Source organism: Paraburkholderia sp. IW21, from assembly GCF_041321145.1.
Lineage (GTDB): Bacteria > Pseudomonadota > Gammaproteobacteria > Burkholderiales > Burkholderiaceae > Paraburkholderia.
The window spans coordinates 171,509-229,179 of record NZ_JBGGWA010000001.1; the positions used below are offsets into that span (position 1 = coordinate 171,509).

The following is a 57,671-nucleotide window of genomic DNA, read 5'->3' on the forward strand; positions in this document are numbered from 1 at the left end:
GGCACACTATTCTTCATGGAGACTGACTCCTTCAACGGATGCGATCAGATCGTGGTCCTGCCAACCGGCGGGAAATTCGGCCGCGACACGGCCCCGGAACATGACCAGCACGCGGTCACAGGTGCGCAGATCGTCGAGTTCGCCGGACACGACCAGCACGGCCTTGCCGTCTTCACGCACGCGATCCACGACTGCCAGCAACGCCTCTTTCGATTTCACATCGACGCCTGCAGTGGGGTCGATCAGCACGAGCACGTTCGGATCGGTAGCAAGCGCACGCGCCATCACCACTTTCTGCTGGTTGCCACCGGATAGTCCCGATACGACATGCTCGGGGCCTTGCGCGACGATGCCGAGCGCGTCGATCATCTTCTGGCCGAAGGCATTCTTCTTCGCCGGTGGCGCGATGCCGAATTTGCCGAGCAGACGCGCGATCGTCATCGAGGCGTTTTCGGCAACCGATTGCGTCAGCACCAAGCCTTCGTGATGGCGATCCTTCGGCACGCAGCCGATGCCGTGTGCAAGCGCAGCGGGTACGTCGCCAGGTGGCAACGTTGCCCCGTCCACGCTGATCGCGCCGCGCTTAGCCGCGCGCAATCCGGCAATTGCTTCAGCCACGCTAGTTCGGCCGCTGCTGGTCGCGCCGGTCAGCCCGACGACTTCGCCACGCCTCACCGTGAACGACACGCCTTCGTAATCGGAACCGGCCAGATCCGTAACTTCCAGCGCGATGGCTGTGTTTGCAGGCAACGCAGCGCGCGCCGCCGCGTCGGCGACTGCAAGGCCGCCGCGCTCGCCGGTCATCGCTTCGATCAATTGCTCGCGAGGCAACGCGGAAACCGGCGCGCTGACGATATGCCGCGCGTCGCGCAGCACCGTCACGGCCTGGCAGATTTCATAGACCTCTTGCAGATGATGCGAGATAAACAGGAACGTCACGCCTTCCCGCTGCAACTCGCTGATGCGGCGGAACAGCCGCTTGATTTCGTCGCCGTCGAGCTGCGCGGTGGGTTCGTCGAGGATGATGAAGCGCGCGCCGTACGATAACGCCCGCGCAATCTCCACCAGTTGCCGCGCTTCCACCGTCAGATCGCCGGCGCGCGCATCTTCGCGCACGTCGATCTTCCAGTGATCGAGCAATTCGCGCGCGTCGCGCCGCATCGCGCGCCAGTCGATCACGCCGCCGCGCGACGGCTGCCGGTTGATGAACAGATTCTCCGCGACACTCAGATCGCGGATGATCGTCGAATGCTGATAGACGCAGGCCACGCGCTCGCGCCACGCATCGCGATCCGCGATCGGCGGCGCGGCCGCGCCGCCGAAACGCACCTCGCCGATGTCGGGCTTGCGCAGGCCGGTGAGGATCGACACCAGCGTCGATTTGCCCGCCCCGTTGCGCCCGACGAGCGCGTGCGACTCGCCGGGCATCACGCGGATGCTCACGTCTTTCAGCGCGGCCGTGGAGCCAAAGCGTTTGGTGACCTCAAACGCTTCGACGACCGGCACGGAGGGCGTCGGCTCGCTCATTTAACCGTGTTGCCCCACAACGCTTTGTCGTCGACATTCGACTTCGTCACGAGCGGTGCGGGCAGTTGATCTTCAAGAACGCCTGGCGCTAACTGGATGATGTTGCTGCCGTGATCGGTCGGGCCCGGTTTGAATGTTTGTCCGGCGAGCGCCGCCTTGATATAGAACAGACCGTATTTCGCGTACGAATCGGCGGGCTGCGAAACGGTGGCGTCGATTTCGCCGCGGCGGATCGCGTCGAACTCCTGCGGGATGCCATCATTGCTGACGATCACAACGTGCTTCGCATTGCCGACGGGAAACAGCATCTGCTTGCGACGCAGCGTTTGCAGTGTCGGTGACAGATAGACACCGCCCGCCTGCATGTAGATCGCCTTCACGTCAGGATTCGCGGTGAGCAAACTATCGAGCGCGGTGGCAGCAACGTCGCCTTTCCAGCTCGCCGGAATCTCCAGCAGCGACAAACCCGGGAAACCCTTCAGACACGAGCGGAACGCTTCGGACCGATCGCGCCCGTTCACCGATGCCAGGTCGCCCATGATCTGCACGACCTTGCCCGATTTCACATGCTCGCCGATGTACTTGCACGCCTTCTCGCCATACGCGCGATTGTCGGCGCGTACTACCATTGCGACTTTGCCTTGCGTCGGTGCGACGTCGACTGCGACGACCGGCACGTTCTTCGCGGCAGCGGCGTCGAGCGCGCGGCTGATCGCAGCGGAATCCAGCGGGCCGACCACGATGCCCTTCGCGCCGAGATTCAGCAGGTTATTCATATCGGTGATCTGCTGAACCGGATCGCCGTTCGAATTGACCGGCGCAAGAATGGCGAGGCCCTCGTCCTTCGCATACTTGGGCAGATAGTTGTTGTACGACTGCCAGAACGGCGACGTGAGGAGCGGCAGATCGAGGCCGATCTTGCCAGTCTCAACGGCTTGCGCGGCGCTGCTTATGGCGAGGCCAGCGACGCAAGCTGCCGCCCCGACGGCAAACAGCGAACTCCGGAACATACGGTGAGCCGCGTGCGGCCCTTTTGCGAACGACATCGTTGTCTCCTGTGTCGGCCGGAGTTAGCGCTTTAGCGCTTACTCCGGCCCCATGCTAGGTATGTCGGTCCGGAGTTAGCGCTTTAGCGCTTACTCCGGCCCCATGCTAGGTATGTCGGCCGGAGTTAGCGCTTTAGCGCTTACTCCGGCCCCATGCTAGGTAGTGCGTTATGGGAACTGCGTGAACCGGCCATGTGATACGGGCACTTCGTCCTGCGCTTCTCATCGAGTATTGGCGTGCGTTCATTCACCAATGAACGTATTATTCATATACGGACTTTTTGAAGTCAAGGAATGTGCGCTGCACCATGCCTCAGTGTTTCCCCTGGACGAGCCTCACTTCACACGAGATTGGTCACGCACTTACACTCACGCGCCAGATAATGAGAACAGCACACGGAGCGACACTCACGATGGATGCGGAAGACAAAGACGACGACCGTTACCGCGCGCCCGCGCTGGACAAGGGTCTCGACATCCTCGAACTGCTCGCCGAGCAGAAAGAAGGGCTGACGCGCGCCGAAATCACCAAGCTGCTGGGACGCAACGCAAGCGAGATGTACCGGATGCTGGAGCGACTGGTCGCGCGGCAGTACGTGGTGCGCTCGGCGGCAGGCGACCGCTATTCGTTGAGTCTGAAGCTGTATGCGCTCGGGCATCGTCATCCGCCGATGAACCGGTTGATCTCCGAAGCGCTGCCCCTGATGCAACGCTTTGCCGATACTGCCGAGCAATCCTGTCACCTGGCGGTGTACGACCGCGGCAATCTGCTGGTGATCGCGCAAGTGGATGGGCCGGGCACATGGGGGATGTCGGTGCGGCTCGGGTCGCGTGTGGGCCTGATCGATACCGGTTCGGGCCGCGTGATGCTCGCGTTTCAAAGCAACGAACAGCGCGAACAGATGCTCGCCGAACACACCAAGGTGAAGGGCGAAGTCACGATCGATCGCGATGCCTTGGAACAGGCGTGCGAGCGGATTCGCGCGGCGGGGTTTTCGCAGAAGGACAGTCAGCAGACGTTCGGCGTGACCGATCTCACGTTTCCGATCCAGGGACCGTCCGGTCAGGCAATCGCGGCGCTCACCTGCCCGTACTTGCGGCGCATCGACGAATACGTCGCGCCGACTCTGGAAGCGGCGACGACGCTGCTGCGCGAGACCGTGCAGGCGTTGTCGATGTTTCGGGAAGAGGCGGCCTAGCGAGCCGCTGTACAAATCACCCGCTTCCGCACATGGTTTAGAATGGCGACCCTCTCAAAAATCACGCCGCATGGGTCACCTCATGCGCGCTCATCGATAAGCAATGGCGAAACTTCTGACCGATTCCGAATTCCAGCGTTTTTCCGAACTCCAGCAGAAGCAGTCGAGCTTCACGATCACGCCTGAAGAAGCCGACGAACTGCGCGACATCGTGGCTCATGCGCAAAAGCGCCGTGACGACCGCGCTGCGGCAATGCACAGCATCGAGACCTTCATTCAGCAATTCGACATCAGCCCGGACGAGCTGTTTTCAGCCGAGCAGATCGGCGACGCCGCGCGCACCTTCGGCCTGATTCCAGCGGCGAAGAAAGAGCGCGTGCTGCCGCCGTCGTTCACGTTTAACGGCAAGCCGTATCAATGGACCGCGCGCCCGCTGCCGGACGACATCCGCGTGCCGTTGTTCGACGCGTTCAAGGGCGGTGAATCGGTGAAGTCGTTTATCGCGACGCTGAAGGACGCGAACCGTTGCGCCGCGACCATCGCGCGTCTGGAGCGTGAGACGGGCGCCGTCTACGCAGAAGCATGGCTGGAAGAACTTGCCGTGACGCGTACGCAAGTCGATGAAGCCGCGGCCAAGCTGCCGGCCTGAGCTTAAGTTTCATCTAGCGCCATCCTGAAGCCGACCACGCCCGGATCTTCCGTTGGTGTGATGGTGAAGCCACAGGATTTGGCGAGCGCGATCATCGGGGCGTTTTCCCGTAACGCCTCGCCGACTAGCCAATGGATGCCCCGTGCCCGCGCGTATTTGATGATGCGGTCCATCAGCAATTGTCCAAGGCGCCGGCCTTTCTGGTCCGAGCGCACTGCGGCGGCGAACTCCGCGGTCTCGTTGTCCGGATCGGCGACCGCGCGCACCACGCCGAGTGTGCGCGTGAGACCGTCCTCGCTCGTGACTGTCGCGATCAGCGCCATTTCGCGGTCGTAGTCGATCTGCGTCATCCGCGCGAGTTGCGAGTGATCGAAGCTGCCGACGGCGCCGAAAAACCGCAGGCGTAGATCTTCGGGCGTCATTGCCTCGACAAAATCGTGATGCGCGGCTTCGTCTTCCGGGCGAATCGGCCGCACGGTCACGCGTAGCCCTTGCCAGTCGAGCGTCTCTTCGAAGCGACGCGGATAGGGCACGATCGCGAGCCGGCTGCGCGTCGATGCGATGCTCAGGGACGGCTCGACGACCACGACGTGGTCGCTGAACACGCGCAGCGTCAGCGTGAGGCCGACGATCTCCTTCACATCGCAGACCGCTTGGGACAGCGCCGTCAATGCAGCCAGTGCCGGTTCCGGCTCGATTAGCCGCGCGTAGCGCGAACGCGTGACGATATCGCGCGCCAACATCGGGTTGAGCGGAGGCAAGCCGAAGACGTGCAACGGGGCCGACACGCCGTCAGCCGACGGCGCAGTGAAGCGGAACACGGGGCCGAAGTTATCGTCGTCATGGAGTTCGACGGCGAGGTCGACGACGGGGTTTTTTGCCGCCGCGGCTGCCGCTTCCTCGCATGGGTCGAGGGGTTGCTCGGCAGGCCCTTGCGCCGATACCTCCGCGTTGCGCTCCACGCTCAGCCCGAAGTGGACGAGCAACCGTGCCGCCGCCTCCCCGGTTAGTTGGTGCTCACCTGCGGCGATGGCGGCACGCGCTTGCGCCTGGGCGGCGTCGATCGCTTCGGGAATCTGCGCCGGCAAGCCTTCCGGCGTTTGCATCAATAGTTCGCGGCCCATCCGGTAATCCACCAGGCGGGCAAAAGCGCGCGCGAGCCGCTGCGGCGTCGTATGAACCGGGATGCCTTGAGCGTGCAACGCGTCGCGCGTGGCCGCATTCACGCCGCCGAAGAAGCACGCGAGCAAACCGCGATACGCGAAACGCTGATTCGCGATCAACGCCTGCGCCACCTGGTCGACCGGCGCGCCATGCGTCGACGCGTGGACCACAAAGGCCGTGCCCGTGCTGCGATGCTCGGCGAGCAGCTTGAGCGCGGTGCCGAAATGCTCGGGACGGGCGTCGTCGCCGAGTCGCAGCGGGTTGCCCGGCACCGCGTGCGGCAGCGCTGCCGTGAGCGCCGCGTCGGCTTCTGCGGGCCAATCCGCGAGCGTGTCGCCGGCTGCGGCGAAGGCGTCGCAGGCGAGCGTCGCGAGGCCACTGTCGCTCGTGATCAGCGTCGCCGTCGCACCCGCCGCGACACGGCCGACGCCGAGCGTTTCGATTTCGTCGAGCAGATCGTCGAGCGCATCGACGCGCACCATGCCCGCGCGACGGAACGCGGCGGTGTAGAGCCCATCGGCGGGGTCGGCGCGGCCCGAGCGCAACGCCAACACCGGCTTGTTGCGTGCCGCCGCACGCGCCGCCGACATGAACTTGCGAGCGGCGCGCACTGAATCCAGTTCGAGCAGGATGGCGCGCGTGCCTGGGTCGCTCGCGAGGTAGTCGAGCACGTCGCCGGCATCGACATCGGCCTCGCCGCCGAGTGCCACTGCGTGCGAAAACCCAAGCCCACGCGCGTGCGCCCAGCCGAGCACGGCGTTGGTCAGCGCATTCGACTGCGAGACCCAGGCGACGCCTCCGGCCTTCACCGTGCACGACGGCGCACCGAAATGCGCGCGCAGCGCCGGCGACACCACGCCGAGACTGCCCGGCCCGACGATGCGCAGCAAATGCGGCCGCGCCGCCGACAGCGCGTGCCGCAATGCCAGGCGATCCTCATCGCTGCGCGCTTCGCCGACGATGATCGCCGCCCGCGTACCCAAACCGCCGAGTTTATGAATGATGCCCGGCCAGGTATCGGGCGGCGTGCAGATCAGCGCGACGGTAGGCGCTTCGGGCAGATCGCCGGCATCGCCGATCACCGCGTGGCCGCCGAGCGTGCCGTATTTCGGATTGACCGGCCACACAGGGCCTTCAAAACCCCCTTCCAGCACACGCGCCCACACCATCGCACCCGTGCTGCCCGGCCGCTCGGAAGCACCGATCACGGCGACGGATTTGGGTCGGAACAAGGCATCGAGATTGCGAACGGTCACGGGCGCTCCGCAGATTGGAAAGGCGCGCCGGCGACGAGGCGCGCGTCTTCGTCAGGATAGGCGAAGTCGAAGGTTTGCGCGGCGCTTCAGCGTAAGCCCGCCTGGCGGGCACGACGTTACGCTTGACCCGAGCCAACGCGCATCGGAATTTTTTAGCTTATTCAAGCAAAATATCGAACTGAAATGCGACAATCCTGAAGCTGCCGCGCGCCACCCTGGCCTTGAAATTTGCAGGTTGGTCAATGGCCTGCAAGGCGCGTCGGAGACAACGCGCCGCACGAACACATATTCAGCAGCGGGGACGCAAAACCAACCGGCCCGCCGCGGATGAACAAAGACACAGAAGGTGATTTATGCGGCGCTTGCCATCGCTGATTGCGTTGCGCTTCTTCGAAGAAACCGCCCGGCATATGAGCTTCAATCGCGCCGCCACGGCGCTATGCGTGACGCAAGGCGCGGTGAGCCGGCAGATCAAGCTGCTCGAGGAATCGCTCGGCGCGAAACTCTTCGAGCGCGATCACAAGGGTATTCGCCTGACGGCCGCCGGACAGCAGTTCCTACCCTGCCTCTCCGAGGCCTTCGACACGATCGAACGCGGCTTCCGCCAGATCACCGCAGCCAAAGGCCGGCGCCGCCTGGTGCTCGCTGTTCCTCCCACCTTCGCGACGCAGTGGTTTTCGCCGCGGCTCGGTTCGCTGGCGGACGAGTTGCCCGACGTCGAACTGTCTGTCCGCACGTCGCCCACCGAAGACTGTCACTGCAATATCCGCTTCGGCCGCGACGCGCTGACAGGTGCGCATTCCGAATTGCTGATGATCGAGCGCCATGTGCTCGTGGGCGCACCGCGTCTACTCGGCGAACCGCTCGATATGCTGCTTGAGCACATGCCCGCGTTGCATGTGCTGCACAACGATGCCCGGCTCGATCTGTGGCCGAACTGGCTGGCGACGGCGCGTCTGCCCGCGCGGTATGCGGAAAACGGCATCGAGTTCTCGACGCTGGAGCAGGCGATCCGCGCCGCGCGCAAGGGTGCGGGACTGGCGGTGGTCGACCGGAACATGATCGTGGAGGAACTCGCGGACGGCAGTTTGGTCCAGTTTTCCGATATCGAGGTGACAGGGCCCTTCGGTTACTGGCTCGACGTGGCGCAACGCCACGCGACGCTTGAGCATGTGCAGGCGTTTGCCAGTTGGATGCGGGAAGAGGTTTTGAAGATGGAGTGAGGCGAGGCAATCCGTAATAAAAGATACGGACTATGCGTGCGACTCCTTACCTCCGTACCTAGGACCGCGCCGCGATCAGCGTTCGCGAAAAGTGTTCCGGCTGCACGCCCCCTCCTGAAACGCAAACCACAGTAACCGCCCCGCATCCGGTTTTCACGCCACCGGTGTAGGAATATTCCGACGCATTTAAGAATGCTCCGATTTTTTATGAGATGCCGTTCAGCGAACATTTGAACTGTGCCAATGCGGTCCGACAGCCGTCACCACTGCTTGATTATGTATTGCCGAAATCGACGGATAAGGCCACGCGGCGCATTTGTCAGTGGAGGCGCATTGCGTAAGCGGCATGCCCGACCTTGCAGCCGACAAGCCGTCGCCGGTCGCACACAAGCTGAACTGAATAAGGAAATGATGATGACACTCTGTAAAGAATTCACCGCGCAAGTTATTGCGAAATCGACAAGCGCGAACAGTGTGATGTCTAAATGTGCACGGATCCTGAAACTATCTGGTGCCGCATTGCTGACGGTCTTTGCCGCGCATGCGCAGGCTGGTGACTATGTTCACATGCCTTTCCAAAAAGGGTGGCGCGACGATTTCAACAACATAGCCTTTTCGGCCTCGTTTTCGCCATCGCGCGATGTTGCTGTAGGGACCGTGTTGCAATCCGTCAAAAACACGCAAAACATGACTTTCAGCACGTCGTGCCCCGTGACGAAAACCACTAATGTCAGCGGAGTTCCAGTTCCCGGCATGACGGATACCTACCAGACAAATGTGCCGGGGATTGGGGTGCATTTTTACGTGACGTCGGGGTGGGGCAACATGGCCAACCCACTTGTATCAGTGCCGTCCACCGAGATCCTGAGCGCAGGGTCAAGTGGGACCGGACAGCCCACTTTTTATACACGAGCCGACCTTGTCGTGACCGGTCCTGTAGGCAACGGTACGTTGACCCAACTGCCGACTACCTCACGACGACCGTCGTAGACGACGGCGGGAACCGACGTCAAAGTGGTGCCCATCATTTTCGATTTGATGGACATCACTGTGACAGAGTCGGAAGCCAAACCGGGTAGCCGCAAGGGACGCCCGAATTATGATCGCGAGTTTCGACGCCGGCTTGCGGGCGCAGCGTGTGAGCCTGGTGCGTCGGTCGCGAAGCTGGCGCGGGACAATGGCATCAATGCAAACATGCTGTTCACCTGGCGGCGTCGCTATCGCGCGCAATTGCAAGCCGAAACGACGTCCCTGATTCCAGTGGCGGTGGTTCATGAGACGCCGGCGCAGCGCCTGGCGATGCCCCCGGATGGACTTTACGGCATTGAGGCCGACATTCGCGGCCAACCAGCTGCTGAACGGCTGCGCGTGCGGCAGGAGAAAAGTGTGCCGCTGCTCGCGAGCATCAAGACGTGGATGACGGACAAGCTCGCCACGCTGTCAAAGAAATCCGATCTGGCCAAAGCGATCCGCTACTCGCTCAACCAGTGGGATGCGCTCGCGCTGTACTGCGAACAAGGCCGTGCCGAGATCAGCAACGCCCCGGCCGAAAACGCGCTGCGCTGTGTGAGTTTGGGTCGCAAGAACTTCCTGTTCGCCGGCTCCGATAGCGGGGGCGAGCGGGCTGCCGCGATGTACGGTCTGATCGGCACGTGCAAGCTCAACGGGATCAACCCGCGCGCCTACCTCGAATACGTCCTGACCCATATCGCTGATCACCCCATCAATCGTATCGACGAACTGTTACCCTGGAACGTCGCCAGGAAACTGCCAGGGCGGCCCTGCCTATCTGGCTCCACGGACTGATGCCAGCCGGCGAGCACCAGATCGCCCGATACCCGATCATGCCTCACGTGCGAACCGTATTGCGAACGGTCCTCGCGAGGTGCTTACCCTGTAGGCGCAGTGACGGTCACGCTCTCCGGCAAAACCTTCCAAGCAAAATCAGAAGTCGCTACACGTCGAGAGGAGTTCCCGAATCGTTGGCGCACGGTGTGTCGAACTGATCCCGCAAAGTTGGACAGGTTTCGGCTAGGGCCGGGAGGGCTGGGTTCTACATCACAGGCCTCAGCCCGTCTAATTTCAGCCTGATGCGTTTGTGGTTGTAGTAGTGAATGTACTGTTTGATGCCAGCCTGTAGCGCTTCAATGCTCTCGAACCTGTTCAGATGGAAGAACTCGGATTTACCCTACAGGCTTGACTGCCCGGAACGCGTGGCCATCCGCGCCACACACGGCTCGAACGTCGCGCGTCCGGCATGCAGATGTGCTCCGTGGATTCGGGAGGAGAAGCCAGGCGGATATTTCGCATCGCTTTGAGAACAGATCAGCGTCGTATCGAACCCCGCCGCTGTCAGAGAATGGCCACTAATGCCCAGGATCTTTCCATAAATTCGGAGCTTTCCGATGTATTTCGGCGCTCCATAGGACGACCATTGAGAATGGTGTCGCTTGAGGCTGCCTAATGACCAATCCGCGCCCGATCAGGGCGCCGCATGGTTGACGGACGCTTCGTGCGACCTTGCGATAGGGATCGAAATTCAAAATCGCCTATGAGCAATCAAAATTAACGTCCGGAGCGTAGTTCGCGTTGGTCGCGCCGAATGCCCCTCGAATTTGAAAGGTAGATAAATCGCATGTTAAATTTCAAATCATTAGCCAAGTTTCATCGCCTCGGCCAGTTTCGCGTATTGAGTATTTTTGCGCGCGTAGCGCTCGTCTTAGTTTTGGGGGCGGTTTGTGCGCCGGCCAATGCGGCGGCGCCGTACCTTGACTGCAGCTTAAGTGGAACCGGCAACTCACTGGATGCCGGTTCGATCAACGTGCCGGCGAACGCCGCCCCCGGAAGTACGATAAAATCGATCGCACCCGTTAATTTCACCGCAGATTGTAGTCCGACAGTCGACAGTACGAACGATAAGGCGATATTCACTTTCGCTATAAAAACTGTTCAACCGGTCAAGGGTTACACTGACGTATATCCAACCAATATTGATGGAATAGGTGTTCGATATACCTTTAACGGGCCTTGGCAATGCGACGCATCAAAAGTCGCGTTGGCCAATAGTTCGGTCAACGTGACCTGTAGCGGCATCACAGGATCGGCGGGGTCCAGATTTTCATTCTCATTGTCTGTGACGGCAACAGTGGTCATAACCGGCGCCACATCAGGCGGCTCGTCTAGCCTAACCACAGTGCCCGTCATTACTTCGAAATATGCGGATTACGCAATATGGGGCAGCTCCTTCGGCCTGCCCGACCTTTACACCGGCGCGACAACCGGCACATTGACTCAAGTAACCTGCTCGGTCAGTCAGCCGAAACTCACTGTCCCCCTTCCTACCGTCCATTCCAGCGTGCTTTCTGCCGGGGTTGGCGCGACAGCGGGGTCGCAGGCCTTCGCGCTATCGCTCCAATGCTCTCCCGGCGCAAAGGTATTTATCACGCTCACGGATAGCATCAACCCGACGAATCTGAGCAACACACTGCAGCTCACGGCAGATTCGACGGCGAAAGGGGTCGGCATTCAGTTGCTCAATGCTGGCTCGCCCGTAATGTTCGGCGCGGATTCGGCCGCCACCGGCAATAAGAACCAGTGGCTGATCGGCGACTCGGTGGCCGGGCCAATGCAAGTTCCTTTGACCGCGCGCTACATCAGCACCGGCACGGTATCTGCTGGAACGGTCAAGGCTCTTGCAACTTTTACCATGTCGTACCAATAATGTTTGCGAGCGGAGTGGTTACAAAATGAAGACCGCGTCGATGCAACCCTTAAAGTCCACCCCGCTAAATCCTTGGAGCTACCTTCACTTCGTTTCGCTATGCTGTTTCAAGGCGGGATTCGCGCCCGGAGGAGAGTGCTCACCCTGAATGCACAAGACAGACAGGTCGAGTCAATCTGAGGCGGTCTTTCCGTTTTTTCGGCGTTGATCGACACTCCCACCCTGCTGACTTCGCGTTTAGCCGAGCTAAATCGTCTTCTTGCACGGGCGCTCGAATGCTCGCGCAATCCGTTGAACATGATCTTCGGCCACGCCTTCGCTGCGGCGCAAACCCAATACTCATCAATTCAACACATCATCTTGCTTTACAGACAAAGTCCTTACAGATGGGCGGTTGTGGGGGAGCCGCAGGGCTCGCCGGTTTAGTTCCAGCCCGGACTTTCAATCCCGCTTCGCGCCCGCTCACCTACTTTGCTAGCTCACGACGAATCGTGCTGCGCACCTTTTGAAGAGGCATCGACACAGACTGAGAATGCTTCGCATACGGCAACGGCCGCAGAGCGCAAACGAGCCACCACTTAAAGCGCAACAGGTGTGGGCGGGACGCGCCACAACCGGATGCAGTGCGACACTGATATCAAGGGCCACCGTCGTCCTGCATAAGCCCCAATTTTGTTAGATAGGACAAGCAACAAACACGCTAACCCTGCACGTAAAAAGAGCCCTTTCACACTTCAACGGGATCCTTTTCGTGATCGGTGAGCTTGAGTGCTGACGCGGATACCTGCTTACATCGACTTCTTGAACGGTGCGCCCGAATGTTCACGCAGCTCGTTAAAGACGATCTTCGGCCACGCCTTCTGCGCCACTTCGATTTCCGACACATGCGACGCCAGATACGTCGGCGCATCCGATGCATCGAGCGCAATCCGAGCCGCGTACGAATCGGTGAAGCGTCGCAATTCCGCTGCATCGTTGCACGTTACCCAGCGTGACATCCGATAGCGTGCCGGCGCCATCCGCACGTCCACCTTGTATTCCGTCGACAAACGGTGCGACACCACTTCGAACTGCAGTTGACCGACAGCGCCCAAAATTATCAAGCCGCCCACTTCCGGACGGAACACCTGAATCGCGCCTTCCTCACCGAGCTGCTTGAGCGCTTCGCCGAGTTGCTTCGCGCGCATCGGATCGACCACTTCCACGGTCTGGAAGATTTCCGGCGCGAAGAACGGCAAACCGACGAACTGCAACTGCTCGCCTTCGGTCAGCGTATCGCCGAGACTCAGCGTGCCGTGATTCGGAATACCGATGATGTCGCCCGGATACGCCTCGCTGACCGTCTCACGACGCTGCGACAGGAACGTCACCACGTTATTCGCACGGAACGTCTTGTTCGTGCGCGTCACCTTCACGGCCATGCCGCGTTCGAAATGCCCTGAACACACGCGAATGAACGCCACGCGGTCGCGGTGCGCCAGGTCCATGTTCGCCTGCACCTTGAAGACGACGCCGGTGAACTTCGGCTCGTCCGGCATCACCGGACGTTGCACGGTCATCCGCATCGACGGCGGGGGTGCCAGATCGACCAGCGCGTCGAGAATTTCCTTCACGCCGAAGTTGTTGATCGCCGAACCGAACAGCACCGGCGATTGCTGACCCGCGAGGAACAACTCGCGATCGAAATCAGGCGACGCGCCGGTGATCAAGTCGATCTCTTCTTTCGCCTTGATCCAAGCATGGCCGAAGCGGCGTTCGCCTTCTTCGTCGCTGAGAGCATGCAGCGTTTCGACTTCGCCGCCCGCCTTATCCTGCCCGGCGCGGAACAGGCGTACCTGGTCGCGCTGGATGTCGTAGACGCCCTGGAAGTCCTTGCCCATACCGATCGGCCACGTGAACGGCACCGCCGCCACGCCGAGATGCTGTTCGATCTCGTCGAGCAGTTCGAGCGGCTCGCGCACTTCGCGGTCGAGCTTGTTGATGAAAGTGACGATCGGCGTCTTGCGGCTGCGGCAGACTTCGAGCAGCTTCAGCGTTTGCGCTTCGACGCCATTGGCGCCATCGATCACCATCACGGCGGCATCGACCGCAGTCAGCACACGGTAGGTATCTTCGGAGAAGTCTTCGTGGCCCGGGGTGTCGAGCAGGTTAATCACCGCGTCGCCGTACTCGAACTGCATGACCGAACTGGCGACAGAAATCCCGCGCTGCTTTTCGATCTCCATCCAGTCGGACGTCGCATAGCGATTACTCTTGCGGCCCTTCACGGTACCGGCGATCTGGATCGCGCCCGAGAACAGCAGCAGCTTTTCAGTGAGCGTGGTCTTGCCCGCGTCCGGGTGGGAAATGACCGCGAACGTGCGGCGGCGTTTGAGTTCGGAGACTGACATCGGGTCTGGCGGTCACGGATAGGGGTTCGGGCGGTCTTCAGCGGCTTGTGGCCTCTGGGCTGCCACGTCTGGCGCGGCGGCGTCGAGCTGCGGGAGTTGGGTCTGAAACCCGCTTCACAATGGCAACTCCGCTGCGTCGGAACCAGGTCACGAACGAGCGTTCGACAATACGGGAATCGCCAGCGCAGAACAGCGCAAGGAGCGAATGATACACGTCATGGGGATGGCCGTTGGGAAATGGGGCGACAAATGCGATGCCGCCCTCAAAGGGCCGCACGGTGCGCTAGCGGGCGCGGGGCGTTTGGCCGCCGCGCAGGGATTACTGATACGACATCGTGAAGGTGGCCGCGCCCTTTACCGATCCCGGTGTAGGCGTGCCGCTCTTAACGTACTGAGCCGTCAAAGGAATGGTCATCGGACCACCTGCCGACGTGCCGACCGTCCACTGATTGACGTTGCCCGACACGGCGGAATCCGGACCATAGGCGACCGGTGTCGTGCCGTTGAGAATCTGCAAACGGACTCCCGTTGCGGTTGAATCCGGCAAGAGGCCTAAGGTTGTCGACTTATTGGACACATTCGACGCGTCAGTCAACGTGATTTTGACGGTGACGCCCTGCGTACAGTTGACGGCCAGGTTGAACGGCGCTTTTCCAGCTGAACCCGTGGCGAGGTTGCCCGCATTGATCGTTGGCAACGGAACATCGACTGCCGCGGTGGTTACGCTGCAGGTAAGGCCCGTGAGTGCGGCACCCGCAACGAGCGTCTGCGTATAAGCAATTGGGGTAATACAGTCCCCGGTATAAGTCAGCGTCATGGTGGGCAGATCAGTGAGCGCCCCCGTACCGATCGGTCCGGTGACAACGAGATCGGCTCCAGTGTAAAAATTTAGACTGCCATCTGATCGGGGGGCTAAAACCTCGGTTGAGGGCGTACTCATGAAGTTCCCCGTCCAACCCGAAGTGACCTTGAGCCGAACGCCAATTCCGGGCACATTCGTTTGATACACACTAGTCATTCCAGGCACTGGCGTGCCGTTGACAGTCGTGGTCTTCGTGACGGAGCAAGTCACGCCTGTCGTGTTGATCCCACCGTTTGCGCTGGTGAGCGATTGGAGGTTGGTACCCACACTCCGATCACGTCCCGGTGAAATCGACGAAAACGTCAGATCACCAAACTGCCTGTATACCTGGAGCGAGACCGAGCCAGCCCACGCTTGCATTGACATGAGCATAAGCAACAGGGCCCCCAATACACGCCTCGCGCGCATACCGAGTCGCTGCATGTCATTTCCGACGACCGATGTCACGCTAATGCCGTCGGTCTCATTCATCGTCTGATCGCGTTTCATAATCTGCACCTTCACACTTAATTCGTGTCTGATTTCGTTACCAAGTCCGACGCAGAGGCGCCCGCCGGCTGACTCTGCTCAGCACCCACGCAATGCCCTTCCACCGACAAATAAGCCGCTCCCTTCCCCGTCGACTTCGGCAACACATAGTCAATCCGGCACGCTTCCGAAGCTGCCGAACCCCACTGCACAAACAACGAGCCCTTGTCCTCCAGGCCACGCGCAAAAATCCGGCTGTCCTGCGCGACAACACCCACGTTGTGTCCATTGCCATCCACCACATCCGCACCGAACGGCAACGCCTTGTCGCCGAGTTGCGGCGCACGAATCAGCGCGGCACGCCCACTCACCGTCTTGTACTTGATCATCACCACCGAGCCGAGACGCGGCACGGCCTGCTCCGAAGTCGATTCGAATTCGACGTCGGTCGAGGTGCCCTTCGGGTCGATGTCGACGACGTTCATGCCATAAGGCGTCAGGTAAGGCACCACCGCATAGCCGCGGCTATTGAGCTTGACGCCCGGCGAGCTGGTCACGCTCGCGCCTGCTGCACCCGGTGCTTCGACAATGCCGAACGTATCGCCAACGGTCTGCGAGAACGTCACGCCGCCCGGATGCGCGACGACCGTCCCGCTGATACCGGCCGACACCTGGCTCGAACCCGAACCCGCGCTTGCCGACGCCGTCATCTGCGCATACGGTGCGCGCCATGCACCGCTCACGCCCGTGTTGGCCGAGCTGGTGCCGCTGGCGCTGCCATACGTGCCGTACGCGTTGTACGAGTACTGGTTGGCATCCCCGAGCGAGCCGCTCACGTTGGCCTGAAGATTGGTACTGCCGCCCGAGCTCGACAGGTTCGTCGACATCAACGGCGCATGCTGACTGTGGCCGAGCGGCAACGTCGTGCTGAGCATGAACTGGTTGGACATCGATCCATCCGCATTGCGAGTACGTCCCGCAGTGATGCTGTAAGTGCCGTACTTGAAACTGTTCGTGTAGCCGGCCTGATAGAACATGTCGTTGCCGTCGTGATTCCAGTACTGCTGTGCCGATGCGCTCAGGAACACGGTCCCGCGATCCTTGAAATTCTGGTTGACCGAGAGCTGAAAGCGATTGCGCTGGCGATAAACCGAGTTCGTATCGCCGCCGTGTATTGCGAGATCGCGCACCGAGGCTGCATCCGTCAGATTCATGAAGCCGGCAGTCGAGTAACGGTAGGCCGCTACCGAAATGTTGGTTCCCGTCGGGTCGATGAACTTGCTGTAGCCGATGCGCAAGCTGCTGCCGCGCATCGTGCTCTGGTTCGGCACTTGCGTCTGTGCAGCGGTCACGTCAGCCGAGAACGCGCCGAACTTCGTGTTCAGCGCCGCGCCCACATCAGCCGACACGTAGCCGTTCGCAGCCACGCCGCCACCATAGGCCGTCACCAGATTCGTGAGGCCGCGTTGCAACGTGAACTGCGCGAAGTTCGGCTTCGTTTCGAGCGCATCGTTACGCAATTGCCCGGCGGTCACCGAGAAGCGCGTCGTACCGGGCCGCAACGACTGTGCAACCGACGCATAAGGCACGGTAAAGGTCTTCGTGCGGCCGTCCGCCTCGGTCACCGTCACATCGAGGTTACCGCCGTAGCCGGTCGCGTAGAGGTCGTTGATTTCGAACGGACCCGGCGACACGCTGGTTTCGTAAATCACCTGGTTGTTCTGACGGATCGTCACACGCGCATTCGATTCCGCCGTACCACGCACCACCGGCGCGTAGCCACGCAGCGATTCCGGCAACATGCGGTCGTCGGTGGCGATCTGTGCGCCGCGGAATTGCACGCTGTCGAACACATCGCCTGTCGTGTAGCCATCGCCCACCGTCACTTGCGACTTCAGTGCTGCAACGTCGTGCTGCACATAGGTCGCGATGTTGTCGAAATGCGTGCCCTGGCCGGTCTGCTGCGATACGGACGATTGATGACGGAAATGCCACGCGCCGATGTTCACGCCCGCGTTCAGACCCAAATAGCTTTGCGTCGACTGCGTGCCCGAACCCGCGGTGTGATAAGTGTTCGCGTTGTAGCTCACGAAGCCCGCATTCACACCGGTTTGCCACATGTCCGGCGGCACATAGCCGCGCGCGGCGTTACGCATGTATTTCTGCGGGACGCTCAGCGTAAGCTTCTGTTCGGAGAAGTCGAAGTCGACCGTCGCATCCGGCACCGTTGCAGCAAGGTCAACGCATTCGTCGGCGTGGGCGGCTTCAGCAGCCTGCTGACCGGCGGTCGCGTCAGCGCTTGCACCGGCAGCCGGGTTCGTATCCTTGGCTGCGTCGGCAGATGCATGCTCGGGCAGCTTCGCACCAATAGCCGCGCCAACCTTGGCGAAATCAACACCGAGTGTTTCCAGCATTTGACGACTAAAACATGCACGCGCGCTTTGTCCTTCGTGAGTCGCCACGAAGCGCACGTCCTGGCGTGCCACCCGAACGTCGTTGACCCAGAGGTCGACGGAGTACACACCCGGCGGCACCATGTTGCCGCGCGCAAAACGCGAAACGTCCACGGTTTGCTTCGGATCGGTACGCAGAAACGTCGTGTCGAACTGGACAGCCGCACCGGCGTCGCTGGATTCTGCTGCATTCACGCTCGCCGACTGGACGCCGCCCAGCACCGCGAACGCCGACATAACCACGGCGGCTACGGGGCTCAAGCCGAACGGACCAGCGAATTCACTGGTGCGAGCATGCGACTGATGACGAGGTGAGAGTTTCATGATCTAACTCAATTCCAATATTTGCGACAGGCGTGAGTCGTCCCTATGCGTTACCTGTGCAACGCACGCCGTGGTCGAGAAGGGGTTTAGCGATGGGCGGAAGGCGGCCGCCCGGCCGGCAAGCTGCTGCGGTCTATTGACCGAGTGTCGCGTCGCCATTCATGGCGCCGCCGTAATCGCTGATTGCGGTGTAGTGAACCTTTGCACCTGCCGGTACGGCATTCATCTTTGCGACCGGCAAGACCACCGATGCACGCGGCGCAACCATGCCACCCTGTTCGTTCTTGAAGGTGTGGCCGCCGCTTTCGACATCGACTTCGCTAAACGACACGTAGTACGGCGTGGGATTCGATATGCTCACCGACTGGCCCTTGCCATCGGCCGACGCCACAATCTTCCAGCTCAACTGCGCCGGCGCATCTTCTGGCTTACCCGGCAGTTTGGCCGGACGCACAAACACCTTGATGCGAGTGCGGTAGGCCATTTGCAGCGAGTTGACGTCAGCCGCGCCATTGGCCTTCGGCGGGATATCCAGCACGTTTAACCAGTAGACCGATTCGCGATCCTGCGGCAGCGCTTCGCCGCTATACATCACACGCAGGGTCTGCGCTTTCGCCGGGTCCATCCGGAAGATCGGCGGCGTAATCACAAACGGCACCTTGACTTCGCCGGGCTTTGCATCCGGGTTGCCGTCGTCCATCCATACTTGCACGAGCGACGGGTTGTGGCTGTCGTTATCGAGCTTGACCGTGACTTCGCGCTGCTCGAGCGGATACACCACTCGCGTACCGCCGATCGTCACGCTTGCTTGTGCGCTGCCTGCAAGCAGCGCACAAGCAAAACCGATTCCCATCGTCATTTTTCCGAGCAACTTCATCACATCACCTCTAAAAATAATCTTGAAATAAGGCCGTTAAAAAGGCGTTCGCCTGAGCGAACGCCTCGGCTACCGCTTACTGATACTGCATCGTGTATTGAACGTTCGTGCTCACGTTGCCGGCCGTAGCCTTCCCCGTTGCGTAGTACTGCGCGAAATACTTCAGGTCCGCATTGCCGGTGGTGATCGTCGCACCGTTGCCAGCGATATCGTTGTTCAAACCGGTCACGATGTTGATCGGTTGCATCGATGCGTTCAGCAGACGGACTTCGACGTTCGTGGCGGGGGTCGTAGCAGCCAGATTCGTCAAATAGCCGTTGTTCTGGTCGACGGTCGCGCCGTTTTCGAAGGTGGCAATTGCCTTGGTTGCACCGCCCGAGCAGCCGGTCAGCGCCATCGTGATGCCGGTCGGGCTCGACGTACCGGCAACTGCGCCTGCCGTCGAGAGCGTGCCGGCCGAAACCGTGGGCAGCGTGACGTTGACATCTGCAGCCGTGCCCGATGCTTTACCGTTGATCGAGCACGTGGTGTTGGAAAGCGTGCCGGTGATGGTGATCGTGCCGTCGGCCGCGTGGGCGCCGAACGATGCAAGACCCAACAAACTACCGGTTGCGATCGCGATTGCGGGGAGGAATGATTTCATGTTTGCTGCTCCAGTGAGTTAAGAAAATTATTGAATCGACAGCGAATCGATATTGAGTGTGAGACCCGCCATTTGCCCCTGGGCGCTCCAATGTTCTACGCCGGGAAAATGGCGGTCTTTGCTTCGAACTATTGGCCTCTCGTTCAGGCGCAAATCAATGTTAGGGTTTCGGGATTCGCAAGTACCTAGGACAATTCTTATTTGAATAAGAATTTCCCTACATGACCAACGAGTATTTCCGACAGTTTTGCTTTGGCGCCTGCAGGGGATTAAGACTTTTCCTAAGACGCGAAGAAGTAAAGTCCAACGCCGACCTGACGCCCCAAATGGAAAACCCGCCGCATCGTTGCCGATGCGGCGGGTTTTTTCAACACACAGACGGGCTACGCGCCGCTTGCTTCGTTCAGTGTCAGGTGCTTCGTCTCAGGCGCCCACGCGATCGACACCACCATGCCGATCAGCAACACGGCTGCAAGCACCATCATCGTCGCGTGGAAGCCCAAATGGACGATGCCGAGCGGCAGCAGGAAAGTGCCGATAGCCGAGCCGAGACGGCTGCACGCGATCGCAAGTCCGACGCCGCACGCACGCACCTCGGTCGGAAAGCACTCCGGCGGAAACACGCCGACCAGATTCGAAAAAGCGGACATGGTCAGCGTGAAGATGGCGAACGCGACGATCATCGCGAGCGTCGCAGACTCCGGCAACACGCTCAACGCGATCAGCGACAAGCACGTCACCGCGAACGAGCCGATCAAAAACACGCGGCGCGATAACTTGATCGTGAGCCAGATGCCGATCAGCGCGCCCAGCACCAGGAAACCGTTCAGCAGGAAATCCGCACCGGAACCGTCGTTCAGATGAATCGCCTTCAGAATCGTGGGCAGGAACGTGTAGATCGCGAAATACGGAATCACGAGGCAGACGAAAAATGCGCAGTTGAAGACCGTTCGGCGGATCAGGTCTTGCTTGAACAAGCGCATGAAGCCGCCATGCGTTTGCGCGAGCCCGTCATCGACTGCGTCGAGCGTCACGTTGGGACCGAAGTGCTTGAGCACGATCGCCCTGGCTTCGGCGACACGTCCCTTGCCGTGCAGCCAACGCGGCGACTCCGGCGTGCCCATGCGCGACACCAGCACGATCAGCGCCGGCACCCCCGCCGATGCAAGCAGCCATCGCCACGCATCGGGCGACGCGTCGGCATAGTGCATGCCGAGCACGTTAGCCACCACATAGCCGATGGTCCACACCACGCTGAACGAACCTAGCAACGTCCCGCGATGTTTGCGCGGCGAGAATTCGGCGAGAATCGCATGCCCCACCGCAAAGTCGCCGCCCATTCCGAAGCCGATCAACACGCGCAGCAAACACAACGCTAACGGCGACGACACATAAAACTGCGCGAACGCCGCCACTGTAATGATGAGAAAGCTCAGTAGAAAGATCTTCTGCCGTCCCAGTCGATCTGACAGCCAGCCAAACACGAGGCTGCCGACAAAGATGCCCATCAGCGCGGAACTGCCGATCATGCCCATCCAGAACGCGTCGAGCGGCATCTGGCGATTCAGCGATGCAAGCGCATAACCGATCGTGCCGAGTGCATAACCTTCGGTAAAGTGCGCGCCGAACGTCAAACCGGCGATCTTGACGTGGAACGCGTTCAGCGGAACGTCGTCGAGAGAAATGGGGCCGTGCGCGGGTGCTCCATCCGCGGGCGGCATAGTGGGGGCGAGGCCGAGAGTGGCGGCCTGGAAATCCTGATTGCTCACGCTGTCTCCTTCGTTGTGTGGGCAGCGCTTGCGTATCCGACTGGGTGACCGACTTCAGATACGCAGCGCCGCTTCGTGCGCCTCGCTTCGCTTTGCGCATGAAACGCGAGGCACACGCATGAACGTTCAATACAAGATGCTAGCGTCCGAGGCCGCCCATCATCATGTACTTCAGTTCGGTGTATTCATCGAGCCCGTACTTCGAGCCTTCGCGGCCGAGGCCCGACTGTTTGACACCGCCGAACGGCGCGACTTCGGTCGACAGAATGCCTTCGTTGATGCCGACCATGCCGCTCTCCAACGCTTCAGCAACGCGCCAGGCGCGGGCGAGGTCGCGCGTGTAGAAATACGCGGAGAGGCCGAATGGCGTAGCGTTGGCGGCGGCAATGGCATCGTCTTCAGTCTTGAAGCGGAAGCATGCCGCCACGGGGCCGAAGGTCTCTTCGGACGCGATCAACATCGTCTTCGATGCATCGACCAGCACGGTCGGCTCATAGAACGTGCCGCCGAGCGCGTGCGGTCTTCCGCCGGTGAGGATCTTCGCGCCTTTTTGCAGCGCGTCGGCGACATGCGCCTCGACTTTCCTCAACGCCGCCTGATTGATCAGCGGACCTTGCTCGACCTCGCCTTGCAGCGCATTGCCGACGCGCATCTGCCGCACGGCTTGGGTCAGCGCCAGTGTGAATGCATCGTAGACACCGTCCTGCACGTAGAAGCGGTTCACGCACACACAGGTCTGCCCGGTGTTGCGGAACTTCGAGGCCATCGCCCCTTGCACGGCGGCGTCGATATCCGCATCATCGAAGACGATGAACGGCGCGTTGCCGCCGAGTTCCAGCGACAGCTTCTTCAGCGTATCCGCCGACTGCTTCGCGAGCAGCTTGCCCACGCGCGTCGAGCCGGTGAACGAGAGTTTGCGCACGACTTCCGATTCAGTCAGCACGCCGCCAATCGCCACTGCATCGCCGGAGACGATGTTGAACACGCCTGGCGGAATGCCCGCTTTCTCAGCAAGCACTGCCAATGCAAACGCGGACAACGGCGTCTCTTCCGATGGCTTGAGCACCATCGTGCAGCCTGCCGCGAGCGCGGGGCCGGCCTTGCGCGTGATCATCGCGAGCGGGAAGTTCCACGGCGTGATCGCCGCGACCACGCCAATCGGTTCGCGCGTCACGATGATCTTCGCATTCGGATTCGGGCTCGGGATCACGTCGCCGTAGCTGCGCTTGGCTTCCTCGGCGAACCATTCGAAGAAGCTCGCCGCATAGCCCACTTCGCCGCGCGCTTCGGCGAGCGGCTTGCCTTGCTCAAGTGTCAGCAGTTCGGCGAGCGCGTCGCGGTTCTCAAGCATCAACTCGCCCCAGCGTTTGACGCGTGCACCGCGCTCCTTCGCCGTCAACTTGCGCCACGCCGGAAACGCGCGCTCGGCCGCGGCCACGGCTTGGGTCGTCTCCGCCGCGCCGCCGTTGGCAACCTGGGCGATGATCTCGCCGGTCGCGGGATTCAGGACGGGATACGTGCTCGCGCTTTCGTACCACTCGCCCCCAATGTAATGGCCGGTTCGGAGAAACTCGTTCATGCTGCCTTCTCCAGGTTCTCGACGAACACGCCTTGCGCGAGCCGTCCTTCGCGCGCGATGCGTTTGCCCGCGGTGTAGTCGTTGATCAGATCGCACGGTGTGTAGTTGCGTTCGAGTTCGAACAGTTCGTCCGCACTGAGCTTCGTGCCGAGTGCCGCCAACGCGCTATCGAACTGCGCCGGCGTATCCGCGCCGACCAGCATGCTCGCCACGCCGCCGTGATTGAGCACCCACGCTTGCGCAATCTGCGCCGCCGATACGCCACGCCGCGCCGCCACGCGCGCCACCGACGCAGCAATCTCCCGCGACGCCGTATCGCCGTACATTTGCGCGGTGAAGAAATCGGTCTGGTTGCGCGTCGAATTCGGATCGCAAGTCAGCAGCCCGCGCGCCAACGGACTGAACACGGAAACGCCGACGCCCTGATCCTGGCAGTACGGAATCATTTCGCGCTCTTCCTCGCGGTAAGCGAGATTGAGTTGCAACTGCATGTTGATCGGCTTGTGCCAGCCGTTGCGCTCGCAGACTTGCATGATCTTGGCGAACTGCCACGTGTACATCGTCGATACACCGATATAGCGAGCCTTACCCGCGCACACGATATCGTGAAGCGCACCCATCGTCTCTTCGACCGGCGTGTTCACGTCGAAGAAATGCAGCATGTAGATGTCGACGTAATCCATACCCAGGCGTGCGAGCGATGCGTCGATGCCATCCATGATGTGTTTGCGCGAATGACCGCCGGCGTTCTGATACGCGCCCATGTCGTAGCCGACCTTGGTCGTCACGACGATTTCCTCGCGGCGCGCAATGCGCTTCAAAATGCGGCCCACCACTTCTTCACCCACACCGGTCGAATAGAAATCGGCAAGATCGATGAAATTGACGCCGGCTTCCAGCGCGTGGCGCACGATCGGCTCGCTTTGCGCTTCGTCGAAGATCCATGGCTTCCATTGCGGCGTGCCCATGTTCATCGTGCCGAGGCACAGACGCGAAACCTTCAGGCCCGAGTGGCCGAGGCGAATGTATTCCATAGTGCTGTCTCCTTCCTGATCGCATCCAGTTGCGTAAGCGGTTGCGTCGGCGGCGCGGCGCGCGCACCGCGTTGCGCGTGATTAACGTTGCTTCGGGGTGTAAAACGGATTCGATACGTCGCGCGCCGCGGCGAACACTTCGTCGCGATGCGGCAGGCCTTTCATCGCCGCGAGGATCGCGTTCTTGCATGCGCGGTAGTTGTTCTCGAACACGGCGTCGAGATCGTCGGTGCCCGGGTTGACCCAGTTCGCGGACACCACGACCCAATCGTTTTCCGCTTCGGGAGGCAGGGTGCCGTTCTCCAGCGACTCGGCCACAGCCCTGGCGATGCCGGCCTGCGAAGCGCCCCACGTTGCGTTGCCATGGAAGTCGCTGCCGATCTGCGCCTTGTTCACGTAGAGCGTCAGCGGCTTCGTCGGCACGCCCGGCCGTGCGATCACGACAAACGGCGCATGCCCCGCGGAGGGGGTCGCAAGTGCGGTAGCGAAAGCCTGACCCGCAGGCCCGTTGCGCGGGCCGACCAGTACGTTGATATGCGCGAGATTGACGCCGGGGCTTTCGAATCCTTCGCCGATAAAGAGTTGTTTGTCCGTCGATACGCTCATGGTCTTTCCGTCGAGGTTGAGTGGATGACCGATTGTGCTGTTCGGTCTTTGCGACCATGTATCGATGAGTTTTGATCCGGGGTATGAGGCGATCTCATCTCCGGGTTTGCCCCGTGCGCACCGAGCGGCGCACACGGACGAGCGCAAAGGTGAGCGTTTTCGGGAGTCGCGCTGGGGACACTCAAATCGCGGCGAAAGGTGAACGCATCGAAGGTCGCCCACGCACCTGCAGTGCGAAGTCCAGCCGCGAGCCAAGGTCCACGGAAAAGCCAGCGAGAGAATCAAACGACGACGTACGCAAATCGTGCGCATAGCCTGGGAACGCCCACCAGCAAAGGTTAGCGCGGATTTCGGGGAAGGTTGTTCAGCCGCGACGGGCTGTAGAGGGAATCGCACCGCGAGGTGCGTCATGCGACAAAACCAGGCTCACCGAATGAATGAAGCCTGCCGCAGCACGCTCGGAAAAGCGCACCGTCCGCGCTGCCAACTCACGCGAAAGGTGAGCGTTTTCGGGACCCCGTCAGCGGTGCGAGAAAAGCGGGGCACGGCTTCACTTTAGAGAGATGCGGCGCCTTGACGAGCGAAAACGCGATGCACTGCGGGCTTCAGACTTCGATCAGAAAACGCTCGCGCTTTTTGCCTGCGAGCCAGCCGGGCGAGCGGCCACGGCCGCTCCACGTCTCGCCGGTTTTCGGGTTGCGGTATTTGGCGACCGATGCCGCTTTGCGTACCGCGGTACGCCTTGTGGTAAAACCCAGCTCTTCCGCAGTCAGGTCGTATTCGGCGATCTTCTGCTTGATCTCGGCGATCGCCTGCGCGATTTCTTTCTCCCGCGCTACCGCAACTTCCTTGTGGAGCTTTTCGAGTTGGGCAGTCAACTGCTTGTACGAAGGCATGGCGGGTGCTCCAATCTGTTTGACGAACTGCATGCAGTGCGGACGCCTTGGAGGAAGTCTCCTTGAACGGACACTATCAGACGAATAAAGTGCCGGATAGAGCGGCCTGCCCAATGCGGTCCGCAATCGGCCGCGCATTCGAGGCGGCCCGCTCAACTGCCATGGCCAACGCCCTCAATCGTCAATTGCATCGTACACGCGGCGTTCGAAATCGACCGACATCGGGAATGGTTCGACGGCACGCCGCTGGATCAGCATGAGACCGATCAGGTCCTCCAGCGGATCGGCGAACCAGCTTGTGCCGAACGCGCCCGGCCAGCCGAACGAACCCACTGAACGGTAGCCGAGCGGCAACTGCTGCGCGGGATCGTCGACGATGGACAAGCCGAGGCCAAAGCCCTGTCCCGCCCATAGCACATGGCCGAACGCCGGCACGCGGCGCTGGTCGCGGGTGAGAAAATTCGAGCGCATCAGATCGACCGAGCGATGCGACAACAAACGTGTCGAACCGACACGGCCACGCCCGAGCAGCAGTTGCGCAAACTGCAGATAGTCTTGCGCCGTCGAGACAAGGCCGCCGCCGCCGCTCTGAAAGCGGTCGGGATTCGCCCAGCGGCTCGACGACGGATGATCCTCGACTATGCGCCGCCGTGTGTCCGGCTCGACGCCGTATGCCGTCGCGAGACGCTCGAGTTGCGCGTCGGGCACCCAGAAAGCGGTGTCGCGCATGCCGAGCGGTTCGAAAATCCGTGTCCGGAAGAACTCGCCGAGCCGCATGCCGCTAACGCGCTCGATCAGCACGCCGAGCACATCCGTCGCGATGCCGTAATGCCAGCGCGAGCCGGGCTGAAACATCAACGGCAGGGCCGCTATCCGACTCAGCCACGCGCTGGCATCCCCACGCGCTTCAATGCCGTTGAAGGCAGCCGCGTAAGCCTCGGCCAACGGACCGGCGGCGGTGAAGTGATAAGCAAAGCCAGCCCGATGCGTGAGCAGATCGAGCACGGTTAGCGGCGCTTTGAGCGGATCGGTTTCGTCTAGCGGGCCCGCGGGGTCGCGCAGCACGGATAGCGCAGCCAGCTCCGGCAGCCACAATGAGATCGGCGTATCGAGCGCGAGCCGATCCTCTTCGATCAGCATCAGGATTGCCGCACTCGTAACCGGTTTGGTCATCGACGCGATGCGAAACAGGGTGTCGCGCTCCATGGGCAACTGCGCGGCTTCGTCGCGCAAGCCGAGCGGCTCGAAATAGCCGATTGCACCGCGCCGCCAGACCAGCGAAACGACACCGGCCACCTCGCCGCGTTCCACATAGCCTTGCATGGCGTTCGTCAGCGCCGTCAGCCGAGCCGCTGAAAGTCCTGCTGGTTGCATATTTTTCCTAAGTCCGTGGATAAGCGCCTGCGGCCAGCACCGCCTCGCCCTGTGCGTTACGTTCCGTCACTTTCACAGATAACGTTACCGGAACAGACGGTACAGGCCGCCATCCACCGCCGCGCGGGCTCACGCTTTTTTCCGCGCCTCCAGCGCCGAAAGTGCCGCATTGAGCCGTCTGACGCGGCTAGCCTGGGCCGGCACGAGCGTTGCCCCGGACACCGAATCGATCCGATTACGCCAATATGACAAGGGGATACGATCTTCAGCGGAAATATGCGTGATTACATGTTCAAGATGAACGATATCTTTTTCGAGTTGTTGGTGATTCATTGCTTTCCCCGGAATGATTCATTGGACTCGATCGTGTAGCATGAAGCGTGCCGCAGGATTTTCGTCGCGTTGGTCGAACGGCAAATTTTTCTTGTGCATGGGTTCAGTCGATCGGAATCGGCAAAACCTGCGTGAAGCTTTAAGTGCGAACCGGTCAGATGAGGATACTGCGGCGAATTCTGGCGTTCCGTTAGGTGCCGCACCGAATCGCTCCGTTGACAAAAGCCTGCGCCATTTGCTGAAGCGGATAAGAAGAGAAATCAATCTTAAGTAATGCGTTAAAAATTCATTACGCATCACAACCCGCCGCACAGGCGCATTAGAAGCAGGTATTGATGACGAGCATGTGCTTATGCGAGATCGGCTCGCCGAATGGCTGAGTTTGCGAGGCAAGCGATATTTACGCCGGAAAGCAAAAAGGCCGCCATCGCAGCTGGTCGTCGGCGGGCTAAAGGAAGGGACGTGTCATGACGACGCCAGCCGTCGGCCGGCGCCGGGTCATTTCGCCTGGCAGGCGTAAATCAGGCTGAGCGTGCCGTTGCCGCTTGACTGGCGCACGACATCGAAAGCGCCGCCGCAACTTGCACGCGCTTGTTGCACGCAGGAGTCGGAGCCGGCCGGACATTGAACCAGCGTAGTCGGGCGACCGTCCGACAGAAACAGCGGTGCGCTACTGCTGCAACCGCACAGCATGGCGATCGCGGGAAGCCCCAGCGCGGCATAGGCTCGGCGCGTGAACGAAGAGAGACAACGTTTCATTTGAAACCCCGATGACGTCTTGTTTTTCGATCACGCAATTGTGCCATGTGGCAATTACGCTGCGTCGCTCGATGCCGCCGGACGGTGTCACACCTCGATGCCATATGCCGCGATCTTCGATATCGGATAAACGTTCGCGCAATGCCGGCGCGTGGATCGTCAGCACATTCTGGCGATAGAACAGGTCCGCGCGAAAGCGTCCGGCCGCGACCAGCGCCGCCAGATCGGCCGAGGTCGCGGCAATGATCCGCACGTCCGCCCTCACGATCCGGTTCAAGCCGAGCGGCTCGAACTCCTTGTCCTGCAACACGCGCAGCAACTTGCCCTGCAACGGCAGCGGCATATCGCCGATTTCGTCGAGAAGCAGCGTGCCGCCGTTCGCGAGCTCGAACTTGCCGACGCGTCCCTTACGGTCGGCACCGGTATATGCGCCGGGCGCCGCGCCGAAGAACTCGACTTCGAGCAAGGTATCGGGAATCGCCGCGACGTTGACGGTGACGAGCGGCTGAGTCGCCCGCGCCGACCGGCCGCGAATGGCATGCGCAAGCAGTTCCTTGCCCGTGCCGGTTTCGCCGAGCAACAGCACTGGCGATCCGAGCGGCGCGGCGCGCCTGGCGCTTCACTTCGAGACTGGCCGCGCTCGTGCCGACGAAACTGCCGAACGTGTATTTGGCGCGCCTCGCCTGCGCGAGCGACTGACGGCGTCGGAATATGGCTTCGGCGGTGTGATCGCGGCGTTGCCGGGCTTTCTGGTGGTCAGCGGTGCGTTGAAGAGCATTCCGAATCCGCTCGTCAATGCCGCTGTTTCGGTGAGCTCGCTGGCGGGTATCACGGGTTCGGCGCCGGGCGGCATGAGCATCGCGCTCGCGGCCATGTCCGACACCTTCATCAAGGGCGCTGAAGCCGCGCATATCCCGATGGAAGTGCTGCACCGGGTCGTCGCGATGGCGAGCGGCGGCATGGACACGCTGCCGCACAACGGCGCCGTGATCACGCTACTGGCGGTGACGGGTTTGACGCACCGTCAGTCGTACCGCGATATCTTCGCGGTGACGGTCATCAAGACGCTGGCAGTTTTCTTTGTGATCGCGGTTTATTACGCGACGGGACTGGTTTAACTTTACTGCTCTGATTTGATACCCTGCGGCGGAAACGGCTGTCCCGGCCTCAATAGCCGCCGCACGCGTCACTGCATCGACGCTTCGTCCAGCCCGAAGTGATCGCATACCGCCTCATGCAGCGAGATCGCGCGTTCGTCCATTTCGGTCGTCCAATTTTCGCTGTTCTCACATAGCCGCTGCAGTTCACGGCATTGCTGCGCGAACTGCCGCTCCTGCACGACGAGGAACGCGCCGCCGGCGCTATGCGCCCAGCCGCCCAATGCCTCCCGGTCTTCCTGCTCGACAATCGCCTGCAGCCTTGGCAGATCGTTTTGCAAGTGCTCTTTCAGCATGGCCGTGTAACGCGTTTTGTCGTCCGCGCTGAGCGCGTTGGCCGGATCGGCGGCGGCGGTGGCGCCGGCCACGGTCGGGGTCGTCGGCGCCACCACCGCTGCTTCCGCTACCGTTGATGTCACGGCCTGCGACCTCACCGACGTCACCGCGAGCAACGCCGCCTCCAACTCGCCCAACGAAGCCGGCTTCGCGACATAGCCGGTAAAGCCGCGCTCGCGCCAGCCTTCCTGCTGCTGGTTGTCGGTGACCGCGCTAAAGGCCAGCACCGGCACGTCCGCATGCGCCTTGCGCAACGCCGCGAGCAATCCGTAACCATCCATGACCGGCATGTGGATATCGCTCAGCACCACCTCGAAGTGCCCCTGTTCGAACGCTGCCAGCGCCTGCCGACCGTCGCCGGCGACCGTCGGCAGACAGCCGAGCGCGTCGAGCTGCTCGACGATCAAGGTCTGGATCAGCGGATTGTCTTCCGCGACCAGAACCGTCAGACCGTGCAGCGCCGGATTGACCGCCGGCTGGAACGCCACGGCGGAGTCGCCGGGCAACGCCGCCACACGGCCTGCGCCGTCCGCGTCCCCCACCGATTGATCGACAGCCGACAAAATCGCCGTGCGGCTGAATTCACTGGCTTCGATCACGCCGTCGGCGCGCACAGCCGGCCGATACGGTCCGGTTCGCGTGATCCACACCACGCCGACCGGATGCACCACGCGCAACGCCGCGATGGCGTCGAGGTCGTACTCGCCGGTCACCACCATCACATCGGGCCGGTTCACTCGCAGCCACGCTTGTGCGCTGCGCATCGACGTCAGCGTTTGCATCGTCCATCCCGCGCGGTGGAACCAACGCTCAAGCATCTGCCCCGACTCACGCTCCTGACACAGCACGAGCCCATTGCCTCGGCGCACCGGTTCCACAGCGGGCGCACGCAATTCATCGGGTGGCGGTGCAAGCGGTATCGAGACGCTAAACGCACTCCCCACGCCAAGCACGCTCTCGACCGAAATATGTCCACCCATCAGTTCGCACAGCCGCGCGCAGATCGACAGGCCGAGTCCGGTGCCGCCGTAGCGGCTCGAAGTACTTGCCTCGCCCTGTTCGAAAGGATTGAAGATGCGCGCCACCAGCGCCTGATCCATGCCGATTCCTGAATCGCAGACCCGGAAAGTCAGCATCGGGCGGCCCTGCAAGTCGTCCTGCACGTCCCCGCTCAGCGTGATCTTGCCGCACGAGGTGAATTTGAATGCGTTGCTCAACAGGTTGTTGACGATCTGCGCGATGCGCGTGCGATCGCCGCGCAACACCTGGTCGAGCGTCGGCGACAGATGCGAATAAAAGCGGATCGCGCGATCCGCCGTCATTGGTGCGTAGGAGAGCGCGATGTTTTCGAAGTCGTCGATCGGACGGAACGATTCGGTCGAGAGCTTCATCTCGCCGGCATCGATCTTCGAAAAATCGAGAATGTCATTGACGATACGGCGCAACGCGTCGGCCGCCACGCCCAGCGCGCCAAGCCGTTGCGTGTGTGCTTCAAGCCCCGGAGTACGCGCGAACAGTTCGAGGTTGCCGAGCAACGCGTTTAACGGCGTGCGGATTTCGTGGCTCATCGACGCGAAGAAATTCGAGCGCGCCCGCATCATGGTTTCCGAACTCTGCTGCGCAAGCCGCAGGTGCTGTTCGAGCGCATGCTGCGTGGTCACATCGAGAATCGCGCAGAACAGCACGTCCTCGTCGGCATAACGCGCGGGAGCGTAAGTAAACTGCAGAAACTGGACGGGCGCCGCGTCGCTTCCGTCAGGTTGCGACAGGGGTTGCAATTGCTGCGATTGCTGTGCGTGCGTGGGAAGCGGCTGCGCGGGTGCGACGAAAGCCGCGACTTTCGCAAACGCCGCGACCGAGGGCTTATCCGGCGCATTGGCCCGGAACTCGCCGACGATGTGCGACGGCAAACGGTTACTACCCGGTTCGATATGCAGCAGCGACTCGGCTAACGCATTGGCCGTGGTGATCGAATAATCGCGTTGCCGGACGATGCACAAGCCGATCGGCGTCGCGCTGACAAGAATGTGATTGAGGGTTTCGCTTTCCAGCGCGCGCGACGTTTCCGCGAACGTCTTGTGCAACAAACGCAGTCCCCATAAGCGGGCTGTCAACGCTATGGACAACAGTACCAGGAAGGCAAGGCCGGCGAGGGTCGCCAGTTGCCAGCGTAGCGCCGCGACCAACGCAGGCCAGGAAAGAAAACCCACCAGCGAGCCAAAGTTCGGTGCGAGCGGCTCGACCAGCACGGCGCCATAACGGGTGTAGCGATACCCGTCAGACGGCATACTCGCCGCAGCGTCGCGCAGCATGTGCGCCGTGCGTGCGTCGACCGGCGGCGAGGACACGATCATGCGGCGGTCCGCGGTCAGGAGCAGCAGCGTTCCTTCGGCTGCAGGCCGGGTGAAATACTCGGGCAGCGTGCTGATGGGGATACTCGTCGTGATGAGCGTGGTCGGCGTATCGCCGATGTAGTAGGCGCTCACCGCGGTGATCACCGGAACGCCTTGCAGCGGCTCGCGGTAAGGGCCGAGCCAGATGCGTTCGCCTTTGCCGGGCACGCGCTTGCCGGTTTGGGCCTGAAGTTGCTGCTCGATGGCATCGCGCAGCGTGGCTATCTTTGAAGCCCGCAGTGGGAGCGCCACGGTGCCGGATGCTTCGGCCGGTGCTTCGGCTGGCGGCAGGATCACCGCGTAGTCTTCGTTCAGCCCGACCAGCATCGCACGCTGTCGCAGGGCAAAGGCCTGCCCTGTCGCCAGCGTCGACACCCCTGTCTGGTATAGGCGCCAGAGTTTCGTATTCAACTGTGGTCCCCACGCCGCTCGCGTCGCGTCGCCGACGAGCAGATCGATGCGCGCACCGGCCCGCTCCACCAGACTGCGCGCCACGCCCGTTTGCCGGACCGATTCTTCGATGCCCGCAGGCAGGGGCAGCACGCCTTCGAAATCGTTGTAATAAGCGAGTGTCAGTTCGGCACGGCGCAAGAACGCGTCCTCGCGGTGCAGCAGCGCGGTGATATCGGCGGCATTCTGCGTGGCGAAGGCGCGGCGGTAGTCGAGTTGCCTCGACGCGGCGAGGACCGCTAGCAGCAGCGTGAATACCACCACGATCAGCATCAGCGATCCGATCGTCACGAGATACAAGCGCTGTTGCCGCTTCGCGCTTTGCGCGAGCGAAGCGAACGCGTGGGCCAGTGACTCCTGAGTACGGTCGAGGATTTTCTGCATCGGCTCGCTTGAGTAGCGGATTCGCGCAGGCAGACCGCTGCGGGTGTCGAGGCGACGAAACGCGTCTGCAGGCCTTGTCCGGCGCAGTGTAACGCTTTTGAAGGCATGGCGGCATGCATCCGGCACCAGTTTCACGGCGACCAGGAAGGAAGCCATGCGCAACAATCAGTCTGCCACCCGGCTCGCGTACGAATTCCCTTCGTCACAGATGCCCGAATCCAGGCGAAACGGCGCGCACGGGATCGCACAGGAAGAAGCGACATTGATCTGACAGATCGGCGTTACTCCCACCTCGACAGCCTGCTATTGGCGCATCAGGATGGAACCGTCAGCGCCCAGTTGGTTGCAAGGGCGGTTGACCCGAGTAACAACGGCGTTTAGCGGCCCGTCCCTTCAAGGACGGGCTATTTTTTTGGCGATCGTTTCTCTCGTTGCGCCCTCCTATAACCGAACCGCGCGTCATCTCGGTGACGGCCGGGAAGAAGCGTTGCACCGCCACGGGGCACGAAAAATGCGTCCGTCGTGGCGGGGAGTCGCGTTAAACTGGTTGCCGCAGTCGGCCGCCGCGGCGCGCCCACCTGCCCTTACAATGGTTCGATCAACAACGGAACAAGGACAACTTCGATGCGCACTACCGGGTCCTCCGGGTCAATGGCCCTGCTCACCGAATACGACGACGCAACGGCGCGCGAACTCCGCTCGCTGCGCCTCGAATCGACAGAAGACGGCAAAGGCATTCTTCTGATCGAGGTCGATGAGCGCAAGCCAGGCATTCACCGCGAAGTGCGCTACGAAATCACGCCGGCCGAACTGATTGCGGCGATCCGCGCGCATGGTGCGGAGTTGCCGGGTGAACAGCACAATCATCGTCAATAAAGCGCCTGCACACGGCATCGCGCTCGTGCGCGGATGCCGTACCGTCTCGGCGCCACCGGTTGAATTACGTGCTGGTCGGAAGCCCCTCGGACGCGGGCGGGGCATTATTCGGCCACTAGCTTGCCGAGCGAACGTCAATCAGTTTCGCTTTGTTCCATTCGCGCTTCCAATCCGCGTACTTAATCCGTTCAACGCGCCTCAGCCGCGCTTTTAACACCCGAATAACGGGCATCTTTTCCTGGCGTTTGCACGTCTGAAAAATGCGTCCATAATCTTTGCATTCTCCTTCGCTTTCCCTACCTGCGCCGCTCCCGAAAGGGCTGCGGATGTAAGTCGATGCTACATGATCTCGTCGAGCAATATGGGCCGGCGCTCGTCTTCGCCAACGTGCTGGCCGCCTCTCTCGGGCTGCCAGTCCCGGCGATGCCAGCGCTCGTGCTGTTCGGCGCGATGGCGGCCATGCATCCCGGCTCGGTGGGCACGCAATTGCTGCCGGTTCTCGTCCTGTCGATATTCGCCACGCTGATCGGCGACAGCGCGTGGTATCTCGCCGGCCGCATCTACGGCGGCAACACACTGAAAGCCATCTGCCGCCTTTCTCTATCACGCGACACCTGCGTAAAAAAGACCGAACGCTTTTTCGGCCGCTGGGGTGTGCGCGTGCTGGCCGTGGCGAAGTTCGTCCCGGGCCTGTCGATCGTGTCGATTCCGATGGCCGGCGCGATGGGCACCCGCTACCGCACGTTTCTCACGTATGACGGCATCGGCGCCGCGTTGTGGTCCGGCACGGGTCTCATCATCGGTGCACTGTTCGCGCAGCAGATCGACATGCTGTTCGCCATGGCCGGGCGTCTGGGCCGCACGGCCGCCTTGGTGGCCGTTGCGTTGCTGCTGCTGTACGGGACCTATCGCTGGATCCGTCGGCGCCAACTGATTTCGAAGCTCGCCACCGCGCGGATCGAAGTCGACGAACTGGCGGTGCTGGTCGCGGCAGGCAAAACGCCGGTGCTGTTCGATATCCGTTCACAGGAAAAGCGTAAGCTCGACCCGTTCGTGATTCCGGGTTCGCAATTCGCTGACGAGCGGCAGCTCGACGCGATCATCGCGACGTACCCGCACGATGAGAAAGTGGTGATCTACTGTTCGTGCCCGAACGAAATCTCCGCGGCATGGATGGCCAAACAGCTGAGCGAAGCCGGCTTCTCAGACGTGCTGCCGTTGCGCGGCGGCATGGAAGCCTGGCGCGACTCGGGCAAGGCGGTGGATGCGCTGCCCGACACGCCGCCGTCGGACGTGGCGGTCGACGAGATCGCGCCGAAGGCCGTGTAGCGTAGCAGCGCACCTCTAATGGCGCCCTTGCGCGCCCGCGCCGCTTCGGCCCCTCGTGTCGACCAATCAGGATGAACACCGAAGGAGCGGTTCAATGCTTTCGACTCAAGAAACTGAAGGGCAACAAACCATCGTCGCCGACGCGCCGTTTTCGTCGCTCTCGACACGCATGCATCAGATGTTCCCCGAACTCACGTGCGCGGAAATCGATCGTCTGCGCCGCTTCGGCGAAGTGGGTCACTGGGAAGCCGGTGAGCTGATGTTCGAAACCGGCCATACCGGCCCCGGCATGTTCGTGATGTTGAATGGGCGCGTGAAGGTCTATCAGCGCGACGGCATTGGGCGTGAGGTCGTGATTGGCGAGCATGGCGCCGGGCATTTTCTCGCCGAAGTCGGTCAATTGTCCGGGCGTCCCGCGCTGGTCAACGGCATGGCGCTCAGTTCAGTGGACGCGTTGCTGATTCCGCCGGACAAGCTGCGCGCGCTGATCGTCGCTGAAGCCGAACTGGGCGAGCGCATCATGCGTGCCCTGATTCTGCGGCGTGTCTCGCTGATCGAGAAAGGCGCGGGCGGCCCGATCCTCATCGGCAACAGCAGCGATGCACAGCTCGTGATGTTGCAGGGCTTCCTGTCACGCAACGGCCACCCTCACTCAGTCATCGACGAACGCGACGAAGACGCGCTGCGTCTGATCGAGCAATTCGCCGCGCAGCGGGAAGACATGCCGCTGGTGATCTGCCCGGACGGCTCCGTGCTGCGTCATCCGAGCATGCCGGAACTCGCCAGTTGCCTCGGCCTGCTGCCCGATCTCGACGATGCGCATGTGTACGACGTTGCGATCGTCGGCGCCGGGCCGGCCGGACTCGCTACCGCGGTGTACGCGGCGTCCGAAGGACTGTCGGTCATTGTGCTCGACAGCCGCGCGCCGGGTGGCCAGGCGGGCGCCAGCTCGCGGATCGAAAACTATCTTGGCTTTCCGACCGGCATCTCCGGTCAGGCGCTGGCGGGTCGCGCGTTCGTGCAGGCGCAGAAGTTTGGCGCGCACGTGGCGATTCCGGTTCACGTCAAGGCGCTGCATTGCGCGGAGGCGCCCCATCGGCTGGAACTCAAGTGCGGCGGCCATATCACCGCCCGCGCCATCGTGATCGCGAGCGGCGCGGTGTATCGGCGCCCCGCGCTCGAAGGGCTCGACCGCTTCGATGGACGCGGCGTCTATTACTGGGCGTCGCCGGTCGAAGCCAAGCTATGCAAGCGCCAGGAAATCGTGCTGGTGGGCGGCGGCAATTCGGCCGGCCAGGCGATCGTCTATCTGGCGACGCATGCGGCCAAGGTCCACGTGCTGATCCGCCGAAGCGGCTTTGAAGCCACCATGTCGCGCTATCTGATCGACCGCATCCGCTCGCTGCCAAATGTCTTCGTGCATCCGAATTCGGAGATTGGCCGGCTCGACGCGGACGAAATCGGGTTGGCCTCGGTTTCGTTGAAGAAGCCCTTGCCGGACGGCACCGAAAGCTTCGATACGCGGCATCTGTTCCTTTTCACCGGTGCGGATCCGAATACCGACTGGCTGCGCACCTGCGGCGTAGAGCTGGACGACAAGGGTTTCGTGCTGACTGGCACTGGCGTGGACGGGGCATCCGTCTGCGATCTCGCAACGACGGTGGAGGGCGTGTACGCAATCGGCGACGCGCGCGCCGGATCGACGAAACGCGTCGCGGCGGCGGTCGGAGAAGGGGCGGCGGTAGTCGCGCAGATTCATCAGCTGCTGGCGATGTCGGCGGGAGAGGCCGTGGCTTTGGGCGCCTGAAGGACCGGCGGGTAATCTGCTGTTACACACGCCTTCAACTGGTTGCACCTGACTTGCTTTCTGTTTCGTAATATTGCCGTCAGCCATTCGACAGTGAATGGCCGGCTCTTTCGGAACAGGAGATAAGCATGATCAACCGCGCGATCGTTTTCGCCACCTTCGGCCTGGTGGCCGCCTGCGCATCGACCGCTGCGTCGGCCCGAGTCGACGTCGGCGTGTTCGTCAACACGCCAGGCCTCATGTATGCCCCGCCGCCCGTAGTCTATGCGCCGCCGCCGGTCATTTATGCGCCCGTGCAACCGGCGTATGGCTATGGGTATCGCGGCGATTACTACCGCGGGCACCGTTGGCATGACAATGGCCGACATCGCGGCTGGGATCGCCATCATGGGCACGGCCGGTAACACTGACCCCAAACCCGTGACCAATGCCCGCGTGAAGACGCTTCCACTATCCGCCGCCCGCACCCTGCATCTGGCCGCGCAAGGTTTGCTGACGCCGCCGCGCCGCAAGGCCGTCAAAGCCGACGTGCTCGACGCGATTCGCCGCATGGCGCAATTGCAGATCGATACGATCCACGTGGTGGCACGCAGCCCGTACCTCGTGCTGTTCAGCTGGCTCGGCGCGTATCCGCAGCAATGGCTGGACGAGCATCTCGCCGAAGGCAAGCTGTTCGAGTACTGGTCGCATGAAGCCTGTTTCGTCCCGACCGAAGACTACGGGCTGCTGCGCCACCGCATGCTCGACCCGAGCGGCATGGGCTGGAAATACGCGGCCGAGTGGCACAAGAAGCATCGCAAGGATATCGACGAACTGCTCGCGCACATCCGTGCGACAGGCCCGGTGCGTTCAGCGGACTTCGCCCGCGAGGCGGGCAAGGGTAATGGCTGGTGGGACTGGAAGCCGGAGAAGCGCCACCTGGAAGTGCTGTTCGCGATCGGGCAACTGATGGTGGCCGAACGGCGCAATTTTCATCGCGTCTACGATCTGACCGAACGCGTGTTGCCAAACTGGGACGACGCGCGCGATCTGCCGCCGCAGGCAACCGTCACCGAGAAAGTGTTGCGCCGTACCTGCCGCGCGCTCGGTGTCGTGCGCGCCGATTGGGTCGCCGATTACTACCGGCTGCCGCACCGCCCCTATCGCGACGAACTGCACGTGCTCGCCGATCAGGGCGCGTTGATCCCGGTGCAGGTGGAAGGCTGGAAGCAGGACACCTTCATCCATCATGAATTCGCGCCGATGATCGACGACGCAGCGAGCGGCAAGCTCGCGTCGACCGTCACCACGGTGCTGTCGCCGTTCGATCCGGTGGTGTGGGACCGCAAGCGCACCGCCGCCCTCTTCGACTTCGACTACGCGATCGAATGCTATACGCCGGCGGCGAAGCGCAAATACGGCTACTTCGTGTTGCCGCTCCTGAGCCGGGGGCGCCTGGTGGGCCGCGTGGATGCGAAAGCGCATCGGGCCAGCGGCGTGTTCGAACTGAAGACTCTGCACATCGAACCTGGCGTACGCCTGAGTGCAAGGCTCGCAGGCGATCTGCGCCGCGCGTTGCAGCGCTGTGCGGACTGGCACGGCACACCGCAACTGGACATCACGTCCGCGCCGCCGGCGTGGCTTGAAGCCTTAAGTGCCGACAGCAACGCAGAAGCGTAAGCGCGCCCTTAATGCAGCGCGGCCCACGCGAGCGACAAGGAAAACACCCCCAGCACGATCGACGCGCCGCGCTGCATCTTCACCGGATTCAGCCAGGTGAGTCTGCCGCTGCCGAGCGCCGCACCGAACGCGATCCATGCGAGCGCGATCGGCCCCAGCAGGCAGGCGAAAATCAGCATCGCCACGGCATAGGCGGGCACACGCGCGAACGCGACGGCAGGAAAGATCGTGCCGGCGAACAACAAGCCTTTCGGGTTGAGCAGCGTCGCCACGAATAAAGTGCGCATGCCGCTCGCCCGCTGCGTCGAATCGGGCAAGGCCACTGCCGCGCGCCACATCTCGACGGCAAGATAAGCGATGTACACGCCGGCCGCCACGCGCAACAGCGACGGCAACCATGGCAGCGCGTGCGCCGCTTGCACGAGAAAATGCCCCCACACGGAAATCGACACGAGATAGCCGGCCAGTTCGGCCGCAATCAGTGGCAACGAACGCCGCACGCCCTGGCGCAAACCGGCTGCGGCAAGCAGTGTATTGGTAGGACCCGGCGTAATCAGCACGACGACAATGCCGATGGCCAGCAACGCGATAGCAGACGCAGAGAGCATAAAAAAAGCGCAGTGTTGGAGACAGTGCGCCTTTTTATCACAGAGAATCGCAACGCCGGATTATCCCGGCAAATCGCAACAGCAAACACCTGCGCCACATCGGCGCTCAAGCCGGCTCTTATGCCGATGCGAACCCCGCCGCCTGCAGGCCGCGCGCCACCATCCTCAACGGTCGAGCTTCGCGCGCAATTCTCGAGCAGCTTCCAGCAGGCCTTCGTAACCCGAACGCGCGTGCTCCGGCAGATCGGGATCGCCGACGAACGCGCCGAGCGTTTCGATCAGGCTATACAGAATGCCCTTTGCGGCACCCGATGCAATGCTGCCGGACGATACCTGCTGATCCACGTGACTGAGGGCTGCGTCGAGGTGTTCCAGTTCGGGCCGGTCGCCGGTGGGGGGCTTAGGTGTTACGTCTTGCGTCATGATGAAACATCTCTCCTGTCGACCGGAGTTAGCGCTTCAGCGCTTACTCCGGTCCCATGCAACGCTGTCGATCCGGAGTTAGCGCTTCAGCGCTTACTCCGGTCCCATGCAACGGTGAACACGCCATCCTTTCACGTTGTTATATACCGATCATGCGCTGCCGTCCATTCGTGATCGGACTTAGCGCGATCGATGTGATCCACGTTAAGGCGTCCATCGAAACATCAGGACTTTCGCGCGCGCGTCGGAATCAGCTGTGTCGGTCCGGTGTCGGCAACAAGAATTTGTCTCGACGGGGTGATCGCGATGTCAGTCGGCACGGCGCCAGCGGGCAATGCAAACTTGCCGGAGAGCGCGGTGCCGTCAGTGGCGTAGAGCAGAATACTTAGGTTTCCCGATGAGGTTCCACGCATCACCCATAGCGTTGAATCCGTGCCACAGCAATTAGTGCGCATAGTTAAACGTTGACGTTTATCCTCGCATATGCGCATTGCCCGCCCGGGGTGCCCGACGCACCCCGGGCGCCGCGCGTTCAGGAAACCCTCACCCGCCGTCCGAAGATGCGCCGCGTCAGATCGAACGCCACCAGATTGCCCGCCAGCACGAGCAAGAGCCCGACCACCGCCAAAGCGGACCATTGGTAGCCTTCGAATACCGTCGAAACCGTCAGCGCCACAATCGGAAACAGCACGGTGCAGTAGGCCGCCCGTTCCGGCCCAATGCGTCCCACCAGCATCAGGTACGCAGTAAAACCGATCACCGAGCCGAACACCGCCAGGTAGGCGAGCGCACCCAGATAACGCGCGTCAGGCTCGATTGCGAAGGAAAAGCCGGCCAGCGCGCTGCCTACTGTCAACACGCTGGCGCCGATCAGCATCGCCCAGCTATTGGTGGCGAACGGGTGCAAGCCCATCGATTGCATCCGGCTCGACAGTAGATTGCCGGCCGAAAAGCACAAAGTCCCGAGGAGCGCGATACCGAGTCCCAACCACACGGCGTGGTCGCCCAGGTGTCCGGCCATCTGCTGGACGAACAAACACACGATGCCGACGAGCCCCAACGCCGCGCCGGCAACCGCCGACGGCTGCAAAGGGCGGCCCATGAAGAGACGGCCGTTAATGGAGTTCAGCAGCGGCGCAGTGGAAAACACCACCGCTACCAAGCCGCTCGGCACGATCTGCTCGGCGTAGTAGAAACACAGAAAGTTGAGACAAAACAGCGCCAATCCTTGTGCGAACAGGAAGCGCCACGCGGCGCGGGGCGGCCAGATCGGCCGGCGCATGATGCGCAGCAGCGCGAATAGCACCAGCGCCGCGATCCAGAAACGCCACGCGATCGACACGGGCGGAGGCACCGTCCCCAGTTGCCATTTGATCGCGATCCACGTGGTGCCCCAGATCAGAACGGTGACGGCATAGAGCAAAAAATTCATAGCCACGCCTGCAACAGTAGAACGGAAGCTCAAACTATGCAGCAGCGGAGGCGACCGCACTTGTCCAGGATTGCGCACTTTTTCAGAGCGCCAAGCCGCCGCCGACGGCTCGCTCTATACTGGCGTACCCAGTCATCAGATGCATCCCGCTCGTTCCGTGAACGTCAGACCGCCCGCTCCCGTGATGGACTCCACCGAAACGCCGTTCGGCCTTCAGTCGGTATGCCACACGCTGCGCAGCGCCAACGCGAATCTGGAACGGTTCGCCTGGCTCGGGGATCGGCTGGCCATCGCCATCTGGACGCGCGACATCGAGGAAGCCGAGACCATCTATGACCGGCCCGGCCATCACACGCTGTCGTGCTATCTAAACGGCGGCTATCGCACCGAGCGACAGAAAATGCCGGGGCGCTACGGCGCGCCGGCGCGGCTCTGCGCGCTACCCGGTGAACATGAGTCGCGCTGGTGGGTGCGCGGCCATATGCATTTCATGCACCTGTACTTCCTGCCCGAACACTTTACGCAACGTGCCGTGCAGGAACTCGACCGCGAGCCACGCGAACTGACGCTTGCCGATCGCACGTATTTCGAAGACGCCCGCATCGCCAGCCTGTGTCAATCGCTCGCCAATGAAAACTGGCAAGACCCCGACGGTCTGCTGCGCACCAATGAAACCGCCCATCAGGTGCTGAGTTTGCTGCTGCGTGCACAAGGCGTGCGCCGCACCGATGCGTCGCTTAAGGGCGGTCTGTCGGTCGCAACCCGGCGGCGCCTACGCGACTATATCGAGAGCCATCTCGCGCAGACGCTCACGCTCGGCGATCTCGCCGGTGTGGCGGCACTGTCGGAATTTCATCTTGCGCGCATGTTCCGCGCATCGTTCGGACTACCGCCTGCTGCGTGGATCGCGCAGCAGCGGCTCGAACGCGCCCGCACGCTGCTACGCACCACGGCGCTGCCGCTCGCGCAAGTCGCCGAACAATGCGGCTATGCGAATGCCAGCCATTTCAGTCACCGCTTTCGTGAAAGCGTCGGCGTGGCGCCGACTGCCTATCGGCAAGCGGTTGGCGTTGAATAGCGGCGCCGCGCTGACCTGCCTCTCGCCACGCCGCTCGTCTCTCATTTCAACGCCATCGCCAGCACTCGCGCCACATGGATTGCATCGACGCCCGCGCCGTCGTGGATCTGATGCCGGCAGCTCGTGCCGTCGGCGACCATGACCGTGTTGCCGTCGATTTTGCGCACTGCGGGCAGCAACGACAGTTCCGCCATCGCTTGAGAGGTCGCGTAGTGCTCCGCCTCGTAGCCGAAACTGCCCGCCATGCCGCAGCACGACGATTCGACCGTCGAGACCTTCAATCCAGGAATCCAGTTCAGCACGGTTTGCACAGGCGTGAACGCGTCGAAGGCCTTTTGATGGCAGTGGCCGTGTACGAGCGCCTGCTGCTTTGCCAACGGCTTCAACGCAAGCTGCAACCGCCCGGCCTTTTCCTCGCGCACCAGAAACTCTTCGAATAGAAAAGCCTGCTTCGAAAGCCGCTGTGCTTCCTCGCCGAAACCGTAATGAAGAAACTCGTCGCGCAACGACAGCAAACACGACGGCTCCAGCCCGACAATCGGCACGCCACGCTCCACAAACGGTTTGAACAGATCGAGCATGCGCCGCGCTTCCTGCTTCGCTTCATCGACCAAACCTGCGGCGAGGAACGTGCGACCGCAACACACGGACCGCTCGCCTCGTCGTGTGTTGAAGTGCACCGTGTAACCCGCGGCTTCCAACACCTGCTGCGCAGCGCGTGGGTTTTCCGGCTCCATGTTGTTGTTGAATGTATCGACGAACAACAGCACTTCTTTCAGCGCACCGCCTTGAGCCGGTTTGCCCGCCAAGGCGCCCGATAGAAACGATTTCCTGAAACGCGGCAACGAGCGTTCAGGCGCAAATCCCACTGAGCGCTTCAACCACGCCGACACCACCGGCACGTTGTCAGCCAGTGCCATCAAGCCCGGCACGCGGCTCGCCGTTGCCGCATAGCGCGGCATGAATGCCACCAGCTTGTCGCGCAAACGCAGACCGTGGCTTTTGACGCGTGCCGCCCGTGCCTCGATCTTGAACTTCGCCATGTCGACGCCCGTCGGACAATCGCGCTTGCAGCCCTTGCACGAGACGCACAGATCGAGCGTGTCCTTGACGTCGTCGCTGGCGAGTCCTGCTTCGCCAAGCTGGCCGGAAATCGCCAGACGCAAAGTGTTCGCGCGTCCTCGCGTCACATGTTGTTCGTCCTTGGTTACGCGATAACTCGGGCACATGGTGCCCGCGTCGAACTTGCGGCAATGGCCGTTGTTGTTGCACATCTCGACGGCTTTCGCGAGGCCGCCCGACAGATCGTTGCCGCTGCCCGGCAGCGTCTCCCGTCCCGTCAGCGGATCGCGTTCGACGTTCCATGCCGACCAGTCGAGCGCGGTTTCGATCCGATGCGCCTGGTAGCCTGGCGCAAAGCGGAAATTGTGCGCGTCGTCCATCTTCGGCGGACGGACGATCTTGTCGGGATTGAAGCGGTTATCCGGATCGAACAGCGCCTTGATCTCGCTGAACGCCTGATTCAGACGCGGCCCGTATTGCCACGCGACCCATTCGCCCCGGCACAACCCGTCGCCGTGTTCGCCCGAATACGCACCCTTGTATTCGCGCACCAATGCGGCCGCTTCCTCGGCGATCGCGCGCATCTTCCCCGCACCGTCGCGCCGCATATCGAGAATCGGCCGCACGTGCAGCGTACCCACGCTCGCATGGGCGTACCAGGTGCCTTCGGTGCCGTGCCGGTGGAACACTTCAGTCAGGCGGCTCGTGTATTCCGCCAGATGCTCAAGCGGCACCGCGCAATCTTCAATGAAGGAAACAGGCTTGCCGTCGCCCTTCATGCTCATCATGATGTTCAGGCCGGCTTTGCGGACTTCCCACAATGCTTTCTGTTCATTCGCGGCGGGCATCTCGACGACCGAATCGGGCAAGCCGAGGTCAGCCATCAATTCTGTCAATTGCTTGAGCGACGCGAGTTGCGCATCGTGGCTCTCGCCCGCGAATTCCACCAGCAGGATTGCTTGCGGGTGACCGACCAGCGCCTTCTCGATCACCGGACGGAACGCGGGATTGCTCATGGCCAGATCGATCATCGTGCGATCGACCAGCTCCACCGCCACCGGCTTCAGCTTGACGATGTGCTGCGTGAGATCCATCGCCTGCCAGAAGGTCGGGAAGTTCACCACGCCCAGCGTTTTATGCGTGGGCAGTGGCGCGAGCTTGAGCGTCAATTGCCGGCTGAACGCAAGCGTGCCTTCGGAGCCGACCAGCAGATGCGCGAGATTGGCGATGCCGTCGTCGGTATAGGCGCGCGGGTTCTGGCAATCGAACATGTCGATGTTGTAGCCCGCCACGCGACGCAAGACCTTCGGCACACGCGCCACGATTTCATCGCGCTCACGTTCGGCAATCTGCTTTACGCCTTCGAATATCTGCTGCAAGCGCGCGCCCTGCGGTGCCTCGCGTAGCGAGGCAAAACGCGCTTCGCTGCCGTCGGCGAGAATCGCTTCGATTGCTTCGACGTTGTGCACCATGTTGCCGTATTCGATCGAGCGCGAGCCGCAAGAATTGTTGCCCGCCATCCCGCCGATCGTGCATTGCGCCGCCGTCGAGACATCGACCGGAAACCACAAGCCGTGCGGCTTCAGCCATGCGTTCAGATGATCCAGCACGACGCCCGGTTCGACCGTCACGGTGCGCGCATCGGCATCGAATGCAACGATGTTGTTCAACCATTTGCTGGTGTCGACTACCAGCGCCTCTCCGACCGTCTGGCCGCATTGGCTCGTGCCCGCGCCGCGCGCGAGCAGCGGGACTTTCTCGCTACGCGCAATGTCCAGCGCGATGCGCAAATCGTCCTGATCGCGCGGCACCACCACGCCGATCGGCGTTATCTGATAGATCGACGCATCGGTCGCGTAACGGCCGCGGCTTGCGGCATCGAACAACACGTCGCCACGCAATGACTTGCGCAGATGCTGCGCGAGCGGAGTCGTCAAGCGCGCAGCGGAAGGCACCAGATGGATCGGCTTGACGAGTAAAGCGGAAGTGGGGTTCGTCATATCGTCGGCTTATAGGAACAGGCTAGTACAGCGTCAGACTGACCGGCGCGAGACCTTCAATGCATCCGCTCGCCGTGCCCGCGTCTTTCGGAAAAAACATTCCGGTGTACGAACCGGTAGTGACGACCATCTCCGTCGTGACCGCGATACCACGCGACGTGGCGTGATTGACGAGCCATGTCAGCAGACGCCGCGGATCGCCGGCCGGGTTGGCCGGCGTCGTCTCGACCACGTCACGCGCTTCGAAAGAGAAACTCGCCGACGGCGCCACAAACGGAAAATCCTCGCGATACGGCGTGAATTCACCGACGATCAGCGCACCGTGATTCTGCAAATCCGCCAGCTGGGCGAGCTTGTCGACGTTGGGCCACGCCGCATAACGGCTCGCCACAATCTCGATAGTCGCGCCCATCGAGCCGATGCCCGCGTGCACTTCGGCTTCGCTATAGGGTGTTGTCGAAGGCTCGAAGCGGCGGCCGAAACGGAACGCGATCTCCAGTTCGAGCCCCAACGGCGCGAAGGCTTCGCGCGGCAGCCGCGCGCCATTGGCATGCAGATCGCTTGCAGGCAACGGCGCGCCCTGGATCGGGCCGCTGTCGGACTTCGCGCCGATCTTCCAGCCGCCGATCGGCACGCTCAATACGCGCAGGATGCCGTGCTGAATCGTGTAGGCGGCGGCGCCATCGGCGGGTATCAGGCCGGTCGGCAACGTGTCGAGCGTCTCGTGGTTGCGGCGCGCGTCGGCAAGACGCTGACTCAAAGTGATCGTCATTTTTATAACTGGAGAGATAGGGGATCCGCGTTGCCGCTTATGCACCCACGCTGGTGACAGTTGGCGCTTTGGGGGCTTCGTTGAGCTCGAACTTGCTTTCCGGCTGCATACGGAACGCGAGAACAACGCCGATCCCCATCAACAGAATGCTGCCGACGAACGGCAAATTCCAGTTGCCGAAGTAGTCGATCAGGAACCCACCGACCACCGGCGAGATGATCGCGGCCAACGCCGAGCCGGTGTTCATCATGCCGCTCGCGGTGCCCGAGTGTTCCGGCGCGATGTCCATCGGAATGGACCACATCGGACCGATCGTCATTTCGGCGAAGAAGAAGCCTGAAGCGAGACACGCCATCGAGAGATACAGGCTGTGCGTGAACATGAGCGGAATCAGGGATATCAGGCAGAACAGCATGCACAGCGACACCATCCAGCTACGTGCGCGTTTCAGGCTTCCGGTGCGCTTGAAGATCCAGTCGGTCACGATGCCACCGAGCGTATCGCCGATCACACCGGCGAAGAACACCACCGAAGCGAAGATCGCCGACTTCTTCAGGTCCAGATGATAGTTGTGCAGGAAGTACTGCGGAATCCAGCTCAGGAACAGCCACAAGGTCCAGCCGTAGCAGAAGTACACAACCGTGACCGGCCACATGCGGCGGAACAATTTACCCCAGGGCATGCCGGGCGCCTTCGGCTTCGGCGCGGGCAGAATGTCGAGCTCTTCGGCCGTGATACGCGGATGATCTTTCGGATGCTCGGTGAACGTGAACGCCCACACCGCCACCCACAGCAAGCTGAACACGCCGCAGATGTAGAACGATTCGCGCCAGCCCCAGGTCGCCATCACGAGCACGATCAAGCCGGGTGCAATCGCATTCCCGATACGCGACGCTGCATGGGTGATGCCTTGCGCGAAGCCGCGTCTTTCTTTCGCGACCCAGCGCGCCATCGCAGAGGTCGCAGCGGGAAATGTGGCGCCTTCGCCGAAGCCGAGCAACACGCGCGCGGCCAGCAGCGAAACCAGGCCGCCGGCGAAGCCGGTCAGCAAGGTCGCAACGCCCCAGATAGCGCCGCAGAACAGCAGCGTGCGCTTCGCACCGAAACGATCACTGACCCAGCCACCGATGATTTGAAAAATCAGGTACGGATAGGCGAAGGCTGAAAACACCAGGCCCACTTCCGTGTGCGAGAGTCCGAATTCCTTGCCGAAACCTGCCGCCGCCGTGCTGACATTGACGCGGTCGAGGTAAGTGATGAAGTACATGATGCATAGCATCACTAGAACGATACTGGTCGCACTGCTTATACGAAACCGCTTCATCGTCTCTCTCCATTGCAGTCTATTCGACGGCGCGCCTGGAATGGCGCGCTGCGTCGTCGCCCGTCAGCGGCATACGCTGCGGGACCATTGCATGTTGTTCAGGGCCGCGTTCTATGCGCGGCTTCCTGAGGGAAGTGCTTGCCATCCTCCCTTGCTGCGAGTTGCCTGTCGCGCGGGTACGCGCCGTTGCGCTGAAGCGCTCAAGCCGCCGCTTTCAGCCCTGAGGCTTGCGTCGGCTCGCTCAACCACTCCATAGCGGCCGGCAGGCCACTTTCCTCGAGTGGAACGCCCGCCAGCCGCAGGCCCATTTCGCAACCGGCCAGCGTTGCCAGCAACATCAGGTCGTTGCAGTCGCCGAGGTGGCCGATGCGGAACATACGGCCTTTCATCTTGCCGAGGCCTGTGCCGAGCGACATGTCGAAGCGTTCGTAGATGATCTTGCGCACCCCATCGGCATCGACGCCGTCCGGCATCATCACGCCGGTGAGCACCGGGCTATACACGGCCGGATCGGCGCACTGGATCTCCAGCCCCCATGCACGCACCGCGCGGCGGGTGGCTTCGGCGAGACGCTCGTGACGAGCGAACACGTTGTCGAGCCCTTCGCCGAGAATCATTTCCAGCGCCTCGTTGAGCCCGTACAGCAGGTTCGTGTTCGGCGTGTACGGCCAATAGCCGGTCTTGTTCATCTCGACGATGTCGGTCCAGTCCCAGAAACTGCGCGGCAGTTTGGCCTGTTTGCTGGCGGCGAACGCCTTCGGCGAGATTGCGTTGAAGCTGATGCCCGGCGGCAGCATCAAACCCTTTTGCGAGCCCGACACCGTGACGTCGACGCCCCAATCGTCGTGGCGATAGTCGGCGCAGGCGAGGCCCGAGATCGTGTCGACCAGCAGCAGCGCCGGGTGACCGGCGGCGTCGATCGCGCGGCGCACGGCGGCGATATCCGAAGTGACACCCGTGGAGGTTTCGTTGTGCACGACGCATACCGCCTTGATCGCGTGCTGCGTGTCGGCGCGCAGGCGCTCCTCGATCATTTGCGGCTGAACCCCACGGCGCCAGCCTTCGATGCCGGGCAAGCCGAGGAACTCAGGCTTCAGCCCGAGGCTTTCCGCCATCTTTTTCCACAGCGTCGCGAAGTGCCCGGTTTCGAACATCAGCACGTGGTCGCCGGGGCTCAGCGTATTCGACAGCGCCGCTTCCCATGCACCGGTGCCGGAAGCCGGATAGATCACCACCGGCTGCTGCGTCTTGAAGATTTTCTTGATGCCTTCAAGCACCTTCAGACCGAGTTCGCCGAACTCGGGACCGCGGTGATCGATGGTCGGGTAACTCATCGCCCGGAGAATGCGGTCGGGCACGGGGCTCGGACCCGGGATCTGCAGGAAGTGACGGCCAGCGGGGTGAAAGTCTAGCTTGAGCATTAGGCTCCTCCGATTGAATTTTGCATTCAAAAAACTATATCAGAGGAAGTACAATGTTCCCAAGGCGAAAATCGCTTGCTAGGACCCGTGTTTACCCTCGCTATTAACTAATCCGTGAGCTTCCGATAAAATCCGAACTAACGTGATGTTGAGGACTTTTGTATGCAAAATTCGGATTTTGACGCCGGTCTGGCTGCTTCCCCGCTCATGCCGAGGGTCGAGCGTCAGCGCTTGCACGACACGGTGGTGGAGCACATTCGCCGCTTTGTCGTCGAAGGGGTGCTCGAACCGGGCAAAAAACTGAACGAGCGCGAGCTATGCGAGACGCTGGGGATTTCGCGCACGCCGTTGCGAGAGGCGCTGAAAGTGTTGGCCGCGGAAGGGCTGATCGAGATTTCGCCGAATCGAGGCGCGTCGGTGTCGAAGATGTCGGAAGCGGAGTTGCGCGAGACCTTCGAATTGATGAGTGGTCTTGAAGCTTTCTCCGGCGAGTTGGCGGCGGAGCGGATAACGGCTGCGGAGCTTGCCGAGATCAAGGCGTTGCATTACGCGATGCTCGCTTGTCGTACGCAGAACGATCTGGCCGGGTACTACAGCCGCAACCAGGCGATTCACGACAAGATCAATGAGGCGGCGAGGAATTCAGCACTGCGGCAGACTTATGTCGCTGTGAATCGGCGCTTGCAGGCCTTGAGGTTTCGGTCGAATTTTCAGATCCCTAAGTGGGATAGCGCGATTCACGATCATGACGAGATGTTGAAGGCGCTCGAAGCTCGGGACGGGAAGAAGTTGAGCGCGATTCTTCGGCAGCATCTGCTCGACAAGCGGGATGCGGTTTTGCAGGTGCAGTCGCGGGAAGAAGTGGCTGCTTCGCCGCTGAAGGCTTAAGCGATCTTTGGCCTTGGGTAGCGGCATGGGTTGCGCGTTTGCGGCGTTGGGCTTCTTCGGTGGCTAACGCCGTAGGCACACAGAACGGTGGCGCAGAGGGCGAAAAACTTGTCCCCATAAAATGTTGGCAAGCCTGTGGACAACCTTCGCACATCCCGATCAAGTGGTTGAAGCAACAGAAGTATCTTCTGGCGGCTCGTGAGTAAGCATCACTCAGCTCTCGCGATCAGGCGCGGCCTCGGTCCCTAGTTGTCCACAAAATTTGTGAGTCAGCTTTGCACCGCTGTTTTCCGCTACGTCTTTGGTAATCGCGTCTATGACAGGTTGCGGAGGAATACGCTTTAATTGGGGTGTACACGACCGCTGTTACCAACCGGGCACTCCGCCCGTCGCCTTGAATTGCGCGTAACTAACCATCTGAAAGTGCTGGCAGCCGGTCAATTGTAAGATCATCTTTGAGTCGTCGGGCGGAATCTCTCCGAACATCTGGTAGTGAAATGCGAGCGTGCTCACGTAGTTGACGGTTGGTGCGGTTGAGTGGAACCGCGTGTAGCCACCGGTTTGCACGGCGTTCCAGAATACCCTGTCGCCGCCAATGCTTTCGCGCACGTCCTTGAATAGCCACGCCGCGCATGCGGGAAAGGCGGGACGCGTAAGGAAATAACAGTTGGTGTCGTTGAAATCTACGCCGTTGGATTCTTTACAGATGCCGAGCATACGGCCGTCGACAGTGAAAATATTTCGAGCCGCCGTGACCACTTGCGCACCCGTTTTCTCGACGATCATGCGCATCGTTTCAACATGGTTTGGCTCATACCAGTTGTCGGCGTCAAGAAAACAAATCGCATCAAATCCATTGGAGGCTGCGCAAGCGGCACCTACACCGCGAGGTGTATCCCCGTAGTCGGCGTGATTGGGAATTTTGATGTGGACCACACCCGTCCAGCTATCAACTTCGGAGGCGGGAAATCCATCGGCGACCATAAAGTGGGTCACGTCGCCTAGCTGCGCAAGGACGCTTTCGTGACATCTTCGTAAGACGTGACGCGGTTCTTTGTAGTAGGCGCTAATGACGGCGACTCGCATGAAGGCTCTTTGTGGGACGGGTGGAACGGCGGATTATATCTATCGTCAGCCCACCCCGAACTATCTCAATTACCGGTCGTCCGCGGCGCCACCGTGTACTCACGCAACTAAGCCCTCGCGACTAGTCCGGCCACGAGATATTCCTGCGCGAAGGTAGAGGGAAGCTGAGAGGCCGCATCAGTTATCCCCAGTTTTTGTTCGCAAGCCTGTGGACAACTTGCGCACAGGCCAGCCAAGTGCTTGATGCCGCACGCGTATCTCCCGTCGGCTCAGCCGCAGGCAGAAGCCCAGCCCTGCGATAAAAAGAAACGCCGCACCCTATGCCACTCGTCGAGGCTCCCGCATGTCCTCCGTCAGGGCCTTCACTCATCCTGCTGTCGCTCGCCGCGATCATTGGCCTCGAACTGCTCGCCAAACGGTTCCGTCTGCCGCCCGCCGCTGCGCTTCTGCTCGGCGGGGGGGCAATGGCCTTCGTACCTGGACTGCCTCCCGTCAGTCTCGATCCCGAACTGGTCCTGATCGTGTTTCCCCGAAACGATGCCCGGCCGCGATCCAACCGCTGGTGCATGGACCAGATGGCAGCGTGATTCATCCACGATTGCTGGAGCAATACAGCTATCGCGCCCGCATTACCGAGGCCTAACAAAGCGAAGCCGCGTTTCCTTCGGAAGCCCGCGCGGCACATTACGACGTGGTTCCGACCGCCGTATCCGCAGGACGCGTGGAACTCTTGCATATGCACCGAACGGGTTCGATTCACGACGAACTGCTGACCCTTCTCGAACACGATCTGGATTGGCAGGAAATCGCAGCGTTGCATGGCAGAGGACGACCGGGGCGCGCCTGACGCTAGTGCGCGCGCGAACCCGGTCGGACCGTGACGGCGCTCAATGGCCCTTGAAAATATCGAGCAGTTGATTTTGCATCTGCATCATTTCATGCGCGTGCTTCATTTCCATCTGCGCCATCGTGTCCTGATACTCCATTTCCATCTGCATCATTTTTTGCTCAATGCCGATGGCCTGAGTGCGCTGTTCGGGCGTCAGCTTGTCCATCATCATGCCGTAGTTCGGTGGCATCAGGTACGTCCCGGCGCGCCCTATTCCCTGTGCTTGTGCAGCACCCGCTATAAGCGCGAGTGGCAACAGGCCACACATCATTACAACTCGGATCGATTTCATGTCATCTCCAGTCTCAAGTGAGTAGCCGGGCTTCAAAATCGGCTACGTAGGCGACGTTCAAACGCTCAGACAGACAGGCCGCGGTCGATCCGCTGCACACGCCGGGTCTGGGAATGCAACACCCGGGGCTGGCCGCCATGCACGATCGTCCGGGTGTTTCATGGGTTTAGTCGCGAACACTTACTGGAAATGACATGCGGAATAAAAATTGTCCCGATAGGGAGTTGATTAAAGAAGTCTCAGATAGATAAAACGTAGTCGGGCACGGGATGCAGGTCGCAATTGCGGCCGGCCTTCGCCAATTGCCCAGGTACGTCGTGGCCGAGCAGCCTGGGCAATCCGCGCGACAGCGCGAGCAACTTTTCCAGGTCGATCGCAGTCGGGATGCCCATTTCGTCACACAGGTTCACGAGGTCTTCCGTGCAGATGTTGCCGGAGGCACCCGGCGCGAACGGACAGCCGCCGAGGCCGCCCAAGGCTGAGTCGAAGCGGCGCGCGCCGGCTTCGTAGGCGGCCAGTACGTTGGCAAGACCCAGGCCGCGCGTGTTGTGGAAATGCAGCGTTAGCGCGGAAGCCGGAAGTCGTTCAAGGACACGCGAGACAAGCCGTGCCACCTGCCGCGGGTTCGCCATGCCGGTGGTATCGGCTAACGTGATGCCTTGTATGCCCATCTCACGATACGTATCGACAATGCCGATCACGCGGTCTTCGTCGATCTTGCCTTCGAACGGACAACCGAACGCGGTCGCCACGGAGGCATTCAGCGTCGCCTGCGACGAACCCTCGACATGTCGCACGATATCGCCGAACGCCACCAGCGACGCCTCGCAACTCATCCGCATGTTGGCGCGGTTATGCGTCTGGCTCGCCGACATCACCAGGTTCAGCTCGTCGGCGCGCGAGGCCAGGGCGCGCTCGGCACCTTTCAGATTCGGCACCAGCGCAACGTAGATCACCCCTGGATGCCGCTCGATCTGCTGAAACACGGCCTCGCCGTCACGCAAAGCCGGAATCGCTTTCGGCGAGACGAACGAGCCTGCCTCGATGCGCGTGAACCCCGCGGTTGACAGCGCGTTGATCAGCGCGATCTTGTCGGTTGTGTCGACCCATGTGGGTTCGATCTGCAAGCCGTCGCGCGGCGCGACTTCCTGCACAATCAGTGGGTCGAAATTGGTGTCGTTGATTTTCATTGCACGGCTCCTTCGCGGCGCAGCCGCTCGATATCTTCGTTGGCGAATCCCAATTCGCTCAGTACGCTGCCGGTATGCTCGCCCAGCGCAGGACCTTGCCAGCGCACTTCGCCCGGCGTGTCCGACAGCTTCGGCACAATGCCCGGCATCTTCACCGAGGCGCCGCCAGGCAGTTGCGCTTGCAACAACATGTCGCGCGCCTGGTAGTGCGGGTCAGCAACGATGTCGGCCACGGAATAGATACGTCCTGCAGGCACTTCAGCGCTTTCGAGCGCGGTGAGCACGTCATCGGTGGCGTGTTGCGAGGTCCATGCTGTGATCGCCTGATCGAGCAGCGCACATTGTTTCGCGCGGCCGTCGTTGTGGGCCAAAGCGGGATCGTCGGCGAGATCGGCGCGCCCAATCACCCGCATCAGGCGTTTGAAAATCGGATCGCTGTTGCCAGCGATCACGACATAGCCCTCGTCTTTGGTCGGATAGGTGTTCGATGGTGCGATGCCAGGCAATGCGCCGCCGCTGCGCTCGCGCACGTGGCCAAGCAGGTCGTATTCGGGCACGAGGCTTTCCATCAGATTGAACACGCTCTCGACCAGCGAGACATCGACCACCTGGCCTTCGCCCTGCCCCGTTTTCACGCGCAGCAGCGACATCAGCGCGCCGATCACGCCGTGCAGCGAGGCGAGCGAATCGCCCAGGCTCACACCGACGCGCGCCGGTGCACCGTCCACTTCGCCGGTCGTATAGCGGATGCCGCCCATCGCTTCGCCGATCGCGCCGAAGCCCGGCCGGTCGCGATACGGACCGGACTGGCCGTAGCCGGAGATGCGGACCATCGTCAGCTTCGGGTTGATTGCGTGCAGCACGTCCCAGCCGAGACCGAGTTTTTCGAGCGCGCCGGGGCGGAGATTTTCGATCACGACGTCGGCGTCGGCGGCGAGCCGTTTGACGATATCGATACCGTCCGCCGACTTCAGGTTCACGCAGATGGATTTCTTGTTGCGCGACTGCAGATACCACCAGAGCGAGGTGCCCTCATGCAGCTTGCGCCATTTGCGAAGGGGGTCGCCCGTCCCGGGCGCTTCGATCTTGATGACTTCAGCGCCGAACTCGGCCATGAGGCGCGCGGCGAACGGCGCGGCGATAAGGGTTCCGATCTCGATGACGCGGATACCTTGAAGGGGTCCACCCATAATGCTGTCTCCGGAGCTGATTTCGTGGTGAGAGACAGCTTAGGCGCGGCACTGCAGCGGCGTCCAACCGCAATTCGCCAACGACCGTTCGCGATCGGCGAACGCTCAGGTCCCGGCGGCGGCCAGCGGGGTTTCCGACGCCTCGATCGAGCGCAAGTGATCGAACAGCAAACGGCTGACCGGCGACAGCGCCTCGACGTCGCGCACGACTAGCACCAGGCTGCGTTCGGACCAGTCATCTTCGAGTGGCACGCCGACGAGCCCCAGCGGGCGGCCCAGGAGCTGACAGACCATTAGAGGCAAAACGCCGACACCCATGCCGGCCTGCACCATCCGGCAGACCGCGTCGAAACCCGGCACTTGAATGCGCAGGCGCAACGGCTTGCCTGCCTGGCGCGCGGCCATATGGGTGCGGGCGTTGATCGAGCTGGCCGCGTGCAGGCCGACGTGATCGCCGTCCAGTGTTTCGGCGAAGGCGATGCTGCCGCGCGCGGCCAACGGATGGTCGTCGCGCATCACGAGCACCAGCGAGTCGTGTCGATAGTGTGCGACGTGCAGATCGCGCGTATCGGCCTCCCCGGAACAGATGCCAAGGTCGGCGAGGCGGTCGTCGACGGCTTCCACGACGCCGCCGCTCGGCCGCTCCTCGAGATCGAGCTTGACGCGCTCGTGCTGCAACTGGAACGCGCGCAAATCCTCTGGCAGAAACTCGACGATCGCCGACAGGTTGGCCATCATCCGCACGTAGCCGCGCACGCCGCTTGCATGGCCGGCCAGCTCGATGCCGATATTCTCGATGTCGCGCATCACGCGGCGCGCGTGATGCAGCAGCGTTTCGCCGGCCGGCGCCAGCGTCATGCCGCGCGCGTTGCGCTGAAACAGTGTGGCACCGACTGCCTGTTCGAGTTCAAGCAAGCGCTTGCTCGCGGCGGATATGGCAATCGCCTCGCGCTCCGCGGCACGCGTGAGCGTGCCTTCTTCGTAGACGGCGAGGAAGAGTTGAAGCGTGGTGAGGTCGAGCCTTCGGAGAAGGTTTTTGATTACCATGACAGGGTTGGCGCGCCGTTGTGCAATGCGCCTATTTTGACGGCAATTGAAAAAAAAGGGATCAAGGCTCAATGCGCGTAACTAAAATGCCGTCACGCAGACTCAATGCGGCTCGAAAATTCGCGCCGCAGCAAGCATGGAGCGTTGCGTGCGAAAATGACGTTCTCATCAAGCCAACGATCACAAGGACGACATGCCTACTTCTTCTCCGATCCGCGCGATCGTCACCGGCCATACTCGCGGTCTCGGCGCCGCCCTTGCCGAGCAACTGCTCGCACGCGGCGTCGCGGTGCTGGGCTTGTCCCGCTCGCGTCACGCCACGCTTGGCGCGCGCTTCCCGGCGCTGCTCGAAGAAATCGAGCTCGAACTCGCCAATCCCACGCGCGTTGCGCAATGGGTGGCAACCGATGCATTGCGCAGCTTCGTCAGCGGCGCGCAGAGCGTACTGCTGATCAACAACGCCGGCATGGTGCAGCCGATCGGTCCGATCGAAGGCCAGGACGTCATGGACGTTGCAACCGCCGTGAGCCTGAACGTGGCCACACCGCTGATACTGGCGAGCGCACTCGCCGCAGCCAGCGTCGACGCGTCCGATCGGCGCATCGTGCATATTTCCAGCGGCGCCGCACGCAATGCATACCCCGGCTGGAGCATCTACTGCGCGACCAAAGCCGCACTCGATCATCACGCGCGCGCCGTCGCGCTCGACGCGAATCGCGCATTGCGCATTTGCAGCGTTGCGCCGGGTGTCATCGATACGAACATGCAGGCGGAAATTCGCGGCAGCGGCACCGAGCAGTTCCCGATGCGCGAAAAATTCGAAGACCTCAAGCGCAATGGCCAGTTGGCGACGCCTGAACAATGCGCGACCCAACTGCTCGACTACGCCTTCAGCGATGCATTCGGGCAAACGCCCGTGGCCGACATCCGCGAGGTCGCGAAGCAAGGCTGACGGGCGCATTCAATACTCCCGAAAACCCTCACCTTTCGGCTGATAGGCCGATCAATCACATGAGGTGCGACCGTCGTGTCGCACCTTGCTCTTCTTCGCAAAATGCACCCGAGCCACCGCGCACTGCCGCGCTCAATTTGAATGCGTTATGTTTTAGTTAGTAACGCTAATTTAGAAAAAATGAAAATCAGCTTTGTATGTGGGACACGCACTACGTAGGTTGACGAAGCGTCGTGACGCTCATAGAGTGTTAATCCACAACCACGCTCGTTTCCGACGGCCCCCCGTTCGACAAACCTGAATCCGCGGACCGCCCGCTGATTCAACGAGTGCGTGATGAAGGAGACGATCATGAGCACCGCACCCAAGAAAACACTACGCAGCCAGGCCTGGTTCGGCAAGGCAGATAAAGACGGCTTCATCCATCGCTCGTGGATGAAGAACCAGGGGCTGCCGCATCATCTGTTCGATGGCAGGCCTGTCATCGGCATCTGCAACACGTGGTCTGAGTTGACGCCCTGCAATGCGCATTTCCGCGAACTCGCCGAATACGTCAAAAAGGGCGTCTACGAAGCGGGCGGCTTCCCGCTCGAATTTCCGGTCATGTCGCTGGGTGAATCGAATTTGCGACCCACGGCAATGCTGTTTCGCAACCTCGCGTCGATGGATGTCGAAGAGTCGATTCGCGGCAATCCGATCGACGGCGTCATCCTGCTATGCGGCTGCGACAAGACCACGCCCGCGCTGCTGATGGGCGCGGCTTCGTGCGATCTTCCTGCATTGGCCGTCTCGGGTGGCCCGATGCTGAACGGCCGCTACCGTGGCGAGACCCTCGGCTCGGGCACCGGCGTCTGGCAAATGTCGGAGCAGGTGCGAGCGGGCAAGATGGAGATGGCGGAGTTCATCGAAGCGGAAAGCTGCATGAACCGCTCGCGCGGCCACTGCATGACCATGGGCACGGCGTCGACCATGGCCTCGATGGTCGAAGCGCTCGGCATGGGCCTGCCGCATAACGCCGCGATTCCCGCCGTCGACGCTCGCCGCCAGGTGTTGGCGCACATGGCGGGGCGCCGCATCGTCGAGATGGTTCGTGAAGACCTGACGATGAGCAAGATCCTGACGCGCGAGGCATTTGAAAACGCGATCCGCACGAATGCGGCGATCGGCGGCTCGACCAACGCCGTGGTGCACCTGCTGGCCATTGCGGGGCGCATCGGTGTCGACCTGAAGCTGGAAGACTGGGAACGCGGTTCGGATGTGCCGTGTCTCGTGAATCTGCAGCCGTCCGGCGAATTCCTGATGGAAGACTTCTATTACGCCGGCGGCTTGCCCGCCGTCCTGCGCGAACTCGGCGAGGCGCAACTGCTGCATCGCAACGCGTTAACGGTGAACGGCCGCAGCATTTGGGACAACGTGAGCCACGCCGAATGCTTCGACCGCAAGGTGATTTTTCCGCTCGCCGCGCCGTTCAAAC

General features: G+C 61.6%; 47 protein-coding genes and 4 pseudogenes (2 of these 51 running past the window's edge). 19 read left to right on the plus strand and 32 right to left on the minus strand.

Translation table 11 applies throughout. The annotated features are described in order from the left end of the window. The 3 genes in view from ACAX43_RS00755 to ACAX43_RS00765 are tightly spaced (each overlapping or abutting the next) and all read right to left on the minus strand, a layout consistent with a single transcriptional unit that may run on beyond the window. Positions 1–17, minus strand: partial view of an ABC transporter permease gene (locus ACAX43_RS00755; RefSeq protein WP_370706517.1) — the 5' end (the start) only. It extends 1,042 nt beyond the left edge of the window; 17 of the gene's 1,059 nt are visible here — the first part of the coding sequence; the start codon lies at positions 15–17; its stop codon lies off the left edge, out of view. Beyond that, positions 7–1,527: a sugar ABC transporter ATP-binding protein gene (locus tag ACAX43_RS00760; protein ID WP_370706518.1), complete on the minus strand. Its 1,521-nt coding sequence runs from the start codon at positions 1,525–1,527 to the stop codon at positions 7–9. Before ACAX43_RS00760 ends, ACAX43_RS00755 begins: the two co-directional genes overlap by 11 nt. Next, the gene (locus ACAX43_RS00765; protein ID WP_370707064.1) at positions 1,524–2,537 is read right to left on the minus strand and encodes a sugar ABC transporter substrate-binding protein; all 1,014 of its coding nucleotides are present in this window, start codon (positions 2,535–2,537) and stop codon (positions 1,524–1,526) included. Before ACAX43_RS00765 ends, ACAX43_RS00760 begins: the two co-directional genes overlap by 4 nt. A 449-nt stretch (positions 2,538–2,986) precedes the next feature. On the opposite strand from ACAX43_RS00765, the gene ACAX43_RS00770 reads away from it, so the two are divergent. Beyond that, positions 2,987–3,772, plus strand: coding sequence for an IclR family transcriptional regulator (locus tag ACAX43_RS00770; protein WP_370707065.1), 786 nt, complete (start codon positions 2,987–2,989; stop codon positions 3,770–3,772). A gap of 103 nt (positions 3,773–3,875) precedes the next feature. After that, positions 3,876–4,421: a hypothetical protein gene (locus ACAX43_RS00775; protein ID WP_370706519.1), complete on the plus strand. Its 546-nt coding sequence runs from the start codon at positions 3,876–3,878 to the stop codon at positions 4,419–4,421. A gap of 2 nt (positions 4,422–4,423) precedes the next feature. On the opposite strand, the gene ACAX43_RS00780 is transcribed toward ACAX43_RS00775, so the two are convergent. Continuing rightward, positions 4,424–6,841 (minus strand): GNAT family N-acetyltransferase, encoded by a 2,418-nt coding sequence (locus ACAX43_RS00780; protein WP_370706520.1) that lies wholly within the window; start codon positions 6,839–6,841, stop codon positions 4,424–4,426. A 353-nt stretch (positions 6,842–7,194) separates the two neighbouring features. On the opposite strand from ACAX43_RS00780, the gene ACAX43_RS00785 reads away from it, so the two are divergent. From ACAX43_RS00785 to ACAX43_RS00795, 3 genes are all read left to right on the plus strand, one after another. Beyond that, entirely contained in the window at positions 7,195–8,064 is an 870-nt protein-coding gene (locus ACAX43_RS00785) for a LysR family transcriptional regulator (RefSeq protein WP_370706521.1), read from the plus strand. Between the two features lie 408 nt (positions 8,065–8,472). After that, positions 8,473–9,054, plus strand: coding sequence for a hypothetical protein (locus ACAX43_RS00790; RefSeq protein ID WP_370706522.1), 582 nt, complete (start codon positions 8,473–8,475; stop codon positions 9,052–9,054). 48 nt (positions 9,055–9,102) lie between these two features. After that, entirely contained in the window at positions 9,103–9,870 is a 768-nt protein-coding gene (locus tag ACAX43_RS00795) for a transposase (protein ID WP_370707066.1), read from the plus strand. 225 nt (positions 9,871–10,095) lie between these two features. On the opposite strand, the pseudogene ACAX43_RS00800 reads toward ACAX43_RS00795, so the two are convergent. Then, positions 10,096–10,249: pseudogene (locus ACAX43_RS00800) on the minus strand (IS3 family transposase); the annotation flags it as partial. A 450-nt stretch (positions 10,250–10,699) separates the two neighbouring features. On the opposite strand from ACAX43_RS00800, the gene ACAX43_RS00805 reads away from it, so the two are divergent. Beyond that, positions 10,700–11,785: a fimbrial protein gene (locus tag ACAX43_RS00805; protein ID WP_370706523.1), complete on the plus strand. Its 1,086-nt coding sequence runs from the start codon at positions 10,700–10,702 to the stop codon at positions 11,783–11,785. 788 nt (positions 11,786–12,573) lie between these two features. Here ACAX43_RS00805 and ACAX43_RS00810 read toward each other — a convergent pair. The 12 genes from ACAX43_RS00810 to ACAX43_RS00865 all read right to left on the minus strand — a co-directional run bounded on the left by ACAX43_RS00810 (position 12,574) and on the right by ACAX43_RS00865 (position 27,393). Beyond that, a complete protein-coding gene (locus ACAX43_RS00810; protein WP_370706524.1) occupies positions 12,574–14,175 on the minus strand; it encodes a peptide chain release factor 3 in 1,602 nt (533 codons plus the stop codon). A gap of 319 nt (positions 14,176–14,494) precedes the next feature. Continuing rightward, positions 14,495–15,526 (minus strand): fimbrial protein, encoded by a 1,032-nt coding sequence (locus ACAX43_RS00815; RefSeq protein ID WP_370706525.1) that lies wholly within the window; start codon positions 15,524–15,526, stop codon positions 14,495–14,497. 17 nt (positions 15,527–15,543) lie between these two features. Next, complete coding sequence (locus tag ACAX43_RS00820; RefSeq protein WP_370706526.1) at positions 15,544–18,282, minus strand: fimbria/pilus outer membrane usher protein; 2,739 nt, start codon at positions 18,280–18,282, stop codon at positions 15,544–15,546. A gap of 133 nt (positions 18,283–18,415) precedes the next feature. Next, positions 18,416–19,159: a fimbria/pilus periplasmic chaperone gene (locus ACAX43_RS00825; protein WP_370706527.1), complete on the minus strand. Its 744-nt coding sequence runs from the start codon at positions 19,157–19,159 to the stop codon at positions 18,416–18,418. A 76-nt stretch (positions 19,160–19,235) separates the two neighbouring features. Next, on the minus strand, positions 19,236–19,802 hold the full coding sequence (locus ACAX43_RS00830) for a fimbrial protein (protein ID WP_370706528.1): 567 nt from the start codon (positions 19,800–19,802) through the stop codon (positions 19,236–19,238). A gap of 383 nt (positions 19,803–20,185) precedes the next feature. Beyond that, positions 20,186–21,571: an MFS transporter gene (locus ACAX43_RS00835; RefSeq protein WP_370706529.1), complete on the minus strand. Its 1,386-nt coding sequence runs from the start codon at positions 21,569–21,571 to the stop codon at positions 20,186–20,188. A gap of 139 nt (positions 21,572–21,710) precedes the next feature. Next, positions 21,711–23,150 (minus strand): NAD-dependent succinate-semialdehyde dehydrogenase, encoded by a 1,440-nt coding sequence (locus tag ACAX43_RS00840; protein WP_370706530.1) that lies wholly within the window; start codon positions 23,148–23,150, stop codon positions 21,711–21,713. Continuing rightward, on the minus strand, positions 23,147–24,184 hold the full coding sequence (locus tag ACAX43_RS00845) for an aldo/keto reductase (protein ID WP_370706531.1): 1,038 nt from the start codon (positions 24,182–24,184) through the stop codon (positions 23,147–23,149). The genes ACAX43_RS00840 and ACAX43_RS00845 overlap by 4 nt, the downstream gene beginning before the upstream one ends. Positions 24,185–24,265: 81 nt before the next feature. After that, entirely contained in the window at positions 24,266–24,790 is a 525-nt protein-coding gene (gene fae, locus ACAX43_RS00850) for a formaldehyde-activating enzyme (RefSeq protein WP_370706532.1), read from the minus strand. Positions 24,791–25,395: 605 nt separating this feature from the next. Then, entirely contained in the window at positions 25,396–25,686 is a 291-nt protein-coding gene (locus tag ACAX43_RS00855; RefSeq protein WP_370707067.1) for an H-NS family nucleoid-associated regulatory protein, read from the minus strand. Positions 25,687–25,860: 174 nt separating this feature from the next. Beyond that, on the minus strand, positions 25,861–27,060 hold the full coding sequence (locus ACAX43_RS00860; RefSeq protein WP_370706533.1) for a serine hydrolase domain-containing protein: 1,200 nt from the start codon (positions 27,058–27,060) through the stop codon (positions 25,861–25,863). A gap of 129 nt (positions 27,061–27,189) precedes the next feature. Beyond that, the gene (locus tag ACAX43_RS00865; protein WP_370706534.1) at positions 27,190–27,393 is read right to left on the minus strand and encodes a hypothetical protein; all 204 of its coding nucleotides are present in this window, start codon (positions 27,391–27,393) and stop codon (positions 27,190–27,192) included. 40 nt (positions 27,394–27,433) lie between these two features. Here ACAX43_RS00865 and ACAX43_RS00870 point away from each other — a divergent pair, with 40 nt between their 5' ends. Continuing rightward, positions 27,434–27,667 (plus strand): hypothetical protein, encoded by a 234-nt coding sequence (locus tag ACAX43_RS00870; RefSeq protein WP_370706535.1) that lies wholly within the window; start codon positions 27,434–27,436, stop codon positions 27,665–27,667. Positions 27,668–27,891: 224 nt separating this feature from the next. On the opposite strand, the gene ACAX43_RS00875 is transcribed toward ACAX43_RS00870, so the two are convergent. Both ACAX43_RS00875 and ACAX43_RS00880 read right to left on the minus strand, forming a co-directional pair. Continuing rightward, the gene (locus ACAX43_RS00875; RefSeq protein WP_370706536.1) at positions 27,892–28,152 is read right to left on the minus strand and encodes a hypothetical protein; all 261 of its coding nucleotides are present in this window, start codon (positions 28,150–28,152) and stop codon (positions 27,892–27,894) included. Positions 28,153–28,267: 115 nt separating this feature from the next. Then, a pseudogene (locus ACAX43_RS00880) lies at positions 28,268–28,856 on the minus strand (sigma 54-interacting transcriptional regulator); the annotation flags it as partial. On the opposite strand from ACAX43_RS00880, the pseudogene ACAX43_RS00885 reads away from it, so the two are divergent. Further along, positions 28,845–29,270, plus strand: a pseudogene (locus tag ACAX43_RS00885) (GntP family permease); the annotation flags it as partial. The pseudogenes ACAX43_RS00880 and ACAX43_RS00885 sit on opposite strands and share 12 nt — an antisense overlap. Before the next feature lie 68 nt (positions 29,271–29,338). Here the strand turns inward: ACAX43_RS00885 and ACAX43_RS00890 are convergent. Next, a complete protein-coding gene (locus ACAX43_RS00890; RefSeq protein WP_370706537.1) occupies positions 29,339–33,028 on the minus strand; it encodes an ATP-binding protein in 3,690 nt (1,229 codons plus the stop codon). Between the two features lie 468 nt (positions 33,029–33,496). Between ACAX43_RS00890 and ACAX43_RS00895 the strand changes: the two genes are divergently transcribed. From ACAX43_RS00895 to ACAX43_RS00915, 5 genes are all read left to right on the plus strand, one after another. Then, positions 33,497–33,748: a hypothetical protein gene (locus ACAX43_RS00895; RefSeq protein ID WP_007178686.1), complete on the plus strand. Its 252-nt coding sequence runs from the start codon at positions 33,497–33,499 to the stop codon at positions 33,746–33,748. Positions 33,749–34,084: 336 nt separating this feature from the next. Further along, a complete protein-coding gene (locus ACAX43_RS00900) occupies positions 34,085–35,077 on the plus strand; it encodes a DedA family protein/thiosulfate sulfurtransferase GlpE (RefSeq protein ID WP_370706538.1) in 993 nt (330 codons plus the stop codon). Between the two features lie 94 nt (positions 35,078–35,171). Then, positions 35,172–36,884 carry an FAD-dependent oxidoreductase gene (locus ACAX43_RS00905; protein ID WP_370706539.1) on the plus strand — a complete coding sequence of 571 codons (1,713 nt, stop codon included), beginning with the start codon at positions 35,172–35,174 and terminating at the stop codon, positions 36,882–36,884. A 128-nt stretch (positions 36,885–37,012) separates the two neighbouring features. Beyond that, positions 37,013–37,288 (plus strand): hypothetical protein, encoded by a 276-nt coding sequence (locus tag ACAX43_RS00910; protein ID WP_370706540.1) that lies wholly within the window; start codon positions 37,013–37,015, stop codon positions 37,286–37,288. A 31-nt stretch (positions 37,289–37,319) separates the two neighbouring features. Then, positions 37,320–38,543 (plus strand): winged helix-turn-helix domain-containing protein, encoded by a 1,224-nt coding sequence (locus ACAX43_RS00915; protein ID WP_370707068.1) that lies wholly within the window; start codon positions 37,320–37,322, stop codon positions 38,541–38,543. An 8-nt stretch (positions 38,544–38,551) separates the two neighbouring features. On the opposite strand, the gene ACAX43_RS00920 is transcribed toward ACAX43_RS00915, so the two are convergent. From ACAX43_RS00920 to ACAX43_RS00930, 3 genes are all read right to left on the minus strand, one after another. Further along, positions 38,552–39,151, minus strand: a complete 600-nt coding sequence (locus ACAX43_RS00920) for a LysE family translocator (protein ID WP_370706541.1) — start codon at positions 39,149–39,151, stop codon at positions 38,552–38,554. A gap of 165 nt (positions 39,152–39,316) precedes the next feature. Further along, entirely contained in the window at positions 39,317–39,574 is a 258-nt protein-coding gene (locus ACAX43_RS00925) for a hypothetical protein (protein WP_370706542.1), read from the minus strand. Between the two features lie 532 nt (positions 39,575–40,106). Continuing rightward, positions 40,107–41,006, minus strand: coding sequence for a DMT family transporter (locus ACAX43_RS00930; protein WP_370706543.1), 900 nt, complete (start codon positions 41,004–41,006; stop codon positions 40,107–40,109). A gap of 139 nt (positions 41,007–41,145) precedes the next feature. Here ACAX43_RS00930 and ACAX43_RS00935 point away from each other — a divergent pair, with 139 nt between their 5' ends. Continuing rightward, entirely contained in the window at positions 41,146–42,084 is a 939-nt protein-coding gene (locus ACAX43_RS00935; RefSeq protein WP_370706544.1) for a helix-turn-helix domain-containing protein, read from the plus strand. Positions 42,085–42,125: 41 nt separating this feature from the next. Here ACAX43_RS00935 and ACAX43_RS00940 read toward each other — a convergent pair whose 3' ends face one another. The 4 genes from ACAX43_RS00940 to ACAX43_RS00955 all read right to left on the minus strand — a co-directional run bounded on the left by ACAX43_RS00940 (position 42,126) and on the right by ACAX43_RS00955 (position 48,663). After that, on the minus strand, positions 42,126–45,146 hold the full coding sequence (locus ACAX43_RS00940; protein ID WP_370706545.1) for an FAD-binding and (Fe-S)-binding domain-containing protein: 3,021 nt from the start codon (positions 45,144–45,146) through the stop codon (positions 42,126–42,128). A 22-nt stretch (positions 45,147–45,168) separates the two neighbouring features. Further along, positions 45,169–45,918 carry a 2-keto-4-pentenoate hydratase gene (locus ACAX43_RS00945; RefSeq protein WP_370706546.1) on the minus strand — a complete coding sequence of 250 codons (750 nt, stop codon included), beginning with the start codon at positions 45,916–45,918 and terminating at the stop codon, positions 45,169–45,171. A 37-nt stretch (positions 45,919–45,955) separates the two neighbouring features. Continuing rightward, entirely contained in the window at positions 45,956–47,242 is a 1,287-nt protein-coding gene (locus ACAX43_RS00950; protein WP_370706547.1) for an MFS transporter, read from the minus strand. A 200-nt stretch (positions 47,243–47,442) separates the two neighbouring features. Then, positions 47,443–48,663 (minus strand): alanine--glyoxylate aminotransferase family protein, encoded by a 1,221-nt coding sequence (locus ACAX43_RS00955; RefSeq protein WP_370706548.1) that lies wholly within the window; start codon positions 48,661–48,663, stop codon positions 47,443–47,445. Positions 48,664–48,825: 162 nt separating this feature from the next. On the opposite strand from ACAX43_RS00955, the gene ACAX43_RS00960 reads away from it, so the two are divergent. Continuing rightward, positions 48,826–49,551, plus strand: coding sequence for a GntR family transcriptional regulator (locus ACAX43_RS00960; protein WP_370706550.1), 726 nt, complete (start codon positions 48,826–48,828; stop codon positions 49,549–49,551). Positions 49,552–49,917: 366 nt separating this feature from the next. Here ACAX43_RS00960 and ACAX43_RS00965 read toward each other — a convergent pair whose 3' ends face one another. Continuing rightward, positions 49,918–50,637, minus strand: coding sequence for a glycosyltransferase (locus tag ACAX43_RS00965; RefSeq protein WP_370706551.1), 720 nt, complete (start codon positions 50,635–50,637; stop codon positions 49,918–49,920). Between the two features lie 320 nt (positions 50,638–50,957). Here ACAX43_RS00965 and ACAX43_RS00970 point away from each other — a divergent pair, with 320 nt between their 5' ends. Together ACAX43_RS00970 and ACAX43_RS00975 are read left to right on the plus strand one after the other, a co-directional pair. Beyond that, on the plus strand, positions 50,958–51,224 hold the full coding sequence (locus ACAX43_RS00970) for a hypothetical protein (protein ID WP_370707106.1): 267 nt from the start codon (positions 50,958–50,960) through the stop codon (positions 51,222–51,224). Continuing rightward, positions 51,182–51,484 (plus strand): annotated as a pseudogene (locus ACAX43_RS00975) (Na+/H+ antiporter); the annotation flags it as partial. The gene ACAX43_RS00970 and the pseudogene ACAX43_RS00975, both read left to right, overlap by 43 nt. Positions 51,485–51,524: 40 nt before the next feature. Here the strand turns inward: ACAX43_RS00975 and ACAX43_RS00980 are convergent. The 4 genes from ACAX43_RS00980 to ACAX43_RS00995 form a co-directional block, all read right to left on the minus strand. Beyond that, the gene (locus tag ACAX43_RS00980) at positions 51,525–51,818 is read right to left on the minus strand and encodes a hypothetical protein (RefSeq protein WP_370706552.1); all 294 of its coding nucleotides are present in this window, start codon (positions 51,816–51,818) and stop codon (positions 51,525–51,527) included. Between the two features lie 239 nt (positions 51,819–52,057). Then, positions 52,058–53,008, minus strand: a complete 951-nt coding sequence (locus ACAX43_RS00985) for a hydroxymethylglutaryl-CoA lyase (protein ID WP_370706553.1) — start codon at positions 53,006–53,008, stop codon at positions 52,058–52,060. Continuing rightward, positions 53,005–54,198 carry a CaiB/BaiF CoA transferase family protein gene (locus ACAX43_RS00990; RefSeq protein ID WP_370706554.1) on the minus strand — a complete coding sequence of 398 codons (1,194 nt, stop codon included), beginning with the start codon at positions 54,196–54,198 and terminating at the stop codon, positions 53,005–53,007. The genes ACAX43_RS00985 and ACAX43_RS00990 overlap by 4 nt, the downstream gene beginning before the upstream one ends. A 105-nt stretch (positions 54,199–54,303) precedes the next feature. Continuing rightward, positions 54,304–55,245 carry a LysR family transcriptional regulator gene (locus ACAX43_RS00995; RefSeq protein WP_370706555.1) on the minus strand — a complete coding sequence of 314 codons (942 nt, stop codon included), beginning with the start codon at positions 55,243–55,245 and terminating at the stop codon, positions 54,304–54,306. Positions 55,246–55,438: 193 nt separating this feature from the next. On the opposite strand from ACAX43_RS00995, the gene ACAX43_RS01000 reads away from it, so the two are divergent. Then, the gene (locus tag ACAX43_RS01000) at positions 55,439–56,197 is read left to right on the plus strand and encodes an SDR family oxidoreductase (RefSeq protein WP_370706556.1); all 759 of its coding nucleotides are present in this window, start codon (positions 55,439–55,441) and stop codon (positions 56,195–56,197) included. 351 nt (positions 56,198–56,548) lie between these two features. Beyond that, on the plus strand, positions 56,549–57,671 hold the 5' portion of the coding sequence (locus ACAX43_RS01005; RefSeq protein WP_370706557.1) for an IlvD/Edd family dehydratase. It continues 605 nt past the right edge of the window; 1,123 of the gene's 1,728 nt are visible here — the first part of the coding sequence; it begins with the start codon at positions 56,549–56,551; its stop codon lies off the right edge, out of view.

Bases quoted from the DNA above. Each gene is read 5' to 3' on its own strand.
- ACAX43_RS00785 (WP_370706521.1), top strand. From the start codon at position 7,195: ATGCGGCGCTTGCCATCGCTGATTGCGTTGCGCTTCTTCGAAGAAACC.
- ACAX43_RS00890 (WP_370706537.1), bottom strand. From the start codon at position 33,028: ATGGCTTCCTTCCTGGTCGCCGTGAAACTGGTGCCGGATGCATGCCGC.
- ACAX43_RS00900 (WP_370706538.1), top strand. From the start codon at position 34,085: ATGCTACATGATCTCGTCGAGCAATATGGGCCGGCGCTCGTCTTCGCC.
- ACAX43_RS00775 (WP_370706519.1), top strand. From the start codon at position 3,876: ATGGCGAAACTTCTGACCGATTCCGAATTCCAGCGTTTTTCCGAACTC.
- ACAX43_RS00955 (WP_370706548.1), bottom strand. From the start codon at position 48,663: ATGCTCAAGCTAGACTTTCACCCCGCTGGCCGTCACTTCCTGCAGATC.
- ACAX43_RS00980 (WP_370706552.1), bottom strand. From the start codon at position 51,818: ATGAAATCGATCCGAGTTGTAATGATGTGTGGCCTGTTGCCACTCGCG.
- ACAX43_RS00825 (WP_370706527.1), bottom strand. From the start codon at position 19,159: ATGAAGTTGCTCGGAAAAATGACGATGGGAATCGGTTTTGCTTGTGCG.
- ACAX43_RS00820 (WP_370706526.1), bottom strand. From the start codon at position 18,282: ATGAAACTCTCACCTCGTCATCAGTCGCATGCTCGCACCAGTGAATTC.
- ACAX43_RS00930 (WP_370706543.1), bottom strand. From the start codon at position 41,006: ATGAATTTTTTGCTCTATGCCGTCACCGTTCTGATCTGGGGCACCACG.
- ACAX43_RS00790 (WP_370706522.1), top strand. From the start codon at position 8,473: ATGATGATGACACTCTGTAAAGAATTCACCGCGCAAGTTATTGCGAAA.
- ACAX43_RS00990 (WP_370706554.1), bottom strand. From the start codon at position 54,198: ATGGGTGGACCCCTTCAAGGTATCCGCGTCATCGAGATCGGAACCCTT.
- ACAX43_RS00875 (WP_370706536.1), bottom strand. From the start codon at position 28,152: ATGAAACGTTGTCTCTCTTCGTTCACGCGCCGAGCCTATGCCGCGCTG.
- ACAX43_RS01000 (WP_370706556.1), top strand. From the start codon at position 55,439: ATGCCTACTTCTTCTCCGATCCGCGCGATCGTCACCGGCCATACTCGC.
- ACAX43_RS00815 (WP_370706525.1), bottom strand. From the start codon at position 15,526: ATGAAACGCGATCAGACGATGAATGAGACCGACGGCATTAGCGTGACA.
- ACAX43_RS00840 (WP_370706530.1), bottom strand. From the start codon at position 23,150: ATGAACGAGTTTCTCCGAACCGGCCATTACATTGGGGGCGAGTGGTAC.
- ACAX43_RS00965 (WP_370706551.1), bottom strand. From the start codon at position 50,637: ATGCGAGTCGCCGTCATTAGCGCCTACTACAAAGAACCGCGTCACGTC.
- ACAX43_RS00950 (WP_370706547.1), bottom strand. From the start codon at position 47,242: ATGAAGCGGTTTCGTATAAGCAGTGCGACCAGTATCGTTCTAGTGATG.
- ACAX43_RS00985 (WP_370706553.1), bottom strand. From the start codon at position 53,008: ATGAAAATCAACGACACCAATTTCGACCCACTGATTGTGCAGGAAGTC.
- ACAX43_RS00865 (WP_370706534.1), bottom strand. From the start codon at position 27,393: ATGAATCACCAACAACTCGAAAAAGATATCGTTCATCTTGAACATGTA.
- ACAX43_RS00945 (WP_370706546.1), bottom strand. From the start codon at position 45,918: ATGACGATCACTTTGAGTCAGCGTCTTGCCGACGCGCGCCGCAACCAC.
- ACAX43_RS00760 (WP_370706518.1), bottom strand. From the start codon at position 1,527: ATGAGCGAGCCGACGCCCTCCGTGCCGGTCGTCGAAGCGTTTGAGGTC.
- ACAX43_RS00905 (WP_370706539.1), top strand. From the start codon at position 35,172: ATGCTTTCGACTCAAGAAACTGAAGGGCAACAAACCATCGTCGCCGAC.
- fae (WP_370706532.1), bottom strand. From the start codon at position 24,790: ATGAGCGTATCGACGGACAAACAACTCTTTATCGGCGAAGGATTCGAA.
- ACAX43_RS00810 (WP_370706524.1), bottom strand. From the start codon at position 14,175: ATGTCAGTCTCCGAACTCAAACGCCGCCGCACGTTCGCGGTCATTTCC.
- ACAX43_RS00935 (WP_370706544.1), top strand. From the start codon at position 41,146: ATGCATCCCGCTCGTTCCGTGAACGTCAGACCGCCCGCTCCCGTGATG.
- ACAX43_RS00830 (WP_370706528.1), bottom strand. From the start codon at position 19,802: ATGAAATCATTCCTCCCCGCAATCGCGATCGCAACCGGTAGTTTGTTG.
- ACAX43_RS00925 (WP_370706542.1), bottom strand. From the start codon at position 39,574: ATGACGCAAGACGTAACACCTAAGCCCCCCACCGGCGACCGGCCCGAA.
- ACAX43_RS00845 (WP_370706531.1), bottom strand. From the start codon at position 24,184: ATGGAATACATTCGCCTCGGCCACTCGGGCCTGAAGGTTTCGCGTCTG.
- ACAX43_RS00860 (WP_370706533.1), bottom strand. From the start codon at position 27,060: ATGCAACCAGCAGGACTTTCAGCGGCTCGGCTGACGGCGCTGACGAAC.
- ACAX43_RS00805 (WP_370706523.1), top strand. From the start codon at position 10,700: ATGTTAAATTTCAAATCATTAGCCAAGTTTCATCGCCTCGGCCAGTTT.
- ACAX43_RS00920 (WP_370706541.1), bottom strand. From the start codon at position 39,151: ATGCTCTCTGCGTCTGCTATCGCGTTGCTGGCCATCGGCATTGTCGTC.
- ACAX43_RS00855 (WP_370707067.1), bottom strand. From the start codon at position 25,686: ATGCCTTCGTACAAGCAGTTGACTGCCCAACTCGAAAAGCTCCACAAG.
- ACAX43_RS00910 (WP_370706540.1), top strand. From the start codon at position 37,013: ATGATCAACCGCGCGATCGTTTTCGCCACCTTCGGCCTGGTGGCCGCC.
- ACAX43_RS00970 (WP_370707106.1), top strand. From the start codon at position 50,958: ATGCCACTCGTCGAGGCTCCCGCATGTCCTCCGTCAGGGCCTTCACTC.
- ACAX43_RS00940 (WP_370706545.1), bottom strand. From the start codon at position 45,146: ATGACGAACCCCACTTCCGCTTTACTCGTCAAGCCGATCCATCTGGTG.
- ACAX43_RS00960 (WP_370706550.1), top strand. From the start codon at position 48,826: ATGCAAAATTCGGATTTTGACGCCGGTCTGGCTGCTTCCCCGCTCATG.
- ACAX43_RS00995 (WP_370706555.1), bottom strand. From the start codon at position 55,245: ATGGTAATCAAAAACCTTCTCCGAAGGCTCGACCTCACCACGCTTCAA.
- ACAX43_RS00895 (WP_007178686.1), top strand. From the start codon at position 33,497: ATGCGCACTACCGGGTCCTCCGGGTCAATGGCCCTGCTCACCGAATAC.
- ACAX43_RS00770 (WP_370707065.1), top strand. From the start codon at position 2,987: ATGGATGCGGAAGACAAAGACGACGACCGTTACCGCGCGCCCGCGCTG.
- ACAX43_RS00870 (WP_370706535.1), top strand. From the start codon at position 27,434: ATGAAGCGTGCCGCAGGATTTTCGTCGCGTTGGTCGAACGGCAAATTT.
- ACAX43_RS00795 (WP_370707066.1), top strand. From the start codon at position 9,103: ATGGACATCACTGTGACAGAGTCGGAAGCCAAACCGGGTAGCCGCAAG.
- ACAX43_RS00765 (WP_370707064.1), bottom strand. From the start codon at position 2,537: ATGTTCCGGAGTTCGCTGTTTGCCGTCGGGGCGGCAGCTTGCGTCGCT.